This window comes from Nonomuraea sp. NPDC048881, assembly GCF_040649795.1.
Taxonomy (GTDB): Bacteria; Actinomycetota; Actinomycetes; order Streptosporangiales; family Streptosporangiaceae; genus Nonomuraea.
On sequence record NZ_JBEZGC010000005.1, the window covers coordinates 386,289 to 441,746 of the forward strand.

Consider the following 55,458-nt stretch of genomic DNA (forward strand, 5'->3'; position numbering starts at 1 on the left):
GAGTCGACCGCGCCGACGGTGAGCGCCGCCTCGGCCGCGCCGGGCGAGCCCACCGTGGTCGCCCCCGGGCCGCTGTTGCCCGCGGCGATGGTGAACAGCACGCCCGTCTCGGCGGTCAGCTCGTTGACCGCCACGGCCATCGGATCGGTGCCGTCGGCGCCCTCCTGGCCGCCCAGGCTCATCGAGACGACCTTCGCGCCCGAGTGGGCCGCCCAGTTCATCCCGTCGAGGATCCACGACTCCATGCCGGCGCCCTCGTCGGCCAGCACCTTGCCCACGAGCAGCCGGGCCCCGGGCGCCACGCCCTTGTACTTGCCGCCCGAGCCCGCGCCGCTGCCCGCGATCGTGGAGGCGACGTGCGTGCCGTGCCCGTGGCCGTCCTGCGCCGTCTCGCCGGGGACGAAGCTGCGGCTCTCGGCGATCCGGTCGGCCAGGTCGGGGTGCTCGGCGTCCACGCCGGTGTCCAGGACGGCGACCTTGACGCCGGTTCCGTCGTAACCGGCGGCCCATGCCTCGGGGGCGCCGATCTGCGGCACGCTCTTGTCGAGCAGCGTCTTGACCTTGCCGTCCAGCCAGAGCTTCTCGATGCCGCCGGAGAGCCGGGCCTTGGGCGTGCCCGCCTTGGCGGTGTCGTCGTCCACGGCCTCCCAGAACGCGCCGCCGCGCTTCTTGTCCGCGGCGACGGCCGCTCCCCGGATGCCGGGCAGGGATCGGGTGAGCCGGCCGCCGTCGGGCGGAGCGGCCTTGGCCAGGCCCTTGCCGGAGTAGCGGACGATGGTGGGGATCGACTCGCTGTGGGCGTCGTCGTACCCCTGGGCGATGAGCTGGGTGACGTTGAACAGCCGCTTGTCCACCTGGCCCGAGGCGACCAGCGGCGCGGCCTCGTTCGGCAGCACGTACACGTCGCCGCCGACCGTGTAGGTGCGCAGGGCGCCGGCCGACCGTTCGCCGGGGGTGACGGTGACCGAGACGGGACGGCCGGCCTGGCTGGCCACGGTGACCTCGTCCCCGGTGATGAGGGTGACCCGCGCGGTGGTGACCGACGACGCCGGGACGCCGGTGACTCCGGCGGCGGGGGCCGTCGCGTCACCGTGGGCGCTTCCGGTGCCTGCCGCGACGAGCGTGGCGGCGAGGGCGGCGCTGAGCAGCGCCGCTCTACGACTGAATGGCATGGCGGTGGCTCTCTTTCTACCGGTTGGGGGGTTGCGCAACCGGCAGAAGAAAGTTTTGCCAGAAAGGGACGTACACACCATGACTAGGGCATGGCGGACAACCGACATGTCAGGTCGTCGCCACCGTCCAGGTCAGCGACGGTTGTCAAGGCGTGAGGTCGCGGGCGGTCCCGGCCGCGACCGCCCCCAGCTTGTCGGGGTTGGCGACGTTGTGGACGGCGGTGATGTGCCCGTCGGCGTCGAAGTCGAAGGTCACGGTGGCGACGACCCGGCCCGGACCGCTGAACACCACGCCGGGACCGCCGTTGATCTCGGCGAGCTCGGCCCGCATGTCGCCCGGCTCGACGCCCTGGTAGGAGACCGTGCCGATCGCGGCGAACCACGCGGCCACCGTCTTCGCGCCCACGACCGGACGCAGCGCCTGGCGCACCTTCCCGCCCCCGTCGGTCCACAGGGTGACGTCAGGGGACAGCAGTTCCATGAGCGTGTTGATGTCGCCGCCGGTCGCGGCGGCCAGGAAGCGCCGCGTGACGTCCCGCTGCCGCGTCCGGTCCGCCGTGAAGCGCGGCCGCCGGGCCTGTACGTGCTCCCGCGCCCGATGCGCGACCTGGCGCACCGCCGCCTCGGAACGCTCCACCGCCTCGGCGATCTCGGCGTGGCTGAAGCCGAAGACCTCCTTGAGCACGAACACCGCGCGTTCGAGCGGGCTCAGGGTCTCCAGGACCACCAGCATCGCCGTCGAGACCGAATCGGCGCCCGCGACGTCGTCGGCGGTGTCGCCGCTGGTCAGGATCGGCTCGGGCAACCACGGCCCCACGTACGTCTCGCGCTGGTACTGCGTGGACCGCAGCCGCTGCAGGGCCACGTTCGACACGATCCGCGCCAGGTACGCCTTCGGATCCGCCACCTGCGAACGGTCGTCGGCCGACCACCTGATCCAGGCGTCCTGGACCGCGTCCTCGGCGTCGGCCGCCGAGCCGAGCACGCGGTAGGCCACCGAGAACAGCAGCTTGCGATGCTCGTCGAAGACCTGCTGGTCCTGCTCCGGGTACGCGCGGCTCATCGCCCGGCGCCGATCCGGGTGAACCGGCCGCCACGCGGCCAGAGCGCGCCGGAGACCGGCATCTTCTTCATGCGGACGTACGTCGGCCAGGGTGCTGCGGTCACCGTCTCCTTATACCGTGCGGCCGTGCGACCGGTGAGATACACCCGGCGCGGGCTGTCGTCGGGATGGGTGAACTGCACGACCCCGTCGTTGCGGCCGAGGCTCACCGGGGTGTGGTAGTAGCCGAAGCGGAACGGCTTGAGCCGCCGGCCGTCCAGGGCGCGCAGGATCGACACCGCGGCGTGCACGCCGGTCGGCATGCCGCTCTGGCAGGTGCCGTGCATGACGCCGTAACCCTGGCGGATCGCGGCGGCGTCGCCGAGGGCGTACACGTCCGGGTGCGAGACCGAGCGCAGGAAGGCGTCGGTGACGATCCGGCCGCGGTCGTCCACGGTGAGCCCGGCGGCCGCCGCCAGCGGCGAGACCCGCGTGCCGCTCGTCCACAGCACGACGTCGGCCGGGACGCTCTCCCCGCCCGCCATCTCGACCGAGTCCGGCAGCACCTTCGTGACCTCGACGCCGCTGCGCACCCGGACGCCCAGCCGGGCCAGCGCCTTCCTGACGTACTCCCTCGGCCCGGCCGCCATGGCCGCGCCCGGCTCCTGCCTGCCGAGCAGCACGACGTCCAGCTCGGGGTGGCGCTCGGCGATCTCGGCGGCCGACTCGACGCCGGTCAGCCCACTGCCGCAGACGGCCACCGTGCCCCTGCCCAGGCGGCCCAGCCGGGCGGCCAGCGCCTCGGCGTCCGGCACGCTGTCCAGCGTGTACGCGTGCTCCTCCACCCCCGGCACCGTCACCGTGTCGGCCACGCTGCCCAGCCCGTACACGAGGGTGTCGTAGTGCAGGACCTGGTCGTCGTCGATCCGCACGCTCCTGGCCCGCACGTCCACGGCGGTCACCCAGCCGCGCACGAATCGGGCCCCGGTGCCCTCCAGCAGCTCAGGGATGCGCATCTCGGCGACCTGCTGCCCGCTCGCCACGACGTGCATCCGCAACCGCTCGGTGAACCGCTCCCGCGGATTGACCAGGGTCACCCGGACGTCCGTCCGCCCCTTGGTCCGCGCCGCGAGCTGAATCGCCGCCGCCATCCCCGCGTACCCCGCCCCCAGCACCAGGACGTGGTGCGGAGCCTTGCCGTTCTCGCGCTGTGTGGTCATCGCCGTGCCCTTTCCTACGGTGCGTCTGACCACGTGATGCAAGACCCCGCCCCATCCGTGACACGACGTCCCTGTGATCCGCGCCACAGCCCGGCGACAGGCCTCTTACGACTTGGCGCCGCCAGAAAGGGTCAGGCCCGGCCGTTACGCCGGATGTAGGACCCGAAGGTCGAGCCGCTGCAGGGCAGACGCATTCCCGTCGCGATCAGGGCGTCCACGAGGTTCCCCGCGGCGACCTCGTTGAGCTTGCCGTCCTGGGTGGCGCGGGCGAGCAGCCACAAGGTGCCGTGCACGTCCAGGCCGTGCGCCCTCCCCACGGTCACGGCCTCGCGATCGTCCGTGACGGCGATGCCCCGGGCCAGCTCCGCCGCGGAGAAGACGCTGGCCTCGCCGAGGTTGCGCTCAGCAGACCCGATCCGCTGCGCCCACTTCATGAAGCACCTGAGCTCCTCCAGCGAGTCGAGCCGCGCCAGCCCCAGCCAGTCGGCGTCCAGCACCGTCCGAAGGAGGGGATGCTCCTCCATGCCCGCGCGGATCTCTTCCCGGACGACATGGGTGGTCAGGCACGCGGTGCCGGCCAGGAGATCGCGCAACACGTCGAGGCGCTCGGCGCGGGCGAAATGGTTCAGGCACATCGCGTCGAACACCAGGACGGGCTCCGGGCCAGGGGCGCTCACAGCTCGCAATCCGTGTCCTCGCGCACCGGCAGGTCGCCTGCCACGATCTGGCCGCGCATGAGCTCGACCGCACGGGACTCCGTGATGAGCGATCTCTTGAACGCCTCCAGCACAGCATGCGCGAAGCTTGGGGGCACTCGCACCGTTTCCAGGTCGGGCTGCGGCGCCCAACCGACCGCTTCCATCAGCTCCGCCCGGGTGGGGTTCCTCCGGCGCATCTCTTTGGCGACGCCTCTGGTGACGGCTCCGGCCTCCACCGCCTGCCGTACGGTCAGAGACCAGGACGCCCTGAACCGGGCCGCGAGAACCACCAGATCCTCACGCCTCGCTCCCCCGTCCGTACGGGCCGCCGCGCGGAACGCTTCGACCGGAAGCAGAAGTTCGGCGGCGAACGCGTCAATGATCGCTTCTCTGTCGTCACGGGAGGCGTGGACGCCGATGTCGGTCGAGTATTCGTCTCCTACGATCAGATGCCCCAGCTCATGGGCCGCGGTCGCGCGCCGGCGGCCGGGATCGCCGTGCTTGCTGACGACCGCCACGGCCACGTCGCCCTCGATCAGTGACGCGCCTTCACCCGGCACTTCGACGACCGCGACCAACTGCCCGAGCCGTTCGCACACGCTCATGAGTGAATCGATGGGTTCGGCCCTGTGCCCCAGACGCTCTCGCACCCACAGGGCCGCACGGCGGGCAGCCGCAATATCCTGAACCGGCTCCGGGCAGCGCCTTGTTTCGGGAGGACTGAACACTCCCAGGTTTACAAGCTGCCGAATGTCGGCCAGCCACGTGGAGAGCGCCACCTCCAATCGATGCGACTGCCGTGACGCGTCGGTCACCGTGTCGTCGGCCAACTCCGCGCGCCGGGACACCACCAGTGGTGTCGGATCGAGGAAATAGCTCAAGGGAACCCCGAGAACCGCCGACAATCTGGCCAGTTCGAGCGCGTCGACCCGGCGGACGCCTCTCTCGATCTTCGCGATCATCGTCCGGTCGAGCTTCAGCTCCGAGGCCAGCTCCTCCTGGGACATGTCGGCGGCCATGCGGCACTCGCGTACGCGCTCACCGATGTCCAGCCACTCTCCCGGCTCCTTCATAGTGCGATAATCGCACACGCACAGATGAGGGCGCGAGGCCGGAAAATAGAATCCCGGCAATCATCGCTCCAATAAACATTCATCCACCTATGCGCACCTACGCCCGATTACCTAACCCCCTTCGGCGAACGAAGTCGCCTGCGGCGGCATCCAACTGTTCATGATCGGCGTGACGCTCTCCCTGCTGCTGGCCCTGTCTCCGGCGGCCGTGACCGAGATTCCGAAGAACTTCCTGTTCACCGAGCGCGAGGCGCGCGTGCCGCTGAGCCCGGACGACGCCGCCGAGCAGGGATACAAGATCAGCGACAGGCTCACCGCGCCCTTCGAGCTGAACCCGTGCGGGCACCGGCGTGCCGTCGACCGTGGCCGGACGGCCGCCCGCACGATCAGCCACTGGACCACCGGGCCCAGTGAGTCGGCCGAGCAGCTCGTCCTCTACAGGAGCCCCCGGGCCGCCCACGCCGCGCTCACGGGCCTGCGCGCCGAGGCCGCGCGGTGCGCGCGCAAGGGCGACCCGTCGGCGCCCACGCTCAAGATCCAGTGGCGGACGACCAAGGTGAAGGCGGGGGACGAGGCCATGGGCATGGGCTACCGGACCCGGCAGGACGGCAACGTGGACCAGACGGTCACGGGGGTCGTCGCGCGCCGGGGCAGCGCACTGATCATCTACCGGACCGACGAGGGCGACTACGACCCCGGCCGGCTCACCAAGAACGCCAGGAAGATGGCCGTCAAGGTCTGCGGCCTGCCCGGCGTCTGCTAGCCCGCCCGGCGCGAGGCCAACCGGTCCAGCAGGACGGGGACGACCGTGAGCGCGGCCAGCCCCGCGCCGATCCACGGGACGGCGGCGACCCCCGCCCCCGCGTCCAGCACGACGGCGGCCGGCACCGGAACCAGGCTGATGCCCAGTTGGAAGGCCGAGACCGTGGTGGCCCCGGCGAGCGCCGGCGCCCCCGACGCGATGGCGAACACCCGCCCGTAGACGGCCGGGTTCAGCACGAACCCGGCGACGCCGAGCAGCAGCACCAGCGGCACGACGGCCGCGACGTGCCGCCCGAGCACGGCCAGCAGCACGGAGCAGGCCGCGATCCCGAGCGCCCCCGCCAGGAGCGCGTGGGTGGGCAGCCGGTCGGCGATGCGGCCCCCGACCGACAGCCCGGCGAAGGCCCCCACGCCGAACAGCGTCAGGATCACCGGTACCCAGACCCCGGGCACGCCCGTGACCTGCGTCAGGAACGCCGCCAGGTAGTTGTAGGAGATCATGTAGGCCGCGGTGCTCAACAGGGTGACGGCGTACACGATCCACAGCTGCGGCCGGCGCATCGTGCGGAGCTCGCCGCGGACGCTCGCCTGCCCGTGCCCGCCGGTGGCGGGCAGCGCCACGAGCGTCAGGACGGCGCCGGCGACGGTGAGCGCGGTCACGGCCCAGAACCCGCCGCGCCACCCGGTGAAGTAGCTGATCATCGCCCCGGCCGGCCCGCCGGCGATCATCGCCAGGCTCAGCCCGCTGACGACCACCCCGGACGCGCGGGCGGTGCGGTCCGCCGGGACCAGCCCGATCGCGGTGACCGCCGCCACCGCCCAGAACCCCGCGTACGCCAGACCGGAGAGAAAGCGCGTGACCAGCAGCACCGGATGGCTGTCGGTGAGGATGCCGATCGCCACGCAGGCGGCGAAGGCCGCCTGGGCGACCACCAGCGTCGTCCGGCGCGGCCAGCGGAGGGTCATGATGGCCAGCGGCGGCCCGCCGATCACGACCCCCGCCGCGAACGCCGAGATCAGCCCGCCGGCCGAGGCCAGCGTGATCCGCAGGTCCGCGGCGACCGCCGGCAGCACCCCGGCGAGCAGGAACTCCGCGCTGCCCATCGAGAACAGGCTGAAGGACAGCAGGTAGACCCCCAGCGGCAGCCTGCCGCGGGCGACCGCCGCCGCCCGTCCGGTGGCCGTGGCGCTCATCGGTCCGCCCCCGCCGCGCGCAGGGCCGAGGTGAGGTATTCGTCCAGGACGTGCCGGGGAGCGGCTCCCGTCCAGGAACCGGCGGGCCGGCCGCCGGCGTACACCACGAAGGCGGGGACGGCGGTGATGCCGTGCCGGGCGGCCAGGCCGGGTTGGTCGTCCAGGTCGGCCCGGACGACGTCCACCTCGCCCGCGCGGTCGGCCGCCAGGCTCTCCACGATCGGGGTGACCATCTGGCACGGACGGCACCAGGCCGCCCAGAACTGGATCAGGACCGGACGTTCCGCCTGGAGGACGCGTTCGGTGAAGCTCTGCTCGGTGACGCTGCGCACCGAGCCGGGAACATGCGCGGGCATGACGAAGTCTCCTTGCGTGCGGGGGGGCTAACGAGCCAGGACGGACGTCGCGCGGCGCCGCTCGACGGCGTCCCGCACCTCTTCGTCCACCAGGTCGGCGTTGACGGCGGACGCGGCGGCCGACCCCGTCCCCGCCGCCGTGACGACCTGCGCGCGCGGGTCGACGACGTTGCCCGCCGCCCAGACCCCGGGCACGCTGGTCCGTCCCGTCCGGTCGGTGACGACCCAACCGGCGTCGTCCTTGTCGCAGCCCAGACGGGTGAGCACCTGGTCCTGCGGCACCATGCGCGGGAACAGGAACACGGCGGCGCGCGGCAGCACCCGCCCATCGGTGAGCTCGACGCCGCGCAGCCGTCCGTCCTCGACGACGAGGTGGTCGATCGGGCCCTCGACGATGCGCACGCCGCGGGCCTCCAGCCGGTCGCGGTCCTCCGGCGTCAGGTCGAGGGTGTGGGTGAGGAGGACGACGTCGTCGCTCCACTGGCGCAGCAGCAGGGCCTGGTGGACCGCCCCCGGATGCGTGCCGAGCACCCCCAGCGGCTGGTCGCCGACCTCGTGGCCGTGGCAGTAGGGGCAGTGCAGGACGTCCTTGCCCCACCGCTCCCGCACGCCGGGGATGGCGGGCAGCTCGTCGTACAGGCCGGTGGCGACCAGCAGGCGGCGGGCGCCGAGCACCGGACCGCCCTCCAGCCGCACCGCGAAGCCCGGTTCGACCTCCTCCACACGACCCCGGACGAACCGCACGCCGTACCGCTCGATCTCGGCCCGGCCGAGCTCCAGCAGGGTCGCGGGCGGCAGGCCGTCGCGGGACAGGAAGCCGTGCATGTGCGCGGCCGGGGCGTTGCGCGGCGCGCCCGCGTCGACCACGACCACCTTGCGGCGCGCGCGCCCGAGGAGCAGGGCCGCGCTCAGTCCGGCCGCCCCCGCGCCGACCACCACCACGTCGTACTCGGTGTCCTTGCTGTTCATCGCCGTAGTCATGGCGATCACCTCCGGCCCCGATGGTGCGACCCGGCACGCGGGGATGACAACTTCTGTTGCCATTTCTGGGAAATCGGAGGTGGAATGGGCCTCATGGAGCGGCAATCGCGGATCGACGCCACGCTGGCCCAGGTCGGCGCCCGGCTCAGACACCTCCGCACCCAGCGCGGCGTGACCCTGTCGGCCCTGGCCGAGGCCACCGGCATCTCCAAGAGCACGCTTTCGCGCCTGGAGTCGGGGCAGCGCCGGCCCAGCCTGGAGCTGCTGCTGCCGATCGCGGAGGCGCACCAGGTGCCGCTGGACGAGCTGGTCGGCGCGCCGGAGGTCGGCGACCCGCGCGTCCGGCTCAAGCCGGTGGTCCGCAACGGCCGGACCGTGCTGCCCCTGACCGCCCAGCCCGGCCCGCTGCAGGCGTGGAAGTCGGTCATCCCCGCCGACCAGAACCAGCCGCAGCCCGTCACGCACGAGGGCTATGAGTGGATGTACGTGCTCTCGGGACGCGTCCGCCTGATCGTGGGCGACCACGACCTGGTCATGGGGCCCGGCGAGGCCGCCGAGTTCGACACCCACCTGCCCCACTGGTTCGGCCCCGCGGGCGATCATCCGGTGGAGGTGCTCAACCTGTTCGGACGGCAGGGCGAACGCATGCACATGCGCGCCCAGCCCCGCCCCCGGCAGCCGTCCTAGAGGTGTCCGGTCACTGGCTGGTGCAGCGGGTGGGCCGCACCACGATGACCACCCTGCGCTCGGCGTCGCCGACGGGCCGCGCGTAGTCGAGGCCGTACCGCCTGGCCAGCACGTCGAAGAAGTCGCCCTGGGGGTCGGGTTCGACCCGCTCCACCGTACCCCGCACCTCCAGGTAGCGGTACGGCTGCTCCGGATCGTTGACCGAGATCGCCACGTGCGGGCGGGCGCCGGCGTTGCGCCCCTTCTGCCGGTCGTTCGTGGTGGTGAAGCGCAGGAACTCGCCGTCCCAGATGGTCCACACGGGCGTCACCTGCGGGGTGCCGTCGGGCATCAACGTCGCCAGATGGACGTACAGGGGACGGGTCAACAGGTCGAGATGGCTCTCCGGAATAACGGACATGCCCGGAAGACTATCAAAGCTTTTATGTCCATAAGAGCTTTGAGTCCTTGCCGACTTGTAGGCTCCTGGCATGGACATGCCCCCGGAGGAGCGGCTCGGCCTCGACGTCAAGCGTGCCGAGCAGCGACTCATGGCGGCCAAGCACGCCGCGGTCAAGACCGCCGGACTGACCGTGCCCCAGTACGCCGCCCTGCTCGCCCTCCACGCCAACCCGGGCATCTCCGCCGCCGCCCTGGCCAGGGAATGCCTGGTCACGCCGCAGGCCATGAACGTCGTACTGAAGAACCTGCTCGAACACGGCCTGATCGAGCGTTCCCCCCATCAGTGGCACCGCACCATGCTGGAAACCCACCTCACGGACGCCGGCCGCGAGGCGCTGCGGGTGGCGGACGAGGCAGCCGTGATCATCGAACGCCGCATCTCCGCCGCCTTCACCCCCGAGGAACGCGCCACCCTCCGCACCCTCCTCACCCGCTTCACCGACGCGATCTGACCGGCCGCCAGGCAGGCTCCTCATCCGGCCGGGGAGCCACCGAGGATCAGGTCGGCCATCCGCAGCAGCCGGTCCACGTACGTCCTCGCCTCCCGGCCACGCGCTCGCCGCCGGATCCAGCGCAGGTCGCGGGCGCTGCTGACGAGCTGCTCGCGCAGCTGGTCGGTGAGCGGCTTGCCCTCATTGCGGACGTACCAGAACATGACACCCGCGACTCCGTCGTCCGCCAGGACCAGGTCCGCGAACAGGTCCCGATCAGCCAGCCCGGGAAACGGAATGTGCCGATGCTCTTCCCAAAGCACGGACACCTCTTCGAACACCGCTGGCGACACTTTGCCCACCCGCCAAAGATACGGTCACCGCTCTACGCGAAGGCTCACCTGTGACCCCAGCTCGCGGAACCCGAGAGCTCGGGCCACCCGCCGCGACGCCTCCGGACGCGCCCTCCACTGCGGCAGCAATCCCGCATCGAGCGCGTCGGCCACCGCCGCCGACGCCACCGCCCGAGCCAGCCCCCGCCCCCGAAACCCCTCGGCAGTCAGTACGGACAGATGCGCCGCCGTGTCCAACCACGTCCGATACCCGGCGGCGGCGACCACCTCACCGCCCTCCGCCCGAACCACCCACACCGCCGAACCGACCTCCGCCAGCCCGCTCTCGTCGGCATCCTGCTCGCTCACCGCCGCCAGCAGCCCGCCGACCTCCGGGTCCCCCAGCGTCAGCGGTTCGACATCCGCCCCGACATGGCAGGGAACGAACGCGTCGGCATCGACGTACGCAAGCGTCGCCGGCCCCAGAACCTCGCGAGCCCCCAGCCCCTCTTGAAGCCGCCCGGACAGCCTCTCGGTCACGCGCGGAAGATCGACGCCGTCCTCGACGAGAGCGCCGCGCAGGGCGTCACGCAGCGGCTCGACCAACCCGGCGTCAGGCACCGTGACCAGCGCCCCGCCGTCCAGCACGACGATCCCCGTCCATCCGGGCGGGCACAACCCCGACCCGGAGGAGACGACCACCGCGACCTCTCCCCGCCCGGGAAACCTGACAGGCACCCGAGCCAGGTCCGCCCACAACCGCCCCGCCGCATTCCGCACCACACTCAATGATCCCAGACAGCGTGGGACATGAGCCCTCCTGTCGCGTAGACGAAGACGGCGTCTGCCCCGACAGGAGGTCTTCCCAACCGGCACCGGCCCGTCAGTTGCTCTCCGGTCGCTGCCGAACGTCCGGACGGCGCAGGAGACCGCAGCCATGGCCGTTGATCTGGCGCCGGAGCCCGGCGATCTCGCCCACCAGGGCCTCGTAGTCTTGTCTCAGCTCAGCCTGGAAGGTGACGAGTTCGGTCATCATCAGAACGATGCTGATCATGGTGAGGTCGTCCGCGGTGCGGGTGCTCGTCTCGAGCGCCTTGACCCGTAGCATCACCTCAAGGATCTGCGCCTCTAGGTTCACGGCTCCTGCCTGTTCCACGCAGGGAAGAAGATGCCGCACCGGTGGCCCGGCACGTGCTCTGACGTGAGCACAGTGACAGGTGGACGGCAAAGAACCGAGCCGCGGTCCGACCCCGAGGTGTAGTTCTTTCTCCTACCACCAGCCGTCTTTCCTCCCGGGGATACGGTTTCTCACCAGCCCCCCGACCACAAACCCAGCCGAACAGCCGGAAAGCAGGACGAGCAGGCGGGACACACAGATCTACAGCACACCGCCGAGATCGAGTACCGCACGAGCGAAGATCTGGTCGGCCCCGCCCGCCAGACAGGACAACCCACCGAGGTCGGGAAGGCACGCCACAAGAACCTCACATATCGCCCGATCGACCAGTACAGCGGTCTCTCCCGGCAAGCCCCTGTGCCCCGACACAGCGACGCGCACCATGATCACCTCCGGGCGCCGGCAGCCGGTTCCCTTACAGGTGGAACCAGTGAATCCGCCGACAAGTGGTACAGACGAAGCAGGTCGCGTCCCGGTTGGCCCAGTCCAGGCCCATGAAACTCATTCCGGTCGTCTGCAGCTTCCACTGACGGGACTCGAAGATTTCGCTCTGGCATGTGTCGCACCTGAGGTTCTGCCCGTGCGGGAGCCTTACGGTGGTGGCCTCGTCCATGTTCACGATGCTATGCGAGATGATCCGCCGCGGCTCAGCAGAAACAGGTCCGGCACCGGCCGACCGAGATTGTCGGTGCCGGACTCTACGCTTCGCGCCCATGACCAGAGAAGAGTCTCCCGTCACGCACACGAAGCGGATTGATGTGGAGGTCGCAGACTGCGGTCAGGTCTATCTCCTGGACGAGGGAGACCACGAGCCCAATGGCAGGCCAGCTGACTCACCGACCCACTCGGTCGGCCTCGTCACAGCAGAGGGAAGAGGCTTCGCCAGCCTGAACATCGCCACACTTTGGGGGCTGATCCCCTTCACCGTGACGGTCGCCGACCGGGATCCAGGCGCTGACCTTGACGGCTATGAGGACATCGTGGAGATCAGTTTCGACTCCCCGTCGGGCCAGGTCTTCCTGGCCGGATGGCTCATGGATTGGGACGACGAAAAGGCGCACGACCTTTCCTCGTTGCTTTCCGGTCCCGGCACATACCGTCTGCGATATCACGTCCGAGGAATGGCCGAAGAGCGCTGCTCCGTTGACGACCACTACCTTCAGATATGGCCTGCGGCACAGCACGATCCGGCCGTACTGAAAACCACGAGCATCCCCTTCCAGCACATGCTGAAAGCCGACAGGGCCGCGGGGTGAGTGAGAGAACGGCGCCACTCTCTCAGGAGAGTGGCACAGTGGGCATCAGCTATCGAGAAGGAGTTGAAAGACGATGGGTGACTACTTCGAGCGGATCGTCGATGTCGAGGTGACCGGCCAAGAGGCTGAGTCGCTCGCAGAGCGGGTGGTCGACTGGATGGTTGCCGAAGGGCTGATCACGCGCGAAAGGTCCAGCGACGGCATGTACAGCCTGCAAGTGGACGACGGATACGAGCCCGGCCCCAACTGGCAACGAGCAGTGGCTGATTCCTCGGACCCGACGTGGATACCGGGCCCGGTGGCGGTCATCGTCGGGCGGGACTACCACGTCGGAGGGCAGGGGATGAGCGAGGCGGACTCCGCGACCTGCCCACGATGTGACGCGACGACTGTGATCATCGACTACCCGAACGCGTGGGAGGCCGACCAGGCGGCTTGGCAGCCGTTCAGCGACGGCATCGACACCTGGAAGGAGACCGGTGAAGGGAGTGTCACCTGCTCCTCATGCGGCGCCTCCGTTCCGGTCACCGAGTGGCAGTTCGGGTCCGGTTTCGACCTCGGGGCGCTCGCATTCGACTTCTGGGGATGGCCACCTCTCAGCGTCAGCTTCCACACGGAGTTGAGCAACCAACTGGGACACCGCATAGAGGTACAGTCAGGCAAGTTCTGACCCCAGCCACAAGCGCTGAACCGGGTGACGACGCCAGCAGCCGGGAGTGACCGCGCCCCCGCCCGTCCTGGCACAGATCTGACACGCCCCAGAAGGCCTCACAGCCTTCGATCAGCCGGGGCTGAGGAACGAAGCCTCGGACCGTCGCCCCACGGCGACCAGCCCAGCCGCAGCGTTCGGCCGGAGGACGGGGTGCGGCGGCGCGCCGTACCTTCGCCCTGACCTACTGGTAGGCGCCCAACTTCACGAAGCAATGACTACCTACTCGGTGTCCTTCGGGTGTCGAGGTGATGCGTAGATCACCCAGACGGTACGAGTGGTGTCATCGATGACGTACCGCACACGCCCACCGCTGGTGATCTCGAACTCCCACTGCTCCAAATCCTTGCCGTTGTGACGATGGGATGCGAGATCGCCACGTAGACGATGTTGTCGATCACGACTGGCACCCGTGCGCGGATCAAGGCGCAGGATCTCGAAGCATCGACGGGTATTGGCCAACGCATAGCGGCACAGTTCCTCCCAGCCGCGGACCGCCTCGCCGGTGCCGAACCGGACATCCCATTCATCGTCAGGGGGCGGGACCGTAACCCTGTCACCCCGCTTCGGGCTCATACGGAAACCTGCACCGGCCCGAAGTCGCCGCTCGTGGCCTTACGAGCCTCGGCGTAGTGGGCAGGATCCGCCTTGATCCTCGCAGTGGCTCGCCAGCCCGCTATGACCTCTTGGCTGGTGGCGTCGACATCCAGTTCAGCCGCGTCGGAGAGCGCCTCGACCAATTCCAGCGTGAAGGCACGCAGTTCGGTGGACGACAGGTGGCGAACCCACGGGAAGACCTCTGGCATGGCGATGACCAGGGCGCGCGCGGTGGGATCGTGCTTGATCAACGCAAGGAACAAGCGCGAGGCGGTGGCCAGCGTCCGTTCCCGCTCTTCTTCACGATCAGCTGCGGTGAGGTAGAAGTCCGGAGCGTCTCGATGCGTGACACGTACCCGTCCAAGACGTGCGGCCCGTTCCGCGACCGCTCGCGGATTCCTCGACAGATCAGAGAAGGTCACTGCGTCGGCATGACTAGTGCTCACTCCCGCAGTCTATGTCAGAACACAATCTGATGTCCGTCGTCAGTCCCGAATGTACGCCGCCCCCTGCCGAGCAGTCCTGGCGTACATCGTCGCGGAGGAGTCAGCCAGCCGTCCGCGGCGGCCCCGCGGATGAGTTTCGGCGCCCGACCGGTCAGAGGGTGAGCAGGTCGAGGGGGCCGAGGTCGCGGACGGTCTGAGCGAGGGCGCGAATCAGAGCGTTCTCCGCTTCGGTCGACCACACCAGTGCGAACTTCAGCGGATCGTCGTCCCGGAGCGGCAGGTACGTGATGTCGGGCCGGAGGTAGTACCGCCTCATGTGGTGGGCGACGAGACTGACGGTCTCCCCGGTGGTGACCAGGGAAAGGATCTCCTCGGTGTTGAGCGCCAGGGGGCCGCGCTCGATTCGATGGCTCACAGGAGTCCGGGTCGGGAGGAAGCCGTCCGCCCAGTAGTCGGGCCTGGACGGAGTGTCCACGTGCGGGAAATCGGCGAGCATCTCCATCAGGCCGGTGGCGTGCCGGGTGAGTTCGTGATCGGCGGACACGACCAGCAGGCGCGGGTCCGTGAACAGGACCGGCCCCGTGGTCAGGTCGGGTTCTTCAACGGGCAGCCACGCGACGAGGACGTCGATGTCGCCGCGCCGCAACCCGGCGAACGGATCGGCGAAGGGGGAGATGCGGATCTGCAGCTTCCACTGGGGGTGGTTGCTGCGGAACGTGTCCCAGTAGCGCCGCAGGTCGTGCGAATTGTGCGGGATCATGCCGACGCGCAGCACGCCGGTGATGCCCTCGGCGGCCAGCCTGGCTCGGCGCATGCTCTCCTGGAGGCCGCTGTACATCGGCCAGAGATCGTCGCGGAGCTGCCGACCGAGCGGCGTCAGCCGTACCGACCGGGGGTCCGTTCGACGAGCGGGGCGCCGATCTGGCGTTCCTGTTTCTGGATCGCCTTCGTGATCCGGGCCGGGGTGACGTGCAGTCGTTCGGCGGTGCGGCTGCTCTACCCCGGCGACATCCTCTTCGACAAGGTGCTGGCGTACGCCAAACAGCACCGACCCGCCCTGCTGCCCGAGCTCACCCGGCTGTACGACGGGCTGCGCCCCACCACGAAAAACGCCGGCGAGTACATGAGGCTGGCGCTGGCCGTACCCCTGGAGACTCGGCAGGACAACGCCGAGCGGGCCACCCAGGCCCTGAAGCTCCTCCAGAGGGAGGGCGCCGACCGATGGACGCTCCAGCACGCCCGCGCGCTGTCGCAGACCTTCACCGACTTCGCCTTCGACCAGGCCACCGCGGACGGCCGCCGCCAGGCGGCGATCTACCGGAACCAGGTGCTGGCCGACAACGTCGCCTGGTGGAACCGTGTGACGGACGCCAAGATCCAGGTGTCCGGGCTGAACGCGCACCTGAGCTACACCCCGATCGACACCACGTACGTGCCGGCCCCGATAGGCGGCGAGCTGCGCGAGCGGCTCGGCGACCGCTTCGTCACCGTCGGCACCAGCTTCAACCAGGGCGGCTACAACTTCCTCAGCTCCGACGGCGCCTGCCCCGACGGCGTCAAGCCCGCCGAACGGCCGGGTACGTGCAAGGGCTGGGCCGCCGCGGGCCCCGACTACAACGAGTACGTCCTGGACCAGGTGCGCCACCGCGACTTCATGCTGGACACGCGGACAGCTCCGCGGACGGCTCGGACGTGGCTGGCGCAGGCCCGGCCCACCCGGCTCATCGGCGGCGGCTTCTGGTCCCCCGACCAGGCCGTCCAGGCCTCCCTGAGCCGCTCCTTCGACGCGGTGATCCACCTCCACCAGGTCAAGGCGGCCACCCTCACCCGCTGACGGCATGCCGGACGACCCCGGCCCGTGATCGCCCCCGGACGCACCGGTCGACCACGGGCCGCTCTCCGCCTCGCCAGACGTCAGGCCGACCGGACAGCCACGAAGGGCAGCGCCCGCCTCAACGAGACCGGCCGCCCTCCTTTCCGCCGCTCGGTGTGTCGTCAGCTCAGCATGGGACGGATTCACTGTGACCAGCTGCGTTCCGACTACTTCTCTGCCGAGAGTCTCCCGTAACCTCGCGCTATGCCCACCGACAACCCCGAATGCCGTTGCATCCTCTGCCATGTCCATGAGGATCAGGATGAGCTGGACCTTACGGATCAGCACACCGTCGAACACGTCCAGGCACGCGGCTGGAGTGTGAAGATGATTCCGGAGGACGACCATGGTCCCGGCTTCGCCTACACAGTCGGCCTGTGGCACACTCACCGCTCCCCCGAGCTGGCCATGTTCGGCCTGGACGTTCGTCTCATGCACGTGCTGCTGAACGACCTGGCTGACGAGATCGCCGCCGGCCGACCGGCACAGGCCGACGAGGAACGGCACGATCTCCTCGAGCGCCATCCCGTGGTCCTCAAGACCGTTGATCTCAGCTGGTACCGCGAGTTCTTCGGCTGCGCGATCTCGTTCTATCGCCGGCTGTCCTTTCCGGTCCTGGAAGTCCTCTGGCCCGACCGCGACGGACGCTTTCCCTGGAACACCGGCTACGACGAGCAGTACCGCGAACTTCAACCTCACCTGTGGCTGAACCCGGAGGATCACCCCACCGGAGTCTGGACAAAGCTCATCCAGCCACCAAGTCCCCCTGCATCCTGATCATCTCAATGCTGGAGCCCAGCGGAAGGCATGACCCAGCGGTCGGGACGGTGGCGGAAGCGATGGCCGCATGCCCGGACGATGGCGAGCGGGGGCCGGTGCGCGGTGCCGACGTCCCATCATGACTACGGCACGCCCATGGTGTCGGTCTGGGTCGGCCTGATCGTTGGGTGCGCGGACGGCACGTACTGGTGGCGCACCGGCTCGAACCCACGCGGACACCGACCGATCTACGCAGGCCCCTTCACCCAGCAGGCCCGCGCCGCCCACCGAGTCGCCCTCCGGCAAGCTCATCAGGGGCGAGGATCTCTGTCTCCGGCGACGGATGCGTTGCGGCAATCCGAACTTCCGCTAGCAGGCGGACCGATCACACTGCTCGACTGGTCGGGGCCGTGCTCGGGAACGTGTGCATGGTGGCCGCAGTGAGCCCGCGTGCGGGGACGTTGCTGTCAGCACTGCTGTGACCAGCCAATCCGGACTCCCAAGATCGCGCAATTTGGCGAGACCATGTCCTCATGTCAGTGACTGAGTTCGTCAGCGTGACCAAAGACTGGGATCGTGGCATCACCTCCAACAGAGGACGGTATGAGTTCTGGACCGAGGACTCCGCCACCGTCTACCTGCAAGACACCGACTTCAGAAACCTGACCTACCAAACTGGCAGGCCACCAGTGCTGGAGGCCGATTGCAGCAAGATGCCAGGGCCTGGACCCGTGATCGCCCGGTGAACTGATCCGGCCCCTCTGGGTTGGCTTGGGAGAAGACACGCATGGTCCATTCGATTCGCTCGGACACCACGGCCCTTTCGTTGATCATGTCCATGTCCCGAGCATTGGGAGGGTAAGCGGCCTCCCGCACACACCTGACCGTGATCACCTTGCCATGTTCGGCGTGCCGACCCGCTACCTTGGCGACGTGCCGAAAGCGAACGTCATCCATCAGCCGAGGAGCAGGCCGTGATTCTGACGCCCCCCGTGCAGGACGGCGTTCCGATCTCCGCCTCAACACGAGCACGCGGTGACGGCGTCCTGCTCTTCGTCGAAGACGGGCACCTCTGATGCCTGGAGATCTACGCCGTCGACGGCGAACCCGCGCCGCTCCCTTACCCGACGATCTCATCGTGGATCCGCTGGGCTCCTGGCAGTGACGTCCTCCAAGGCCACGTGGATCCACCCAAAGCTGCGGTTGAAGATCCAGTTCGAGCCGTTCCAGACAGTTCAATGCAGGTCAGCGGGTATACCCTGTCCGCTCTGAACGGCTTGGGACCACCCTGCATTGCAACCCGGCTGATTCAGGTAGCTGACCGTGGACGCTCGAAGCGCCGTTACGCGGTCACATCACTGCGGCCATCGGGTGGTGAACACCAGAACAGATCAAGACCAACATCGAGAAGTTCCGTACGGCGTAGCTCCGGTAGCCCTGCCAACGATATCCACGCTGCCCGGTCAGAGCTGCCACCGGTTTCGTTCCGAAGGAACCCTCCCATCACGGCCACTTCGTACAACAGATTCGTCGCGTGGATTTCGGCATCCGGGCTACGCCAAACGTTGGAGTGAACTCCGAGCAGCCGGACGACTTTCACCAGGTATCCCGTCTCCTCATACACTTCGCGGACAACCGCGTCAGCGGGATGCTCCCCGTGCTCCACGCCGCCACCCGGCGGACCCCAACGACAGTCCGGTGCTGCGAACCGGGACAGAAGTATGGCGGCTTCTTCGTTGATGCATATCGCATAGGCTCCGACCCGTTGAATCGGATCACGAGGGTTCGCCATCTGGAGATGGTGACACGCATCGGGCTCGTTGGCGGCCGTCCATTTCGTCGCCGTGGCTCCATAGGCATGCGCTCGCCTGATCGGAGGGCAGCCACACTGCTCGGCGAGCCAGGACGAGCAACGAGCCCTGGATCGTCGAGCGCCCCCAGCACGTATGGCCGCCAGCCGTGCAGTGGCGATCGTAGACGGCATCTGTAAGGCGGCGCGACGACCTTGGTCAGAGCGTTCGATCGGTACGGCGGGGCTGGCACGCGGCGCCCCGCCCGGCGTCCCGCCGCCGTTCGGGACCGGCCCTCAGGCCGCACGCCCGAGACATTGGGTCCAGACGGTCGAGGGCTTGGCCGTGATACGCCTTTCGACGTTCTAGCTGTTCGCCGTACTGCTGATGGCGCGCGGCGCGGCCGCGACCGGCCGGAGAGCCGCAGCGCGGCCAGCGACCGCCCCGGCGTGCGCCGACCGCCGCAGGCGGGCGGCTCGATTCTGTGGTGAAGGTTGTCGCCGAAGACGACTCCCGCCCATGATCGACGTCGGACGTGCCGGGCGACCATGGGCCAAAATCTAGCTGTCTCCGCTGGTCTACGCGTCGCCGGAGGTCAGGCCGGTCGGGCAGGACACGCCCCTGCCGCCGATGCCGCAGTACCCGTTGGGGACTTGTACAGGGCATTGCTCCTGGTAGAACTTGACTCTCCGCAACAATTCATGTGAGGAGAGTTACATGACCATTGTCCCGGTCGTCTCCTACGCTCGTATTTCCGCCGACATCAGGCGGGATGAGCACGGGGTGCAGGACCAGCACCGCCTCAACTGGGAGACGGCGGAACGGCAGGGGTGGACGGTCGTCCACGAGTACACGGACAACGACAAGTCAGCCGCGAAGGCCGACGTCGTACGCGACGACTTCGAGGCTATGCTGCGGGTTCTCCGAGCCGGCGAACTCCCCGATGGTACGGCGGTCCAAGGCGTCGTGATCGTCGCCGAAGACCGTCTCGCTCGACGTCCCGGCGACTACGAGCGCTTCGTCGAAGCGATCACGTACCAGGATGGCCGCGTGTTCGCCGATGCTCGCGGCACGAAGGACCTGTACAGCGAGGACACCGAGAGCATGGGCCTCTTCGGTGCGGTGATCTCCAAGATGGAGGTCCGCAAGATGCAGCGCCGCATGCGCCGCTCGCATCGGACGCGAGCCGAGCAAGGACTGCCCGTCGGCGGTACGCGCCCGTTCGGCTGGATGCCTGACCGACTCACCCTCGACCCCAAGGAGGCACCTCTCGTACGGCAGGCAGTCCTTGACCTCGTCGCAGGCCGCTCGCTCTACTCCATTGCCAACCAATGGCGTCGGGAGGGCGCAAAGACATCGCTGGGGAACGAGTGGACCCCTCAGTCGCTCAAGCTCACCGTGCAGAACCCTCGCGTCTGCGGTTGGCGGGAAATCAACGGCGAACTCGTCCGGGACGCAGCGGGCAACCCTGTGGTCGGCCAGTGGGAACCGATCGTGACACCCGAACAATGGATGGCGGTCAAGAACATCTTCGACGCCCGCAGAGGCCACTACATCCACCGGGACGGGCGCATCGGCCACATCCTCACACCCGACTTCCGCGAGCCGAACTACCTGCTCACCGGATTCCTCCGCTGCGGTCGCGCCAAGCCGGACGGTTCCCTCTGCAACACCTCGCTGCGCGTCACCCACAGCAAGGACTGCGTCCAGCACATCTACATCTGCCCTACCAAGACCGCTGGTGGCTGCGGCGGCCTCGGACGGCGCGGTGACATGGTCGATCTCTTCATCTCGGAAGCGGTCCTCGCCAAGCTGGAGCAGGTCCAACTCGCCGCGTCCGCCGCCCCCGCCGAATGGCCGGGCCAGGCCGAGTACGAGGGCGCGAAAACCCGTCTGGAGGAACTGCGCGTGCAGTGGACAGCTGGCAACATCACGAACGAACTGTTCTTCTCAACGGCCCCTGATCTTGAGAAGCGCATCGCCCGCCTTCGCACCGAAGCTCAAGGCTTCACCGCCGCCGCTCAGCGCCGCCAAGCCCGCTCCGACACCGACATCAGCGACATCCGACGGCGCTGGTACCTGCCAGAGGAGAACGACGGACTCCCCCTCACCATCAAGCGTTCTTACATCCGCGAAGCCCTCCTAGCCGTGATCATCTATCCCTCAGGCAAGGGACGCAGGACGTTCAACCCCGACCTGCTTGAGCCGATCTGGCGAGAAGGCTGAGCCCAAGACGTCCAGGACGTCCGAGAAGGCTGTCACCCTTACCTATGGGCGACAGCCTTCTTACTTTGCCCTCGAACCACCGGTGACAACCGGACGTCTACGGACCCAGCCGGACGTCTACGGTACGTACCGGACGTCTGCGCTCAGGTCGCCGCCGGAACTCCGACCTGCGTAAACACGTTCTCCGAGTGGTACAACGTACTCACACCAAGAGCCACCGTCCCTCTACAGCACGACCGCAGCGAACATCTCGGCGAATCACCTCAAGGCGCATAGACGATTCCGGGCAAGCACATCCACGACCACCGATGACCCGTCGGATTTCCCGGCCCGACGGCAGGTGTCCACAAAGAGCGCGCCATTCACCTCCTCGCCGCACTCCATTCCTGTTCTCTCGCTGCTGGTACCACCGCCAACGGCTGTCTTCAGGCTGCCTCGGCGCTGGCGTCTGGTCGTGCTCGTCAGGTACGGCGGTGGCTCCCGCCCACGAGCTGAGGAGGCCACCTGAACCAACCGAACGAGCTGTCTGCCCAGGAGTGGGGCAAGCAGCAAGCCGCACGATCCCCTCGCTGGTCAGAAGAGAAGTGGCAGCGCATCGCCACCGTGCTCGGCGTATGCGTCGCCCGCCAAAGCCCGCCCGACGGCTCCTCCGGGAAGGACGCCGCATGAGCGAGGTTCCTCACCTGTCACCCGAGATGCTGGCCGTGATGCAGCGAGCGGCCATGCCCGACTTCGCCCGCTGGCAACAGATGGTCCACGCCACGGGCGGCTGCGCCCAACCGGTCCGGCTGCGCGGCGAGAGGTACACGCTGGACAGCCGGACGGGTGAAATCCTCGACATGTACCGGACCGCCGACGAGCCGACCGGCTTCCTGCTCACAGCCTGCGGCAACCGGCGCGCGTCCAGGTGCCCGGCATGCTCGGCGGTCTACAAGGACGACACGTACCACCTGATCATCACTGGCCTACGCGGTGGCAAGGGCGTTCCGGAGGAGGTCAGCCACCATTCCCGAGCGTTCGTCACCTTCACCGCCCCCTCCTTCGGTGCCGTCCACGCCCACCGCGAGCAGTCCGGCCGGACGCTCCCATGCCGTCCTCGTCGGGACCGTCCCGTCTGCGAGCATGGCCGGCCGAAGGGGTGCGGTGCGCGTCACGAGCGCGATGACGTCCAGGTCGGGCAGCCCTTGTGCCTGGACTGCTACGACTACATCGGGCCGTCCTGTGGAACGCCCACGCAGGCATGCTCTGGCGGGAGTTCACCAAGACCGTGCCGAGCGTCCTGGCCCGCCTGCTCGGCATCACCCGAACGGAGCTGCGCCGGACGGTCCGCCTCTCGTACGCCAAGGTCGCCGAGTACCAAGCTCGCGGCCTGGTCCACTTCCATGCCGTCGTCAGACTCGACGGACCGGACGGACCCGCCGACCGCCCTCCGAGCCACATCACGATCGACCTACTCGACCAGGCCATACACCGGACCGCCAGTCAGGTCACAGTCCGCATAGAGGGCGGACCGCCCTCGCCCGTCCGGTGGGGCGATCAGCTCGACGTACGACCGGTCTACGTCTCAGCCGAGCTGGGCGGACTGAGCGATCAGCAAGTCGCCGCGTACGTGGCCAAGTACGCCACCAAGGGAGCCGAGTCCGCAGGCACCGTAGACCGTCCGATTCGGCATGCCGGACAGATCGCCGGTCTGGAGGTCACCGAGCACGCCCGCCGCATGATCTATTCCTGTTTCAGTCTCGCCGAGCTTCAGCCCTACCGAACCCTGCTCCTGCGGCAGTGGGCGCACATGCTCGGCTACCGGGGACACTTCTCCACCAAGTCCCGCCACTACTCGATCAGACTCGGGGACCTTCGACAGGCCCGCGCCGACTTCCGCGCCGAGCAAGCCCGGCTGATCACGGGCACTCCGCCACCCAATCCGGAGATGACCGTGACGGTGGGCGAATGGCACTATGCCGGAAGCGGCCACCGCCACGGAGAGGCTTTCTGGGCCGAGGTAGCCCGACTAAGGATCGCCACCGCTCGCTAGATCGCACGACAACAAGCAGGCGACAACCCGATAGAGCCCTGCGCCTCTAGACCTAGAGAGATCACCTCTAGGTCTAGAGGCATACCTAGAGGCTCATTAGCCGCCTGACCAGGTACCTAGCGTCTAGAGGCTCCTAATCTCGCCGGGCTCCATCGGGCCAGATCACTCGAACAGGCACCTCCCGCCGCCGCGCCTCCGCCACCACGTCAGCGGTGCCGCCATAGCCTCGGGCCCGCTGCCCGTCCCAGACGGCGAACAACACCTCGGCGTCGTCCAGCATCCGCGCGCTGGCAGTCATGTGCGACTCCGCGGTGGACTCCACAAAGTCCAGCCTGTAGGTTCGGACCGCCCGGCTCAGCAACTCGTCGTAAGCAGCCTGGCACTCGCCCGGCAACCCATCCCGATACTCCTTGGCAGGGATCACGGCTTCCAGCACGCCGCCGAGGTCGAGTACCGCGCGAGCGAAGATCTGATCAGCCCCGTCCGCCAGACAGGACAACCCTGCGACTTCAGGACCGTACTCCGCGAGCGCCTGGCGTACCGCTCCGTCGATCAGTACGGCGGTCTCCTCCGGCAAGCCCCGATGACCGGACACAGCGATGCGAACCATGATCCCCCTAGATCAGAGTGGCGTGAAGACGTTCGTCGAACAAGCGCAGAGCACCGGACGACGGCCCGGCATACGATCGGCGGAAGTTCTTGACCCGGTGCAGGACCCGTTCAGAGCCATACGTCGTCGCCACGGTGAGCGCATTGGACGCCAGATACACCGCCTCCTCGTAGCGCCCCGACATGGCCTCAGCCGTCGCCACCTCCGTCATGAGCACACCCCGCTGCTTCGCACCAGGCTGGGCCGACGAAAGCGACTCGTTGAACGCGGCAACGGCTTCAACCGGCCGCTTGAGCCGTACCATCACCAGGGCCCGATATCCCGCCAGCTTGGCGTGATCGAACGGGAACACCCACGGCCAGGGCGGTGCAGCGGCCCGCTCACCAGCCCGTACCGCCGCCTCGGCCGCACCCAACGCCTGAAGCGCCGCCGCCTCGTCCCGCGCGGTCGCATGTCCGAGCGCTTCAAGACTCGACAGCCACGCACGAGCGATGGCCGGTGGCCGCTCACCGATCTCCCGCCGCGCCCGCGCCAAGAGGTTCAGTCCGATCAGCGAGTCGTCGGCGTCGATCTCGAACGCGGCCAGACTTCCGATCATGTACGCCGCCAGCAACGCATGGTGGGCCTGTCGTGCACTGTCGACGGCGCGACGGTAGTAGAGGCGCGCCGAACCGGTGTCCTGCATATCGGCGTGCACCCAGGCCGCGAAGCCTGCCGCCTCGCTCAGACCGGCCCGGATCTCGTCAGCATGCGGAGACCGCGACGCGCGGCCGAGAACCCGGCTCGCGAGATCGACCTGCGCCACAGCCGGCCGGGCGAGTTCCCGCGCAGGCGTGACGGACTCCAACCGACGCTGGGCGCCGGTGATGCTGGTCAGCGTGGCAACCGTCGTCTCGTCCACATCGGGACGTTTGGGCAGGGCCACGCCCGCCAGCGCGGTCAACGCCAGCACCTTGCCGAAATCTCTGCGCTTCGTCGGATCGTCATCCCCTCGGGCTCCGAATCGGAGCAAGTGAAGCGGCACCCCGATCTGGATGGATATCTCCCGGACCTGGTCCACAGTGAGCGGCTGACGACCACGCAACACCTTGGACACCCAACTCTGGGAGTAGCCGACCGCCTCAGCGAGCTGGCCCTGCGTCCAACCGTGCGCCCGCCGCACCTCTTCGAGGATGGTTGGTAGATCGCACTCGGCGAGAGCGGCGGCCACGACTGGCCCGGACCAGAACTGCGGCGGTATCTGGGTCACAACGCTAGGTTAAGCCGCCGACCTCTGCCGTACCGATATTCGTGACGGGAATACCCGTACCACCGGCAGCACTAGGCCGTTCACCTGCGGTTTCATGACGGCAACGCTCAGTACATGAACGAACTACCGCCTCACCCCTTGGCCGCTGCACAACAACTGGCCACCGCCCTAGCGGACGAGGGAATCACTGCCGACGTCCATCACGACTACGGCACGCCCATGGTGTCGGTCTGGGTCGGCCTGATCGTTTGGTGTGCGGACGGCACGTACTGGTGGCGCACCGGCTGGAACCCACGCAGACACCGACCGATCTACGCAGGCCACCCCTTCACCCAGCCGGCCCGCGCCGCCCACCGCGTCGCCCTTCGCTACACGCAACTGCGCATGTCGCATCCGCTCTCGTCACTGATCGCCGGAGCGCAGCCGTGCCCCTGACCGTGCAGCAAGTGCTTAACAGATTCCCCGGCTGGCAGATCACCGACATGTCCGGAGGCTGGGTCGCCATGCGAGTGAACTTCATGCCCAAGGTCAGTGGCCTCTCCAACATCCGTTGCGCAGAGACCTTGGAGGAACTGGCCGGGCATCTACAGGCCGAGCTCAGGCACCAGAAGTCACGGCCACCAGCGGTAGGCGAGTAATTCGATGGCAACCCGACCCGGAGCGCAGGGCCTCTAGGCCCGAGACATCCGATCGGCGGCGATGTCAAACGTGCTCGGTCCGTGGTGGCCGGCGACGCTACGGCGGGCTGTGATCAACAAGATTGGGCGTCGTCGGCTGCCGCGGTTCGCGGGGGTCTGGGGGCGGTGGAGCCCCCAGGGGCTGCGGTGGGGAAGGCGAGGCGTTCGCTGTAGGGCTGGCGTGTGGTCAGGCAATGAAACAGGCAGCCGAGGAAGCGGTTGTAGAGGTTGCGCAGTGCCGCTGAATGTCGATCGCCGTGTTCTTTGCGGCGGTCGTAGTGGACACGGGCGCCTGGCGAGGCGGTCAGGCTGGCGAAAGCCCAGATGTAGCCGACAGCTGCCAAGCGGCGATTCTTGACCCGGCGGTGGACGACGGCCCGGCTGCGTCCGCTGGCGCGGGTGATCGGGGCGGCTCCGGCGTAGGCCTTGAGGGCACGGGCGTCGGCGAAGCGAGTATGGTCATCGCCGATCTCGGCGAACAGCCGGGCGGCCGTCAGCTCGCCCAGGCCGGGGAAGCTGGTGACGATGTCGTGGTCGGGGTGGTCACGGAAGGCTGTGACGGTGGCCTGGTGCAGGTCGGCTGCGGCTTGGCAGGCGGCATCGAGAACGGCCAGTAACGCCAGCGCTTGCCGGCCCATTGCCTCTTCGATCGGGGTTGGTTGGCGTAGCTGGGCGCCTTGGAAGCCGGCGTGCAGGCGTTCGGCCCAGGTCTGTAGATGATAGATGCGACCGCAGTCCTTGAGCGCAGCTCGCAGTTCGGCGATGGTGCGTTGGCGCGCTGTGGCGAGGGTAGGGGCGATCTTGAGCACTGCGCGGGCTTCGCGGCAGGTGATGCCGCCTTCCTGGCCCGCGAACAGCGTCAAGAAGGCCGGGTGGTACTCGCGCAGCAACGAGCGCAGCTCGTTACCGATGCGGTGGACGCGCCAGACGGCGTCCTGGTGTCCGCGCGCGAGCACCGCGATGGCCTGGGCCTGGTGGCTGTCGGCGGGCAGCGGCCGGTGCAGTGCCATGTCGGTGCGCAAGATGTTGGCCAGGACGACGGCGTCTTGCCGGTCGGACTTCTTGCGGGACACCGAGTGCCGGTCGCGGTAGCGCGAGGCGCTGAGCGGATTGATGGCATAGACCCGCCGGCCGGTTGCGCGAAGCTGGGAGACCAGCAGGCCACGCGGGGTCTCGATGGCCACTGGGATCGGTATCTCGGCGGTGTCGCCGGCCTCGGCCAAGATGGTCAGCAGTTCCTCGTAGCCCTGAGGCGATTCGGCGATGCGTTGCTGGGCGATCACCGTGCCTGCCTCGTCGACCAGGGCGATGTCGTGGTGCTTCTCGGCCCAGTCGATGCCGCAGTAGACCTTCATGACGTTCCCTCCGTCTGCTGATGCAGCGTGCAGAGGTCCTCGCCGAGATCATGCGGCGTGCTAATGACAAGACTTGGTTGTCTACCATCCGATGAGCCGTCTGCTGACCTCGGCACCCGCGCAGTCCCGGCCTTGCTGAGAGCTGACAGCCCACGACATGAAGAGGGATACCCCTGCGCGAGCGGCCCTCGATTCCGCTCTATCAGAGGGCGGTCACGCCCTGCGAGCCGATTGGCCAAAGGCGCCGGTCTCGGGCGGAAAGATCTCAAAGATCCTGCACCGGAAGTAGGCATCCCACGCGGCCCGGCCGGTGGGGCGTGACCTGCCCCACCGTCATTAGCACCGGAAGCGGGGCGGCAGTCTGCCCAAAGGAGCTTGCCGCCTCACATGAGCAGGTCGGTAAACATCACACAATGAACGCGCTAGCTCCCATACTCCCACGAAGAGACATCTTTCCGACACAGCTAGGCACATACATCATTGTCAGTTAGTACGGGAACGCCAGGCAAGAATATTACCCCCGACGTTGATCCCACCTCGATAATCCTCGGCGAGGGGCAACGCCTCAACGTCTTCCCTTGGCGAGTTGACATCCGCATCCACGCGCCACTTGAGAAAGAAGGCGAAGTATGGGTCAGAAATGTGCAGGGTCGAGAGATGCTCGTCGAAATCTACAACCGGCTCGCCCTCGATTTGATCCCGCGCAATTTTGGACATCTCCTCAAGAACCCGCGTCACTTCGTGTCTCTGCGGAAGCTCTTCGGAAATAACGTCCCGAATTGATGCTCTCAGCTGCTCATAGGTTATAGCCGTTCGCGGTCCCGTATTCGCGATGCCAGCTAGCACCACACCGTAGATATCCGTCGTAACGCCATTCTTGAGCGTCCTGATTTTACGGTCGGTCCGCTGCCTTGGGCCTCTAGCAAGTACATCGAAGGCGGTACGGGAGGCATCTTGTGCCCGCGCAGCAAAGAACTCCTCCCAGGCTGGCGCAAAGAGTTGCTTCGACTGATTCACATAGGACCGTACGTCATTGTATTTACACACCTGAAGACAGAAGCTCTGCATTAGGTGTGGACTAGAAAAGCTCTCGTCTGCCAACCGCTCCGCGATCGACTCCGCATCAACAACGTTCAATGCCTCGAAACCCCGTTGGGCAATGGCCAACAGTTCGCTTTTCGACCAAAAGCCAACCTCTAGCTGCTCTACTCGCCCTGTCATTTCTTTCTCCACTCGAACCACATCGTATGCGCGATGAGGAACCGAGATAACAATGACAGGTAGACCATCGAAGACGAGGTCCTTGAGTCCTCGGACGATCTGCAACTGAACTTCGGAGGGCACATAATGGAAGTCGTCTATCACGACTATGTGCAGTCCGGTACGCAGCGCCTCCCTAGCTACAGATACAACGGGGCGAGTGCGAGAACTCTTGTCCGACGTGGCACTGGACGTCGAAGACTGGCCTTCCCTTCCGCCTTTACCGAAACCAACATTTAGTTCGCCACGGGTGGTTCGCGACTCAGCCTCGGTGGATGTGTTGGACGACTCCAGGCCCGTGATTAGACCAAGGTCGTCGGCAATCGACTGCCAGAAATCTTCGATTGAAGAGATTGTCCCACCAGACAGCCATACGACTTGTTCCGCGGCTAGCACACTCTTGACTAGCACGGTCTTGCCAGTTTTAGTTGGGCCCGCGATGGAAAGGATGCGATGGCCCTCGTCTAGATAGTCCCTCACCTTCTGCTCAAGCTTATATTCACCTCGCGGAATATAAGTATGAGTAGGCAGGCCGCCAGCCACGAAAACCTTGCCCACCTTGAGGTGGTTGCCCCCCAACGCCATACAACAAGCTTACGTGATCGTTTAACTACTCCGAACAATTACACAGAAAGGATGAATAGGACAATAACGCCCATCGGCCGCCATAGTCATCGGACAGCACATACCCCGCGCGTGGGCGGTGCTGGCCGCGACCGGCCCCCAGGCCGCAGCGCGGCCAGCGACCGCCCGACGCGCGGCGGGCCGCCGCAGGCGGCACGCCCTTGACCTAGTAAGGAAGGTTGTCGCCGAAGACGGCTCTGGCCCATGATCGACGCCGGACGTACCGGGCGACCACGGGCCAGGATGTAGCTATTTCCGCAGGTCTACGCCTCGCCGGAGGTCAGGCCGACCGGACAGGCCACGCCTGTTCCGCCGATCCCGCAGTAGCCGTTTTTGTTGCGGTGGAGGTACTGCTGGTGATAGTCCTCGGCGTAGTAGAAAGGCTTGGCCTGGGCTATTTCGGTGGTTATGGTGCCGTAGCCGGCCTGGGTGAGGACCTGCTGGTAGGCGGCGCGGGACGTCTCCGCCGCCTTCTCCTGCTCCGGCGAGTGGTAGTAGATCGCCGACCGGTACTGGGTGCCGGTGTCGTTGCCCTGGCGCATGCCCTGCGTCGGGTCGTGGTTCTCCCAGAAGACCTTCAACAGCTCCTCGTACGACACCTGGGCCGGGTCGAACACCACCCGGACGGCCTCGGTGTGCCCGGTGAGGCCGCTGCAGACCTCCTCGTACGTCGGGTTGGGGGTGTAGCCGCCCTGGTAGCCGACGGCGGTCGTCACCACCCCGGGCGTCTGCCAGAACTTGCGCTCGGCCCCCCAGAAGCAGCCCAGCCCGAAGTCGGCCACCTCCAGGCCCGAGGGGTACGGCGGGGCGAGCGGAGCGTCGAGGACCGCGTGCCGCGCGGGCACGGGCATCGCCTCCGAGCGGCCCGGCAGAGCGTCCTCGGGACGGACCATCGATGTCTTGTTGCCGCCGAACAGCCAGCCCATCGTGCCACCTCCATCAGGTGTCTCCACCCTACGCAGCGCCGCGGGCGGCGGCGTGACGTGGGTGGCGGGATTGCGCCTACACAACGCCCGAACAGTTAAGGATGCCTAAACATTCCCGTATAGTGACACACATTTGTATTTAAGCTGGTAAGGCCCGAAAATGGGTTACATGCCTGACCTTCGGCGCGGTGTACTGTTCGGGATCGCCGCCTACACCATGTGGGGGCTGTTCCCCCTGTACTGGCCGCTGCTCAAACCGTCCGGAGCCGTGGAGATCCTGGCTCATCGGATGGTCTGGTCCCTGGTCGCCGTCGCCGTCGTGCTGGCCGTGCGCCGGCACTGGAGCTGGTTCAGGGAGCTGGCCCGGCAGCCGCGCAAGCTCGTCCTGCTGACGATCGCCGCCATCGTCATCACCGTCAACTGGGGCACCTACATCTACGCGGTCAACACCGGCCACGTGGTCGAGAGCGCCCTCGGGTACTTCATCAACCCGCTGGTCAGCGTGCTGTTCGGGGTGCTGGTGCTGCGAGAGCGGCTGCGTCCGCTGCAGTGGACGGCGGTCGGCTTCGCGGCGCTGGCAGTGGTCGTGCTGACCCTGGACTACGGCAGGCTCCCCTGGATCGCGCTCACGCTCGCCGTCAGCTTCGGCGTGTACGGGCTGGTCAAGAAGCAGGCGAACGTGGCCGCCACCGAGAGCCTGGCCGTCGAGACGCTGGTGCTGCTGCTGCCGGCGCTCGGGTACCTGATCTATCTGGAGTTCGCGGGGCAGGCCACGTTCGGGCAGCAGGGCCTCGGGCACGCGCTGCTGCTGGTGGGGGCCGGGATCATCACGGCCGTGCCGCTGATCTTCTTCGGCGCGGCGGCGATCCGGGTGCCGCTGAGCACCGTCGGGGTGCTGCAGTACATCGCGCCGATCCTGCAGTTCATCGTGGGGGTGACGATCGCCGGCGAGGTCATGCCGCCCAGCCGGTGGATCGGGTTCTCGATCGTGTGGCTGGCCCTGGCCATCTTCACCTACGACAGCCTCCGGGCGGCACGGACGGCCGCCCGGGTCAGGCGGTCAGCCCGAACGCTCGACCACGTAGTCGCAGAGAGCTAGGAACGCCGCCCTGGCCGGGATGTCGGGCAGGGCGGAGAGGTCGACGCGGGCCCGGTCGACCCACGCGGTCAGCTCGGCGCGGGCCCGCTCCATGGCCGGGTGGGCCCGCAGCAGGGTGAGCGCCTCCTCCACGTGCTCCTCCGGCACCGGGCCGGACAGCAGCTCGGTCAGCCGCGACTGCTCGCCGCTGGTGAGCGCGTAGAGGACCGGCAGGGTATGGACGCCCTCGCGCAGGTCGGTGCCGGGGGTCTTGCCCGACTGGGCGCCCGAGGAGGCCACGTCGAGCAGATCGTCGCCGAGCTGCCAGGCCACCCCGACGGCCTCGCAGGCGCGGCTCAGCCGCTCCTCGACGTCGGCGGGGGCGCCGGACAGCAGCGCGCCGAACCGGCCGGAGGCGGCGATGAGGGAGCCCGTCTTGTCGGCCAGGACGCTCAGGTAGTGGCCGACGGGGTCCTCGCCGTCGCGCGGGCCGATCGTCTCGCGGATCTGCCCCTGGACGAGGCGGGAGAACGTCTGGGCCTGGATGCGGATGAGCTCGGGGCCGAGGTCGGCCAGGAGGTCCGAGGCCTGGGCGAACAGGTAGTCGCCGGTGAGGATCGCCACGGTGTTGTCCCACCGGGCGTTGGCCGAGGGCGAGCCCCGGCGCACCGGGGCCTCGTCCATGACGTCGTCGTGGTACAGCGAGCCCAGGTGGGTCAGTTCGATGACCACCGCGCCGGGCACGACACCCGGCGCGGACGGGTCGCCGAACTGGGCCGCGAGCAGCACCATCAGTGTGCGGAACCGCTTGCCGCCCGCCTCGATGAGGTGCTTGGACGCCTCCGTGACGAAGGCGTCCTCGCTCTCCACCGACGAGCGCAGGAGCTTCTCGACCGCGGCCAGTCCGGTGGCCACGTCCTGCGCCAACCGTTCGTCCTCGATGGGAAGGTCAACCACGGGCGGCGCAGACATACGAGATCCCCTTATCTAATGAACAGTGCCGAAGCGGCGTCGTTGGCGACACCGAGGAGGGTCTCCGGGTAGAGCCCCACTCCTACGGTAACCAGCAGGGAAACGGCGATGACGGCCACGGTCCCCATACTGGGCACCGAGATCGCCGGGCCGTCGGCCGCGGGCTCGCTGAAGAACATCAGCACGATGACCCGGACGTAGAAGAACGCGGCGATGGCCGAGGCCACCACGCCCACCACGACCAGGCCGGCCATCCAGCCGCCCATCGAGTCGCCGGGCTGCGTGCCGCTGTTCAGCGCGGCCGCGAACACGGCGTACTTGCCGAAGAAGCCGCTGGTCAGCGGGATTCCGGCGAAGGCGAGCAGGAAGAAGGCGAACACCCCGGCGAGCACCGGCGACCGCTTGCCGAGCCCGGCCCAGCGCGACAGGTGTCCCGCCTCGCCGCCGGGGTCGCGCACCAGCGTGACCACCGCGAACGCGCCGACCGTGGTGATGCCGTAGACCGCCAGATAGAACAGGATCGACTTGAGCGACTGGGCGTTCTGCCCGGCCGAGCCGAACGTCGCCATCACGCCGACGAGCAGGAAGCCCGCATGCGCGATGGAGGAGTAGGCCAGCATGCGCTTGATGTCGGTCTGCGTGATCGCCAGGATCGAGCCGACGATCATCGTGAGGGCCGCGACGGCCCAGATGACCGGCCGCCAGTTCCAGTCCAGGTTGCCCAGACCGACCCAGAACACCCGCAGCAGGGCGCCGACGGCCGCGACGAGCGTGCCGGAGGCCATGAGAGCGGTGATGGGGGTCGGGGCGCCCTGGTAGACGTCGGGCTTCCACGCCTGGAAGGGCGCGGCGCCGATCTTGAACAGCAGGCCGACGCCGAGCAGCGCGAGCCCGGCCATGAGCAGCGGGTCGAGCAGCGCGCCCTTGGCCAGGGCGGCGTTGATCCCGGGCAGCGAGACGGTGCCCGCGTAGCCGTAGATCATGGCGGTGCCGTACAGGAAGAACGCCGAGGAGAACGCGCCGAGCAGGAAGTACTTCATCGAAGCCTCCTGCGACAGCAGGCGGCGCCGGCGGGCCAGGCCGCACAGCAGGTACAGCGGCAGCGACATGACCTCAAGGGCCACGAACATCGTCAGCAGGTCGTGCGAGGCCGGGAAGAGCAGCATGCCGCCGACCGCGAACAGCACCAGCGGATAGACCTCGGTCTGCCCGGCGCCGTTGTCGGCCGCCTCGGCCTCCTCCTCGTCCGCGCTGCCCGGCACGGCCGCCGCCGAGGCCACGAAGTGGCCCTCGTCGTTGATCAGCAGCACCGACACGAACGACAGGACGATGATCACGCCCCAGATGAACAGCGCGGGACCGTCCACCGCGACCGCGCCCATGGCGGCGGCCTGGGTGGGCACGCCGCGCATGACCTGCAGGATGACCAGCGCGAACGCGCCGATCAGGCTGAGCAGCGTGAGCGGGACGTGGATGGACTTGCGCAGGTAGCGGGGCGCGAACGCCTCGACGAGCACGCCGATGCAGGCAGCGCCGAAGATGATCAGCAACGGCGCCAGCGTGCCGTACTCGATCGTCGGCGCTGGGATGACGTCGTTCACTGACCTGTCCCCTTCTCAGCGATGGTGGCAGTGGGTACGTGCACGTTGGTCAGCGTCTGCTGCACGGACGGGTTGATCACGTCGAGCAGCGGCTTGGGGAAGAAGCCGAACCCGATGATCAGCGCGACCAGCGGCGCCAGCACCCAGATCTCCCGGGCGTTGAGGTCCTTGAACGCCTTGACCGGCTCGGCGGTCGGGCCGTTCAGGGTGCGCTGGACCATCCACAGGATGTAGACGGCGGCCAGGATCACGGCCACCGCGGAGATGATCGCGGCCACCGTCAGCGCGCCGGAGCCGTGCGCCTCGCTGGAGTACGTGCCGATCATCACCATGAACTCGCTGACGAAGGACGACAGTCCGGGCAGCGAGAGACCGGCCAGACCGGCGACCAGGAAGAAGCCGGCGAGCACCGGGGCGACCTTCTGGACGCCGCCGTAGTCGGCGATGAACGGCGAGCCGCGCCGGGCGATGAGGAACCCGGCGGCGAGGAACAGCGCGCCCGTGGCGAAGCCGTGGTTGACCATGTAGAGGGCCGCGCCGGACTGGGCGACCGACGACATGGCGAAGACGCCGAGCACGATGAAGCCGAAGTGCGAGATCGACGTGTAGGCGATGAGCCGCTTCATGTCGGTCTGGCCGATGGCCACGATCGCGCCGTAGATGATGCTGATGACCGCCAGGACGACGATCGGCATCGTGAACGCCTTGGCCGCGTCGGGGAACAGCTCCAGGCAGAAGCGGAGCATGCCGAACGTGCCGACCTTGTCGAGCACGCCCACGAGCAGCACGGCGGCGCCGGCCGGGGCCTGGGCGGCCGCGTCGGGCAGCCAGGTGTGCACCGGCCAGAGCGGCGCCTTGATGGCGAAGGCGATGAAGAAGCCGCCGAACAGCCACTTCTGCGTCGTCGGGTCCTTGATGGCCCCGACGAGCGGCTCGAACATGAACGTGCCCTTGTTCGCCAGCACGTACAGGCCGATGACCGCGACCAGCATGAGCAGGCCGCCGAAGAGCGAGTACAGCAGGAACTTGACGGCCGCGTACGACCGCTGGGCGCCGCCGTACGACCCGATCATGAAGTACATCGGGATCAGCATGGCTTCGAAGAACACGTAGAAGAGGAAGACGTCGGTCGCCGCGAAGACGCCGATCATCATCGTCTCAAGGACGAGCAGCAGCGAGAAGTACGTCTTGACCGACCGCTTGGGCGTGATCAGCGTGCCGTCCGCGGTCCTGACGCCGTCGGCGTCGTGCCAGGAGGCCAGGACGACGATCGGCACCAGCACGACCGACAGGGCGATCAGCACCAGGGCGACGCCGTCGACGCCGACCCCGAACTTCACGCCGAAGCTCGGGATCCAGTCGTACTCCGCCTTGAACTGGAAGCGCTCGCCACCGGGCTTGAACCCGGCGGCCATGACGCCCGTCAGCACCATCGTCAGCAGCGAGACCGCCAGCGTGACCTGCTTGGCCAGCTTGTCGCCGCCCTTGGGAAGCAGGGCCACCACGATGGCGCCCACAACGGGCACCGCCATGAGTATCGGGAGCCAGGGTGACATCAGATGTTCCCAACGAGGAGCAGGGCGCCGGTCAGCAGGGCGGCACCGATCAGGATGGACAGCGCGTACGTTCGCGCGAAGCCCGTCTGGAGCCTGCGCAGGCGACCCGAGCTCCCGCCGATGCCTGCCGCCAGACCGTTGACCAGCCCGTCGACGCCGCGGTTGTCGAAGAACACCGCGATGCGGGTCAGCCACTGGCCGGGACGCATGAACAGGGACTCGTTGAGGGCGTCGCCGTACAGGTCACGGCGGGCGAACGTGGTGAGGAAGGAGCCGCGCGGCTGCACCACCGGCACCTGCGCGCGGCCGTAGCGCATCCACGCGTAGGCCGCGCCGACGGCCACGAGCACGAGCGTGGCCAGACCCACCGTCGTGGTGCTGAACACGTGGAACGACGGCAGCTCCTCGGGCAGGCCGACGGCCGGCGAGAGGAACTTCATCAGGCGGTTGTCGTTGATGAGGAAGTAGCCGAGGACGACCGAGCCGACCGACAGCAGGATCAGCGGCAGGGTCATCACCGCGGGCGACTCGTGCGGGTGTGCTTCCTTGTCCCAGCGCTTCTCGCCGAAGAACGTCATGAAGATCATGCGCGACATGTAGAAGCCGGTGATGCCCGCGCCCAGGACGGCCAGCCAGCCCATCCAGGCGCCGTGCTCCATGGCCGTCTCGATGATCCCGTCCTTGGTGTAGAAGCCGGACAGGAACGGGAAGCCGATGATGGCGAGGTAGCCCACCATGAACGTGACGAACGTGATCGGCATGAACTTGCGCAGGCCGCCGTACTTCCTCATGTTCACCTCGTCGTTCATGCCGTGCATGACCGATCCGGCGCCGAGGAACATGTCGGCCTTGAAGAAGCCGTGGGCGATGAGGTGCGCGATGGCGAAGGCGTAGCCCGCCGGGCCGAGGCCCGCGCCGAGCATCATGTAGCCGATCTGCGACATCGTCGAGCCGGCCAGGCCCTTCTTGATGTCGTCCTTCGCGCAACCGATGATCGCACCGGCGAGCAGCGTGGCCACACCGACGATCGTCACGACCAGCGAGGCGACGTCGGACGCCTCGAAGAACGCGCCGGATCGCACGACCAGGTAGACGCCGGCGGTGACCATGGTCGCCGCGTGGATCAGGGCCGAGACCGGGGTCGGGCCCTCCATGGCGTCGAGGAGCCAGGACTGCAGCGGGAGCTGCGCCGACTTGCCGCACGCGCCGAGGAGCAGCAGCAGTCCGATCGCCGTGAGCGTGCCGTCGCCCTGACCTGAGACGACCGCGTGCGTCAGCTTGCCGAAGCTCAGCGTGCCGAACGTGGTCCAGATGATGAACATGCCGACCAGCAGGCCGAAGTCACCGACGCGGTTGACGACGAACGCCTTCTTCGCCGCGACCGCCGCCGAGGGCTTGAACTGCCAGAACCCGATCAGCAGGTAGGACGCGAGACCCACGCCCTCCCAGCCGATGAACAACCCGACGTAGTTGTCGGACAGCACCAGCAGGAGCATCGCGGCGACGAACAGGTTCAGGTACGCGAAGAACCTGCGCCGGTGCTCGTCGTGCGACATGTAGCCGATCGAGTAGATGTGGATCAGCGATCCGACACCGGTGATCAGAAGGGCGAAGCTGATCGACAGCGGGTCGATGAGCAGCCCCATGTCGACCATGCCGGGGATGAACTCGTACAGATGCACGGCCTGGCGACGCTGATCGTCCCCGAGTCCGAGGATTTCGAAGAACGCCAGCACAGCCACGACGAACGAGGCGAGGGACATGGCCACGCCCAGCAGGTGGCCCCACCGGTTGGTGAACCGGTTGAACACCAGGAGGATGAACGCCCCCAACAAAGGGAGAGCGATCATCAACCAGGAGACCCCGATCGCGCCACCGGCGGTGTGCTGGACGATCTCAGCAGGAGATTCCACCAGTCACCTCTTAGTACTTCAGCAGGTTGGCGTCGTCGACGGACGCGGACCTGCGGGTTCGGAAGATCGTCACGATGATGGCCAGGCCGACGACGACCTCGGCCGCGGCCACCACCATCACGAAGAACGCGATGATCTGGCCCTCCAGGTTGCCGTTCTGCCTGGCGAAGGTGACGAACGCGAGGTTGCAGGCGTTGAGCATGAGCTCGACGCACATGAACACCACGATCGCGTTGCGCCTGATCAGCACGCCGAGCGCGCCGATCGCGAACAGCACACCCGACAGGATCAGGTAGTGGGTCGTCACTTGGTCACCTCGTTGGTCGTCTCCTCGGCGTCATCCTCGGCCGTGTGCTTGATGGCCTCGGCGAGCTTCGGGTCCTCGGGGAGGTGGCCGTGCTCGACGTCGTAGCGGGCGATGTAGCGGTTGACCGACGACTCGGCGACCGAGCCGTCGGGCAGCAGCGCCGGCATGTCGATGGCGTTGTTCCTGGCGTAGGTGCCGGGGCCGGGCAGCGGCGAGGGACGCTCGCCGAGGAACCGGGCGCGCGAGAGGTCCTTCTGCGTGGCCTTCTCGGTGAACTTCTCCCGGTGCGCCAGGACCATCGCGCCCAGGGCGGCGGTGATCAGCAGGGCCGAGGTGACCTCGAACGCGAAGACGTACTTGGTGAACAGCAGCAGCGCGATCGAGCGGACGTAGCCGCCCTGCGCCGTGGCCTGCGCCAGGCCCGCCTCACCGGAGAAGATCGCGTTGCCCACCGCCAGGATGATCAGGACGGCGAAGCCGAGGGCCGCGAGGGCGCCCCAGAAGCGCTGGCCCCTCAGCGTCTCCACGAAGGAGTCGGAGGAGTCCACGCCCACCAGCATGAGCACGAACAGGAACAGCATCATGATGGCGCCGGTGTAGACGATGATCTGCACCGCGGCGAGGAAGGGCGCGTCCTGGACGGCGTAGAGCACCGCGAGGCAGAGCATCACGGTGCCGAGCATCAGCGCTGAGTAGACGGCCTTCCTGTTGAAGACCATGCCGAGCGCCGCGCCGACGGATACGACGGCGAGAACCCAGAATGTGATGGTCTCACCCATTGGTTCGTCCCAGCCGGTAGTAGTCCTCTTCGGTCTCGCCGAGACGCATCGGGTGGGGCGGCTGCTCCATGCCCGGCGTCAGGTCCGCGAGGAGCATCTCCTTGGTGTAGATGAGGCTCTCGCGGCTGCTGTCGGCGAGCTCGTACTCGTTGGTCATGGTGAGCGCGCGGGTCGGGCAGGCCTCGATGCACAGGCCGCACAGGATGCACCGCAGATAGTTGATCTGGTACGTGCGCCCGTAACGCTCACCCGGCGAGAAGCGCTCCTCGTCGGTGTTGTCCGCGCCCTCGACGTAGATCGCGTCCGCCGGACACGCCCACGCGCACAGCTCGCACCCGACGCACTTCTCCAGCCCGTCCGGCCAGCGGTTGAGCTGGTGACGACCGTGGAAGCGAGGAGCCGTCGGCTTCTTGACCTCCGGGTAGTTGGTCGTGACGGGCTTCTTGAACATCGTGTGGAAGGTGACCCCGAAGCCCTTGACGGGGTTCAGCCAATCAGTTAGTCCCACTGGGAATCTCCTTGTGCTGCACCCCGTGGTAGTGCGGCAGATCGAGCGGCGGCACAGGGAAGCCGCCGGCCGTCGGCTCGTCGGACAGTTGCTCGAACTCGGCCTCCACCTCGGCCTTGCGCGCCTCCTTGCGCCGCTGGTTGACGGTGTCGAACCGCATCCAGATGGCCAGCGCGCCGACCACGATGACCGCGCCGATCACGATGCCGACCGTCTTGTTGCCCTCGTTGACGACCACGTTGCGAGCCGCGGCGACGAGCAGGATCCAGGCCAGGTTCACCGGGATCAGCACCTTCCAGCCCAGGGACATGAGCTGGTCGTAGCGCACGCGCGGCAGCGAGGCACGCACCCACACGATGAAGCTGAAGGTCAGCACGAACTTGATGAAGAACCACAGCACCGGCCACCAGCCCGTGTTGGCGCCGTCCCACAGGGAGATCGGCCAAGGGGCCCGCCAGCCGCCCAGGAACAGGGTGACCGCGATGCCCGAGGCGGTGAAGGTGTGCAGGTACTCGCCCATCATGATGAGGGCGAACTTCAGGGACGAGGAGTACTCGGTCTGGAAGCCGCCGACCAGCTCGCCCTCGCCCTCGGGGAGGTCGAACGGGATTCGGGCGGCCTCGCCGAACATGCAGATCACGTAGATCACGAACGACGGGATCAGCAGGAAGACAAACCAGCCCTGCTCGCCCTGCGCCTTGACGATCTCGGAGGTGGACAGCGTTCCGGCGAACAGGAAGATCGCCACGAACGACAGGCCCATCGCGATCTCGTACGAGACCACCTGCGCCGCCGACCGCAGACCGCCCAGCAGCGCGTACGGCGAGCGCGACGACCAGCCGGCCAGCACCACGCCGTAGACCGAGATGGCGCCCATGGCCAGCATGAACAGCACCGCCACCGGCAGGTCGACGAGCTGCAGCGGCGTCTGGACGCCGAACAGGTTGACCATCGGCGCGAACGGCACGATCGAGAAGGCCAGGAACGCCGGCACGACCATGATCACGGGGGCCAGCAGGTAGAGCACCTTGTCCACGGTCCGCGGGAAGATGTCCTCCTTCAGACCCATCTTGATGCCGTCGGCCACCGACTGGAGCAGACCGAACTTGCCGGCCCGGTTGGGGCCGTAGCGGTGCTGCATCCGCGAGATCAGCTTGCGCTCGTACCAGACGCCGAACAGGATGCCCAGCATCAGGAAGGCGAACAGCATCACGGCCTTGATGATGGTGATCCACAGCGGGTCCTTGCCGAAGTCGGCGAGGGTGGGATCGGCCGCGAGAACGTGGGTCATGATGCGCTCCCGATCGTGACGATGTCGCCGGCCAGCGCGCGCAGGTCGCGCGTGACCGAGCAGCCGCCGGAGTTCGCCGGCACCCAGACCACCCGGTCGGGCAGGTCGGCGACGCGGACCGGCAGCGTGACCGCGTTGGGGCCGGGGCCGCCGACGACGAGCTTGTCGCCGTCGATGACGCCGATCTCGGCCGCCGTGGCCGCCGACACCAGCGCCTCGGTGGCGCGGGCGGTGCCGGCCAGGTACGGCTCGCCGTCCTGGAGCCTGCCCTCGTCGAGCAGCAGGTGCCAGGTCGCCAGCAGCGCCTCGCCGGCCGCCGGGGCGGCCTGGGCGCGGGTGGCGGTGCTCGGCGCGGCGACGCGGACCCCGCGCCAGGCGCCGAGGCTGGCCAGCTCGCGCCGGACGGCCTTGGCGTCCGGCAGGCCGAGGTGCACGTCCATGCGGTCGGCGAGGTTGCCGATGACGGCCAGGTCGCTCTGGAGGCCGGGCACGCGCAGCGGCGCCTCGAACGAGCGGCCCCTGCCCTCCCAGTTGACGAACGTGCCGCTCTTCTCCTGCACCGCCGCGACCGGCAGCACCACGTCGGCGCGGTCGGTGACGGCGCTGGCGCGGATCTCCAGGCTGACGATGAACGGCGTGTTCTCCAGCGCCTCCAGCGCGGCGGCCGGGTCGGCCAGGTCGTGCGGGTCGACGCCGGCCACGACCAGCGCGTCGATCTCGCCGGCGCGGGCGGCGGCGATGATGCCGCCGGTGTCGCGGCCGGGCACGGCGGGCAGCGAGCCCACGTTCCAGACCCTGGCGACCTCGGTCCTGGCGGCCTCGTCGTCCACGGGACGGCCGATCGGCAGCAGGTTGGGCAGCGCGCCGGCTTCGAGCGCGCCGCGCTCACCGGCCCTGCGCGGCACCCAGGCCAGCCGGACGCCGGAGCCGGCGCCGAGGCGGACCAGGGCCGACAGCGCGCCCGGCACGGTGGCCAGCCGCTCGCCGGCCAGCACGATCGTGCCCTCGGCCAGCGTGCCGACCAGGTCGCCGATCGCGTCGGCCTCGGCGCCCGGGGCGGTGGCGATGAGCGTGCCGCCCATCTTGGCCAGCCCGGCGGAGGCGAACGGCGCGATCGCGGTGACCTTCAGACCCTTCTTCTGCCACGCCTTGCGCAGGCGCAGGAAGACGATCGGCGACTCCTCCTCGGGCTCGAACCCGACGAGCAGCACGGCCGGAGCCTTCTCAAGGTCGGTGTAGCTGATCTCGATGCCCTTGCCGGCGACCGCGTGCGCAAGGAACTGCGCCTCCTCGGCGGAGTGCGGACGGGCGCGGAAGTCGATGTCGTTGCTGCCCAGCGCGACCCGGGCGAACTTGCTGTAGGCGTAGGCGTCCTCGACCGTGACCCGGCCGCCGACCAGCACGCCGGCCCTGCCGCGGGCGGCGGCCAGACCTTCGGCGGCGACCGCCAGCGCCTCCGGCCACGAGGCGGGCACGAGCACGCCTTCCTCGTTGCGCACCAGAGGCGTCTTGAGCCGGTCGGGCTGGGTGGCGTAGGAGAAGGCCCAGCGGCCCTTGTCGCAGTTCCACTCCTCGTTCACCTGCGGGTCGTTGCCCGCCAGGCGGCGGGTCACCCGGCCGCGCCGGTGGTCGGTGCGCAGGGAGCAGCCCGACGCGCAGTGCTCGCACGCGCTCGGCGTGGAGACCAGGTCGAACGGGCGCGCCCGGAACCGGTAGGCCGCGCCGGTGAGCGCGCCGACCGGGCAGATCTGCACCGTGTTGCCGGAGAAGTAGGAGTTGAACGGCTTGCCGTCGGCGACCCGGACCTGCTCCTTGGCGCCGCGCTCGAAGAACTCGATGAGCGGGTCGCCGGCGATCTGGTCGGAGAAGCGGATGCAGCGGGCGCACTGGACGCAGCGCTCACGGTCGAGCAGCACCTGCGTGGACAGCGGCAGCGGCTTGGGGAACGTGCGCTTCTGCTCCTGGAACCGCGACTCGCCCTGGCCGTTCGACATGGCCTGGTTCTGCAGGGGGCACTCGCCGCCCTTGTCGCAGACCGGGCAGTCGAGCGGGTGGTTCATCAGCAGCAGCTCCATGGCCCCGCGCTGCGCCTTCTCGGCGACCGGTGAGGTGAGCTGGGTCTGCACGACCATGCCCTCGGCGACCTCGATCGCGCAGGACGGCTGCGGCTTGGGGAAGCCGCGGCCGTTGCCCGCGTCGGGGATGTCGACGAGGCACTGGCGGCAGTTGGCCGCCGGGTCGAGCAGCGGGTGGTCGCAGAACCGGGGGATCTGGATGCCCAGCAGCTCGGCGGCCCTGATGATCAGGGTGCCCTTGGGGACACTGACCTGGAACCCGTCGATGGTGAGGGTCACCAGGGTGGTTTCTGTTTCTACGACGGTCACTGCTCACCCCAGAGAGTGGACTTCTTCGGGTCGAACGGGCAGCCGCCGATCTCGAAGTGCTTGAGGTACTCCTCGCGGAAGTACTTCACCGAGGAGTGGATCGGGCTGGTCGCGCCGTCGCCGAGGGCGCAGAACGAACGGCCGAGGATGTTGTCCGCGATGTCGGTGATCGTGGACAGGTCCTCCTCGGTGCCCTGGCCCTTCTCCAGGCGCTTGAGCACCTGCTTGAGCCAGTACGTACCCTCGCGGCACGGCGTGCACTTGCCGCAGGACTCGTGGGCGTAGAACTCGGTCCAGCGCAGCACCGTGCGGACCACGCAGGTGGTCTCGTCGAAGATCTGCAGCGCGCGGGTGCCGAGCATCGAGCCCTTGGCGCCGACGGCCTCGAAGTCGAGCGGCACGTCGAGGTGCTCGTCGGTGAAGATCGGCGTGGACGAGCCACCCGGGGTCCAGAACTTGATCTGGTGCCCCTCGCGGATGCCGCCGGCCATGTCGAGCAGCTCGCGCAGCGTGATGCCGAGCGGGGCCTCGTACTGGCCGGGCCTGGTGACGTGGCCGCTGAGGGAGAAGATGCCGAAGCCCTTGGACTTCTCGGTGCCCATCGAGGCGAACCAGTCGGCGCCGTTGCTGATGATCGAGGGAACACTGGCGATCGACTCGACGTTGTTCACGACAGTCGGCGAGGCGTACAGGCCCGCCACGGCCGGGAACGGGGGCTTGAGTCGCGGTTGACCTCTGAAGCCCTCCAGCGAGTCGAGCAGCGCCGTCTCCTCGCCGCAGATGTACGCGCCGGCGCCGCTGTGCACGACGAGTTCCAGGTTGTACCCGGAGCCGAAGATGTCCTCGCCCAGGAAGCCCTTCTCGTACGCCTCGCGCACGGCCGCGTGCAGCCGGCGGATGACGTGCAGCACCTCGCCGCGCACGTAGATGAAGGCGTAGTTGGCCCTGATCGCGAACGCGGTGATGATGACGCCCTCGACCAGCGAGTGCGGGTTGGCCATCATCAGCGGGATGTCCTTGCAGGTGCCCGGCTCCGACTCGTCGGCGTTGACGACGAGGTAGTGGGGCTTGCCGTCGCCCTGCGGGATGAATCCCCACTTCATGCCGGTGGGGAAGCCCGCGCCGCCGCGGCCGCGCAGGCCGGAGTCCTTGACCGCCTGGATGACGGCGTCGGGGTCCATGCCCAGCGCCTTCTTGGCCGCCTTGTAGTCACCGCCGTAGCCGTCGAGGGTGAAGGAGTCGGCCTGGTCCCAGTTGGCGGTCAGGACCGGGGTCAGTGTGGTGCTCATGCCTCGGGGGCCTTCCATCCGTTGGCCTTGGCCACCTTCAGGCCTTCCAGCGAGGGGCCGGCGGCCGACGGGCCGTCGCCCGCCAGGTCGTCGGGCAGGCCCGCGAGCACGCGCGAGGCCTCCTTGAAGGTGCAGAGCTTCTTCGGTCCGCGGGTCGGCCGCACGTCCTTGCCGTCACGCAGGTCGTCGACGAGCTGCTTGGCCGAGTCGGGGGTCTGGTTGTCGAAGAACTCCCAGTTGACCATCATGACCGGGGCGAAGTCGCAGGCCGCGTTGCACTCCAGGCGCTCCAGCGAGATCTTGCCGTCGCCGGTGGTCTCCTCGTGGCCGACGCCGACGTGCTCGGACAGCTCGGCCCAGATCTCGTCGCCGCCCATCACGGCGCACAGCGCGTTGATGCAGACGCCGACGTGGTAGTCGCCGGCCGGCTTGCGCTTGTACATCGTGTAGAAGGTGGCCACGCCGGTGACCTCGGCCTTGCTCAGGCCCAGCATCTCGGCGCAGAACTCCTTGCCGTCGTCGGAGACGTAGCCGTCGGCCGACTGCACGAGGTGGAGCAGCGGCAGCAGGGCGGACCGCGTCTTGGGGTAGCGGCCGATGATCTCCTTGGCGTCCTGTTCGAGACGCTCGCGGACTTCCGGTGAGTAAGTCACCGGTCCACACCTCCCATGACGGGGTCGATAGAAGCCACCGCGGCGATCACGTCGGCGACCTGGCCGCCCTCCGCCATGGCGGGGAAGCCCTGCAGGTTGCAGAAGGAAGGCTCGCGGAAGTGCACGCGGTACGGGCGGGTGCCGCCGTCGCTGACGACGTGCGCCCCGAGCTCGCCCTTGGGCGACTCGATGCTCGCGTACGCCTGGCCGGCCGGGACCCGGAAGCCCTCGGTCACCAGCTTGAAGTGGTGGATCAGGGCCTCCATCGAGCTGCCCATGATGTGCGCGATGTGGTCGGGCGAGTTGCCGAAGCCGTCGGGGCCGAGCGCGAGCTGCGCGGGCCAGCCGATCTTCTTGTCCTCGATCATGACCGGGTCGCCCTTGAGCGGGCCCGCGATGCGGTCGAGAGCCTGCTCGATGATCTTGAGCGACTCCTCCATCTCCCGCATGCGCACGAGGTAGCGCGAGTAGACGTCGCAGCCGCGCTCGGTGGCGACCTCGAACTCGTACGTCTCGTAGCCGGAGTAGGGCTGCGACTTGCGCAGGTCCCAGGGCAGCCCGGCGGCGCGCAGGATCGGGCCGGTGATGCCGAGCGCCATGCAGCCGGTCAGGTCGAGATAGCCCACGTCCTTGGTGCGGCGCACGTAGACGGGGTTCTCGTCGAGGAGCTTGCGGATGTCCTTGATCCGCTTGGGCATCTCCTTGAGGAACTCGCCCACCTTGTCGACCGCGCCCGCGGGCAGGTCGACGCTGACGCCGCCCGGCCTGACGTAGGCGTGGTTCATGCGCAGACCCGTGATGTACTCGAACAGGTCCATGATCATTTCACGGTCGCGGTAGCCGAACAGGAACGGCGTGGTCGCGCCCAGCTCCATGCCGAACGTGCCCATCGCGACCAGGTGCGAGGCGATGCGGTTGAGCTCCATCATCATCACGCGGATGGCCTGCGCCCGCTCGGGCACGCGGTCGGTGATGCCGAGCAGCTTCTCCACGCCCATGCAGTACGCGGTCTCGTTGAAGATCGGCGAGAGGTAGTCCATGCGGGTCACGAACGTGGTCCCCTGGGTCCACGTCCGGTACTCCATGTTCTTCTCGATGCCGGTGTGCAGGTAGCCGATGACGCTGCGCGCCTCGGTGACCGTCTCACCGTCGAGCGTCAGGACCAGGCGGAGCACGCCGTGCGTGGACGGGTGCTGCGGGCCCATGTTGACGACCAGGCGCTCTTCCTCGGTGTCGCGCGCGCCGCCGACGACCTCGTCCCAGTCTCCGCCGGTGACCGAGTAGACCTTGCCCTCTGTCGCCTCGTCATAAGCGGTGCTCATGAGTAAGACCTCCTCTGGTCCGGCGAGGGGATGGTGGCGCCCCGGTACTCGACCGGGATGCCGCCGAGCGGGTAGTCCTTGCGCTGCGGGTGACCGTCCCAGTCATCCGGCATCATGATCCGGGTGAGCGACGGATGGCCGTCGAAGACGATTCCGAAGAAGTCGTACGTCTCCCGCTCATGCCAGTCATGACCAGGGTAAACGCCCACGGTGGATGGAATGTGCGGGTCGGTGTCCGGTGCGCTGACCTCCAGGCGCACGCGCCTGTTGTGGGTGATCGAGCACAGGTGGTAGACGGCGTGCAGCTCCTCGCCCTTCAGGTGCGGGTAGTGCACCCCGGAGACGCCGAGCGACAGCTCGAAACGCAGGGCCGGGTCGTCGCGCAGCTTCTGGGCGACCTCCACCAGACGCTCGCGGCGGACGTGCAGGGTCAGCTCGCCGCGGTCGACCACGACGCGCTCGATGGCGTCGTCGAGGGCGAGGGCGTCGACCAGCTCGTCGAAGTAGCCGCCGTACGGGCGGGGCGTGGAGATCTGCGGCGCCCGGCGGACGACGAGACCGCCGTAGCCGGAGGTGTCGCCGGAGTCGTGCGCGCCGAACATGCCGTGCCGGGCGACGGGCGCCTCGGGGACGGCCGGGACCGAGGCGGCCTCGGGGGCCTCCCCGCTCTCCGGGCTCCCGGGAAGGTGGTCGGGCGAGGTCACTTTCCGGCCCCCTGGTCGATCAGCGGCAGCGTGCGCAGCGCCCGCAGTTCGAGGTCCTCGATCTGCTTGGCGCGGTGAGCGCCGAACTTCATGTTCTGGATCTTGTCGTGCAGCTTCACGATCGCGTCGATCAGCATCTCGGGCCGCGGCGGGCAGCCGGGCAGGTAGATGTCGACCGGCACGACGTGGTCGACGCCCTGCACGATGGCGTAGTTGTTGAACATGCCGCCGCTGGAGGCGCACACGCCCATGGCGATGACCCACTTGGGCTCGGCCATCTGGTCGTAGATCTGCCGCAGGACGGGCGCCATCTTCTGCGACACGCGCCCGGCGACGATCATGAGGTCGGCCTGGCGGGGAGACGCCGAAGCGCGCTCCATGCCGAAGCGCGCCAGGTCGTAGTGGGGGCCACCGGTGGCCATCAGCTCGATGGCGCAACATGCGAGGCCGAACGTGGCCGGCCACACCGAGCTCTTCCGCGCCCATCCTGCGGCGGCTTCGACCGTGCTGAGGATGAACCCGCTGGGGAGTTTCTCTTCAAGTCCCATTTTCAGTCCCAGTCCAGACCCTTGCGGCGCCACACGTACGCGTATGCGACGAGCACGGTGACGATGAACAGCAGCATCTCGACCAGCGCGAACAGCCCGAGGCCGGACGCGATGACGGTGCCCGCGTCGTTCTTCAGCGGCGCGAAGGAGACCGCCCACGGGTAGAGGAAGATGATCTCGATGTCGAACACGATGAAGAGCATCGCGGTGATCATGTATTTGAGCGGGAACCGTCCGCCACCGACCGGCTGGGGCGTCGGCTCGATGCCGCATTCATAGGCGTCAAGCTTGGCGCGGTTCCAGCGCTTGGGTCCGGTGAAGGGAGCGATGGCGACCGAGAAGATCGCGAAGCCCCCCGCGAGAACGGCGAGCACCAGGATGGGCACGTAAAGGTCCATCGCTACGCCTCCTCTGGAGTCGCCGCGCGCGCGGGCGCGCAGCTTGATGTGTCTGTCGTGGGAATCATGCTGGTGGGGCGACCTTCGAGAGAGCGTTGATGATCATGTCGGACGCATCGCCTCGCCGGTCGGTGAGATTACCAAGGAGCTTGAGCGCGAAGCGCATCAGCCTCGGGTGTGGCAGGCCGTGCCTGGTCCCGAAGCTCATCACACCCGGCTTCCCAATCGCCTCGACGAACAACCTCCCTAGTGTGAAGTAGCCGCCGTAGGCGTCCTTCATCACCTGGGGGTAGGTCCTCAGGATCCGCTCGCGCTGTGCGGGAGTGGTGTCCTTGAGTGCCTTCGCGATGATCTCGGCGGCGATCTCGCCGGTCTCCATGGCGTAGGCGATGCCCTCGCCGTTGAACGGGTTGATGGACCCGCCGGAGTCACCCACGAGGATAAGACCCCGGGTGTAGTGCGGCTGCCTGTTGAAGGCCATCGGGAGAGCGGCGCCGCGGATGGGGGCCGTCATGTTCTCCTCGGTGAAGCCCCAGTCGGCCGGCATGGCCCTGCACCAGCGCTTCAACAGGTCGCGGTAGTCGATGTTGCCGAACTGGGCGCTGGTGTTGAGCAGCCCGAGCCCGACGTTGGCGGTGCCGTCGCCGACCCCGAACACCCAGCCGTAGCCGGGCAGCAGGGTGTCGCCGTCCCACAGCTCCAGCCAGGTCTCCAGGTAGTCGTCGTCGTGGCGGGGGCTCTCGAAGTAGGTGCGGACGGCCACGCCCATGGGCCGGTCCTCCCGCTTGTGCAGGCCCATGCCGATCGCCAGGCGGGTGCTGTTGCCGTCGGCCGCCACGACCACCCGGCTGCGGTACGTCGCGCCGTCCTTGGTGCGCACGCCGACGATGTGCCCGCTGCGGTCGTCGAGCACCGGCCCGGTCACGGTGACGCCCTCCATGAGGCGCACGCCGTTCTTGACCGCGTTGGCCGCGACGATCTGGTCGAAGTCCTTGCGGGTGCGGACCAGGCCGAAGTCGGGGAAGCGCTCCAACTGCGGCCAGTCGAGCTCGAAGCGGAGGCCGCCGCCGACGACGCGCAGGCCCTTGTTCCTGATCCAGCCGGGCGCGTCGATGTCGACGCCCATGTTGAGCAACTGCTTGACGGCACGTGGCGTCAGGCCGTCGCCGCAGACCTTCTCGCGGGGGAACCTGGTCTTCTCCAGGAGCAGCACGTCGAGACCGGCCTGAGCGAGGTAAAAGGCGGTTGCGGAACCGGCGGGACCGGCGCCGACGACGATGACGTCGGCGTCAGCCTGTATGGCTGGTGGCACGGTCACTGGACTGTCCTGTCCTACACGCTCGAAGGCCTCGGGGTCTTGCGCCTTCGTTCCTTTGTGAACCCCTTCACAAACTTGTCGGCCCGCAGTCTACTGCTTTTCCTGTACATAGTGGCAGTCGGGGTACGGATCCTGGACACAAGAAGGCCCTCCGTCGTCAACGAAGGGCCGGGCACGGGAACGTCAGACTTCGAACTCGGCGTTGCGCACTCCGCCCGAGGGATCTTTCGAGTCACGCGACAGCACGTCGCCGGTCGCGCTCCGGGCGAACTCGACGCACTCGCCGGCGGCCGCGCCGAGACTGCTCCTGCGCCGTCCGCCCGGCGAGACAGTGGGGCCGCTCATCGGACGGACTACCTCCTGAGTCTCATTGGTCTGGACCAATGACGGTAGCCAACAGAAGATCGGCCGGACCTGCAAGACACGCCGCGATAACCATGTCGTTACGATTGATCTGCCGACGACGCGATGAATTCGCGCGATTCCTCCTCGTCCATGGCGGTGTCCCGAAGCGGTCCATGGCGGTGTCCCGAAGCGCCGGCGCGGCACGGCCTCGTCGAGCGCGGTCGAGCAGCGCAGCGCGGCTCCTCCGTCAGCAGCCGGCGGGGCCCCTTCCGAGAAATCGAGAGATATGCCCACAAAGTGCGATGGCAATCCTCGCCCCTGGTTTCGTCCCGGAAAGAGGCCTTGTCGTCATCCCAGCGGGAATTCCCTCCGGCACATCCGCAGAGTGGCCCGCATAACCGAGAACGGGCGGAAAGCCGGAAAACGATTTCAGGAACTTCCGCCATGGCCGCCCGCCCGCGGCTCAGGCGGGCTTGAACGCCCGGTGGACGGCGACGATGCCCATCGTCAGGTTGCGCCAGGCGACCCGCTCCCAGCCGGCGTCGCTGATCGTCCGGGCCAGCGCCCGCTGGTCGGGCCAGTCCCTGATGGACTCGGCCAGGTAGTCGTAGGAGTCGTCGTTGGAGCCGAACACCTTGGCCACCTTGGGCAGGGCCCTCATCAGGTATTCGCGGTAGACCAGGTCGAACGGCCCGAACGTGACGTGCGAGAACTCCAGGATCACCAGCCGGCCGCCCGGCCTGGTCACGCGGAGCATCTCGCGCAGCGCCTGCGAGGTGTCGTGCACGTTGCGCAGCGCCACCGAGATCGTCACCGCGTCGAAGACGTCGTCGGCGAACGGCAGCCGCATCGCGTCGCCGGCCACGAACGGGATGCCGGGCCCGCTCAGCGCGTTGCCGCCGTGCCGCTGCACGCCCGTGCGCAACATGCCGAGGGAGAAGTCGGAGGCCACCGCGCGGGCGCCGAGGCCGGTGAAGCTGTCGGTGGAGGTGCCGGTGCCGGCCCCCAGGTCGAGCACGACCTCGCCGGGCCCCGCATCGACGGCGGCGGCCACGGCCTTGCGCCAGAGCCTGACCTGCCACAGCGAGGCCACGTCGTTGACCAGGTCGTAGCGCCGGGCGGTGCGATCGAACATCGCGGCGACCTCGTCCGGCTGCTTGTCCAACTGAGCGCGCGTCATGCGGACAAGAGTACTCAGGCGGCCCGTGCGGTATTCGCCGGGCGTTACGGCCTTTGACCAGCCACCACCGGGCCGCCGGCGAGCCCGGCCCTTGCGGCAATTGACGCAAAGTAGCGGCACCGCTACCGAACGTCTGCTAGTTGTTGGTGAATGCTTGCCCGTGTCGCCCTTGCGGCGATCATCGCCTCGGCCCCCGTCGCGCACTCCCGCGTGGTCTCGGCCGACCCGGTCGACAACACCCCCCACGTCCTCGACGGCATCGTCAACGCCATCGCGCTGGTCGGTGGCACCGTCGTCGTCGGCGGCTCGTTCAGCGAGGTCAGCGACGCCGGGCGCACGTACACGCTGCGCCGGGCCAACCTGTTCGCCTACGACCTGGCGACCGGCCGCATCCTGCGCGGCTTCGCGCCGTCCGTCGCCGGGCCGGTCTACGGGCTGGCCGCCGGCGACCACGGCACGGTCTACGTGGGCGGCGCCTTCCCCGGCGTCAACAACGTCGGCGCCCGCGCGCTCGCCCGGATCAACGTCGCCGACGGGCAGCTCGTCGACGGCTTCATGCCCCGGATCGACGGGGGCATGGTCACCACCGTGGTCAGGAACGGCTCCAGGCTCTATGTCGGCGGCGACTTCGTCCGGCCGCGCGTCGCCCTGGCCGGGCTCGACGCCGCGACGGGCGTGGCCGACCCCGGCTTCGCCGTCACGCCGGGCGAGCCGCTCACGCCCAGGGTGAAGGTCCAGGCCCTCGCCCTGTCGGGCGGCCGGCTGGCGGTCGACGGCTCGTTCACCACGCTGGGCGGGCGGTCCCGGCCGCAGCTCGGGCTGATCGACGTCAGCGGGCCCGTGGCCAGGGTCGCCGACTGGCGCACCGAGGTCTACGCCCAGCGCTGCGCGGAGGCGTTCCCCTCCTACGTGCGCGGCCTGGACTTCGCACCCGACGGCCGCTCCTTCGTGGTGGTCACGACCGGGGGCCCGAAGGGCCGCATGTGCGACACGGCCGCCCGGTTCGAGACGTACGCCGCAGGCTCGGACGTCAGGCCGACCTGGACCAACGCCACCGGCGGCGACTCGCTCTACGCGGTGGCGGTCACCGGCTCAGCCGTGTATGTCGGCGGCCACCAGCGCTGGCTGGACAACCCGCAGGGCCGCGACTCGGCCGGCCCGGGAGCGGTGCCCCGCGAGGGCATCGGCGCCATTCATCCGCGTACGGGAAAGGCGCTCGCCTGGAATCCCGGCCGGGAGCGGGGCATCGGCGTGAAGGCATTTCTGGCGCACAAGAGCGGCCTACTAGTCGGTAGTGACACAACGCGACTCGGACGGGAGTACCATGCCCGGATTGGCATGTTCCCCCTGCCCTAGTCGTCCTGCGGCTCCGGCCGGTCGATCCGGCCGCTGAGGCGTGCGCTGACGGCGTCACGCTGCCTCGACAGCAGCACGTAGCTGGCTATGCCGCTGATCACGAAAGCGGCTGCGAGCAGGAACAGCGGGTTTTGCAGGCCGACGAGGTACAGAACACCCAGGGTCACGACAAACAGGCCGATCCGCGACGCGGTGTAAACGAGAACGGGATGCACGGGTTCGAGGTTACTCGTCCCTGCGTAGCGGTCGCTCTTCGCATCGGACGCGAGCGCTGCTACTGTTCCCAGTAAGGGTGTTTCGTAAAGAAACACCCACGAGAGCCCCAAAGAGGCTCTATCATATAACAATCGGGCAGTCAGCTGATAACAACCCGTGATCTTTGTCGAAAACCACGGATAAATCAGGCTTCGCTCGACACACTGGTTACCTGTCCGCCCGCTGGCAGGAAGCGGGATGCGAGGGGGAGAGATTGGTGGAGAGTAGCAGCGAGCGTCTGCTGACCCCAGGAGAGGTTGCCGCCCTCTTCCGGGTAGACCCAAAGACGGTTACGCGCTGGGCTGCGGCAGGCCGCATCAGCAGTATCCGCACCCCCGGAGGGCACCGGCGCTTCCGCGAGTCGGAAGTGCACGCCCTTCTTCGAGGCGAGGACGTTCTCACGGCCGACAGGCCAGCAGGTGAGTCCCCGCGCGTCTGACGTTCCGTCTAGTCGGTGATCCTGAGATCCGCCAGGATCACCGCTGGCGGGACCTCAATCCGCCTCACGTCGTGAGGCCGTGGTCGAGCGTGCCTGCGGGCCACACTTCCCGACGGCAGGCACGGGGCGGCGCCAACCGCCGACCGTGGCTGGCGCCGATCCTTCTCAGGCGTCCTCCTGGCTGGCCTTGAAGGCCAGGAACTCGCGTTCGAGGTCGTCGTTCTCCTCTTCCCAGCGACTGCGGCGCTCGGCCGCCTCCTCCTCGGTCAGCGACTCGGGCAGCCACTTGTCGTAGTCGGGATCGCCGGGCTGCACGTCCACGTACGCGTTGCCGATCAGACGCCCGTCTTCGCTGGTCAGGCTCTGCGGCACGCGCAGGGTCCCGTCAGCGAGCCGGATGACGTACATGGCTGATCACCTAGATTCCGTAGCGCCGGTTGAAGAAGAGCATGACGTCGAGCGCCATCCGTGTGTCGCCGCCGAGCATGTCGACCAGGGCCGGGCGCTGGCGGGCGGCGATGGCGGCGAAGGCGTCGGCGAAGAACTCCTTGCGGCCCAGGCCGTTGCCCTGGCGGTGGAAGGTCGAGGCCAGCTTGGGGAAGGCGTTCTCGTAGAGCCGGACGAACTCCGGCGAGTCCGACACCCATTCGCCGTGGAACGAGTCCAGGTCGTCGATGGCGTGGCCGACCTCGTGCATCATCACGTCCGGCGTGGGTGAGGGGCGGTCGCCCACCACGATCTTGCGGTCGCCGTACGCGCCGGCGCAGATGTCCCAGGTGGCCCGGCCGGACGGTAGCGGCGCGCCGCGTAAGTAGCCCATGTCGTCGAGGTCGGGGACGCCGCCGGGGCCGACGTAGATGCCTTCGAGGCCGGCGGCCAGCAGCTCCTTCAGCCGGTCGGGCAGCCGGGCCAGGCTCTCCACCGCGCGTACGGCGTCCCTGGAGGGCGGGCCGTGCCGGGCGTCCCACTGGCGGTGGAGGATCTTCTCCAGCTTGCCGCAGTGGCGCAGTCCGTCGCCGATGGAGGGGGCCTCCGGCCTGTTGGGCTGGGCCCTCGGCGGCGTGTCGTCGAGCTCGAAGTCGTACCAGGTGTAGCGGGGGCGTTCGGCGACGGCGGCGGGCAGGCGTGGCGCGCGCTCGCGCAGCGAGAGGCCGTCCCAGGTGACCTCGCGCCGCTGGGGGCCGCCGGGACGGGCGAACCGCTCCGGCTGCTGCTCCCTGCGCCGCTCGGCGCCCTTGAGCTGCTCTCTCGGGGCCTCCGGGCGGCTCTCCTTCCGCCGGGACCAGAAGGAACGGTCCGCGTCCGGAGGAGCCTCGTCACGCCGCGAGAACAGGTACGACCCGCGGCGCCACCAACGGCCGCGCCGATGTCGGCCCTTGTCGTGAGAAAAGGCCATCGCACCCCTTCACGCCGCGTCCATGGCGAACCGGGTTCCACGGTACGACGCCGATCTTCCCGAGTCATCCGAAACGGGACATCGTCCGACACGATCACGTCGCGGATGGCTTACAGTTCGGGCATGGCAGGTGTTCTGATCGGCCTGGCGTTGCTGGCCTTCTGGCTCTTCTCGCTCTTCGACGTCATCACCGCACCCGAGGAAGAGGTCAGGAACGTACCAAAGGCGCTGTGGGTGCTCATCGTCGTGCTGGTCCCGCTGCTCGGCGGCGTGATCTGGATGCTGCGCGGGCGGCCCAGGGCCGAGCGCGACCCGTGGCCGGTGCCGCCGGGCCCGGGCGCGCCGAAGGGCCCGGACGACGACCCCGACTTCCTGAGAGATCTCGACCGGCGGATGCGCGGCGAGGACTAACCGCTGACGTCGGCGTAGCTGTGCAGGCCGGAGATGAAGATGTTGACGCCGACCAGGTTGAAGATCAGGCACCCGAACGCCAGCAGCTGCACGATCATGGCGGCCCTGCCCCGCCAGCCGGCCGTCACCCTGGCGTGCAGGTAGGCCGCGTACGCCACCCAGGTGATGAACGACCAGACCTCCTTGGGGTCCCAGCCCCAGTAGCGGCCCCAGGCGCGGTCGGCCCAGAGCGCGCCGGCGATGACGGCGAACGTCCACAGCGGGAAGGCCAGCACGATCGCGCGGTGGGCCACCCGCTCCAGGTCGTCGCGGCTGGGCAGGCGCGACAGCCCCTCGCCGCGCACCAGGAACAGCACGCCCGACACGCCGGCCAGCGTGAACAGCCCGCTGGCCAGGATCGCCGCGGTGACGTGGATCGCGATCCAGTACGAGTTCAGCGCCGGCACCACGGGCCCGGCCGCCGTGTAGAGCACCTTGACCGCGAACCCGAGCCCGAGCGTGGCGGCGATCATGACGAACGCGCCCAGGAACCGCACGTTCTGGCGGACCTGGGTGAACAGGAACGCGGTCACGGCGGCGAAGCAGATGGCCACCACGAACTCGTACATGTTGCCCCACGGCCACCGGCCGACCGCCAGGCCGCGGGTGATGATGGCGCCGAGGTTGGCGGCCCACCCGATCCAGGCCAGCACGAGCGCGACCCGCCCGGCCCTGGCCCCGCCCGCCATGACGGGCACGGGATCGGCGACGGGCGCCTCGGCCTCGGGCGCGGCGTCGCCTTCGGAGGGGGCGCCGACCGTGACGGGCTGCCGGGCGGCCCGCTTCACGGCCGCCTTGCCCAGGACGGCCCTTCCGAAGGCCAGCTCCATCGCGAAGCCCACCATGGCGATGATGTAGAGCAGGACGGCGCCGACGACGAAATTGTCGCTCAGCCCGGCCAATTGCTCAGCGGACATGCTGTTCTCCTGCTGATAGAGCCTTGACGATCTCGGCGAACTCCTCGGCGAAGCCCGCCGCTGAGCCCTCGGTACGGGTCAGGCCGCCCACGTCGACCCGCCCTTCCCTGACCCGCACCCAGACGCGCCGGCGGCGGATCATCAACGACAGCGCGATGGCGACCACCGCGACGGCCGCGGCGATCAGCGCGGGCACGCGCCCGGGGTCGTAGGCGGTCTGGAGCGTGATCCACTCCTTGACGCCGGTGAACTCCAGCTTCCCCGCCCCGCCGGGCAGCTCGGTGGACTCCCCCACCGACAGCGGCTTGGTCGCGAACGATCCCCGCACGACGGGCACGACCTTGCCGTCGAGCTCGTCCGGCAGGATCTTGTAGACCGACTGCGGCTTGCCCGACCGCATGCCGAGGTCGCCCACGTAACCGCCGAGGAGCTGCACCTGCGGCTGGAGCTCGCCGGGGAAGGCCGAGGCGTAGTTGCCGTCGGTCAGCGGCACGCTGGTGGGCAGGAAACGCAGCAGGAACCCGAGCTGGGACGGCTGCGCGTC

Annotated in this window: 59 protein-coding genes and 1 pseudogene (2 of these 60 running past the window's edge); 15 read left to right on the plus strand and 45 right to left on the minus strand. The window is 68.3% G+C overall.

Translation table 11 applies throughout. The annotated features are described in order from the left end of the window. The 5 genes from AB0C33_RS20520 to AB0C33_RS20540 all read right to left on the minus strand — a co-directional run. Positions 1-1,172, minus strand: the 5' end (the start) of a protein-coding gene (locus AB0C33_RS20520) for a S8 family serine peptidase (RefSeq protein ID WP_358290141.1). 2,572 nt of this gene lie to the left of the window's left edge; only the first 1,172 of its 3,744 coding nucleotides appear in the window; the start codon lies at positions 1,170-1,172; its stop codon lies off the left edge, out of view. A 145-nt stretch (positions 1,173-1,317) separates the two neighbouring features. Then, positions 1,318-2,235, minus strand: a complete 918-nt coding sequence (locus tag AB0C33_RS20525; protein ID WP_358290144.1) for an RNA polymerase sigma-70 factor — start codon at positions 2,233-2,235, stop codon at positions 1,318-1,320. Further along, a complete protein-coding gene (locus tag AB0C33_RS20530; protein ID WP_358290147.1) occupies positions 2,232-3,434 on the minus strand; it encodes an FAD-dependent oxidoreductase in 1,203 nt (400 codons plus the stop codon). Before AB0C33_RS20530 ends, AB0C33_RS20525 begins: the two co-directional genes overlap by 4 nt. Before the next feature lie 131 nt (positions 3,435-3,565). Continuing rightward, positions 3,566-4,111 carry a DUF3368 domain-containing protein gene (locus AB0C33_RS20535; RefSeq protein WP_358290150.1) on the minus strand — a complete coding sequence of 182 codons (546 nt, stop codon included), beginning with the start codon at positions 4,109-4,111 and terminating at the stop codon, positions 3,566-3,568. Continuing rightward, positions 4,108-5,205, minus strand: a complete 1,098-nt coding sequence (locus AB0C33_RS20540; protein WP_358290153.1) for an XRE family transcriptional regulator — start codon at positions 5,203-5,205, stop codon at positions 4,108-4,110. Before AB0C33_RS20540 ends, AB0C33_RS20535 begins: the two co-directional genes overlap by 4 nt. A 160-nt stretch (positions 5,206-5,365) precedes the next feature. Here AB0C33_RS20540 and AB0C33_RS20545 point away from each other — a divergent pair, with 160 nt between their 5' ends. Beyond that, complete coding sequence (locus AB0C33_RS20545) at positions 5,366-5,968, plus strand: hypothetical protein (protein ID WP_358290156.1); 603 nt, start codon at positions 5,366-5,368, stop codon at positions 5,966-5,968. On the opposite strand, the gene AB0C33_RS20550 is transcribed toward AB0C33_RS20545, so the two are convergent. From AB0C33_RS20550 to AB0C33_RS20560, 3 genes are read right to left on the minus strand one after another with little or no spacing between them, the layout of a single operon-like run. Continuing rightward, the gene (locus tag AB0C33_RS20550; protein ID WP_358290160.1) at positions 5,965-7,161 is read right to left on the minus strand and encodes an MFS transporter; all 1,197 of its coding nucleotides are present in this window, start codon (positions 7,159-7,161) and stop codon (positions 5,965-5,967) included. The two genes, AB0C33_RS20545 and AB0C33_RS20550, sit on opposite strands and share 4 nt — an antisense overlap. Then, positions 7,158-7,517 (minus strand): thioredoxin domain-containing protein, encoded by a 360-nt coding sequence (locus tag AB0C33_RS20555; RefSeq protein WP_358290162.1) that lies wholly within the window; start codon positions 7,515-7,517, stop codon positions 7,158-7,160. The genes AB0C33_RS20550 and AB0C33_RS20555 overlap by 4 nt, the downstream gene beginning before the upstream one ends. 27 nt (positions 7,518-7,544) lie before the next feature. Beyond that, the gene (locus AB0C33_RS20560) at positions 7,545-8,498 is read right to left on the minus strand and encodes an NAD(P)/FAD-dependent oxidoreductase (protein ID WP_358290165.1); all 954 of its coding nucleotides are present in this window, start codon (positions 8,496-8,498) and stop codon (positions 7,545-7,547) included. A gap of 84 nt (positions 8,499-8,582) precedes the next feature. Here AB0C33_RS20560 and AB0C33_RS20565 point away from each other — a divergent pair, with 84 nt between their 5' ends. Continuing rightward, positions 8,583-9,185 carry an XRE family transcriptional regulator gene (locus AB0C33_RS20565; protein WP_358290169.1) on the plus strand — a complete coding sequence of 201 codons (603 nt, stop codon included), beginning with the start codon at positions 8,583-8,585 and terminating at the stop codon, positions 9,183-9,185. Positions 9,186-9,195: 10 nt separating this feature from the next. Here the strand turns inward: AB0C33_RS20565 and AB0C33_RS20570 are convergent, their stop codons facing one another. Continuing rightward, the gene (locus AB0C33_RS20570; RefSeq protein ID WP_358290172.1) at positions 9,196-9,585 is read right to left on the minus strand and encodes a PPOX class F420-dependent oxidoreductase; all 390 of its coding nucleotides are present in this window, start codon (positions 9,583-9,585) and stop codon (positions 9,196-9,198) included. Positions 9,586-9,655: 70 nt separating this feature from the next. On the opposite strand from AB0C33_RS20570, the gene AB0C33_RS20575 reads away from it, so the two are divergent. Then, positions 9,656-10,078: a MarR family transcriptional regulator gene (locus AB0C33_RS20575; protein ID WP_358290175.1), complete on the plus strand. Its 423-nt coding sequence runs from the start codon at positions 9,656-9,658 to the stop codon at positions 10,076-10,078. 20 nt (positions 10,079-10,098) lie between these two features. On the opposite strand, the gene AB0C33_RS20580 is transcribed toward AB0C33_RS20575, so the two are convergent. The 3 genes from AB0C33_RS20580 to AB0C33_RS20590 form a co-directional block, all read right to left on the minus strand. Further along, positions 10,099-10,419, minus strand: a complete 321-nt coding sequence (locus tag AB0C33_RS20580) for a hypothetical protein (protein WP_358290178.1) — start codon at positions 10,417-10,419, stop codon at positions 10,099-10,101. A 15-nt stretch (positions 10,420-10,434) separates the two neighbouring features. Further along, positions 10,435-11,091, minus strand: a complete 657-nt coding sequence (locus AB0C33_RS20585; protein WP_358290181.1) for a GNAT family N-acetyltransferase — start codon at positions 11,089-11,091, stop codon at positions 10,435-10,437. Positions 11,092-11,272: 181 nt separating this feature from the next. Then, positions 11,273-11,545 carry a hypothetical protein gene (locus tag AB0C33_RS20590; RefSeq protein WP_358290184.1) on the minus strand — a complete coding sequence of 91 codons (273 nt, stop codon included), beginning with the start codon at positions 11,543-11,545 and terminating at the stop codon, positions 11,273-11,275. 734 nt (positions 11,546-12,279) lie between these two features. On the opposite strand from AB0C33_RS20590, the gene AB0C33_RS20595 reads away from it, so the two are divergent. Both AB0C33_RS20595 and AB0C33_RS20600 read left to right on the plus strand, forming a co-directional pair. Continuing rightward, positions 12,280-12,822, plus strand: a complete 543-nt coding sequence (locus tag AB0C33_RS20595; RefSeq protein ID WP_358290187.1) for a hypothetical protein — start codon at positions 12,280-12,282, stop codon at positions 12,820-12,822. Positions 12,823-12,895: 73 nt separating this feature from the next. Continuing rightward, entirely contained in the window at positions 12,896-13,492 is a 597-nt protein-coding gene (locus tag AB0C33_RS20600) for a hypothetical protein (protein WP_358290190.1), read from the plus strand. A 261-nt stretch (positions 13,493-13,753) separates the two neighbouring features. On the opposite strand, the gene AB0C33_RS20605 is transcribed toward AB0C33_RS20600, so the two are convergent. The 4 genes from AB0C33_RS20605 to AB0C33_RS20620 all read right to left on the minus strand — a co-directional run bounded on the left by AB0C33_RS20605 (position 13,754) and on the right by AB0C33_RS20620 (position 15,549). Next, positions 13,754-14,107, minus strand: a complete 354-nt coding sequence (locus AB0C33_RS20605) for a hypothetical protein (protein WP_358290193.1) — start codon at positions 14,105-14,107, stop codon at positions 13,754-13,756. Next, positions 14,104-14,574, minus strand: coding sequence for a hypothetical protein (locus AB0C33_RS20610; protein ID WP_358290195.1), 471 nt, complete (start codon positions 14,572-14,574; stop codon positions 14,104-14,106). Before AB0C33_RS20610 ends, AB0C33_RS20605 begins: the two co-directional genes overlap by 4 nt. A 151-nt stretch (positions 14,575-14,725) precedes the next feature. Further along, entirely contained in the window at positions 14,726-15,412 is a 687-nt protein-coding gene (locus AB0C33_RS20615) for a LysR substrate-binding domain-containing protein (RefSeq protein ID WP_358290198.1), read from the minus strand. Positions 15,413-15,450: 38 nt separating this feature from the next. Further along, the gene (locus AB0C33_RS20620; protein WP_358290762.1) at positions 15,451-15,549 is read right to left on the minus strand and encodes a LysR family transcriptional regulator; all 99 of its coding nucleotides are present in this window, start codon (positions 15,547-15,549) and stop codon (positions 15,451-15,453) included. Between AB0C33_RS20620 and AB0C33_RS20625 the strand changes: the two genes are divergently transcribed. The 3 genes from AB0C33_RS20625 (at position 15,539) to AB0C33_RS20635 (ending at position 17,952) form a co-directional block, all read left to right on the plus strand. Continuing rightward, on the plus strand, positions 15,539-16,408 hold the full coding sequence (locus AB0C33_RS20625) for an erythromycin esterase family protein (RefSeq protein WP_358290201.1): 870 nt from the start codon (positions 15,539-15,541) through the stop codon (positions 16,406-16,408). The two genes, AB0C33_RS20620 and AB0C33_RS20625, sit on opposite strands and share 11 nt — an antisense overlap. 243 nt (positions 16,409-16,651) lie before the next feature. Continuing rightward, complete coding sequence (locus AB0C33_RS20630) at positions 16,652-17,224, plus strand: DUF4262 domain-containing protein (RefSeq protein ID WP_358290204.1); 573 nt, start codon at positions 16,652-16,654, stop codon at positions 17,222-17,224. 521 nt (positions 17,225-17,745) lie between these two features. Further along, on the plus strand, positions 17,746-17,952 hold the full coding sequence (locus AB0C33_RS20635; protein WP_358290207.1) for a hypothetical protein: 207 nt from the start codon (positions 17,746-17,748) through the stop codon (positions 17,950-17,952). A 596-nt stretch (positions 17,953-18,548) separates the two neighbouring features. Here AB0C33_RS20635 and AB0C33_RS20640 read toward each other — a convergent pair. Then, positions 18,549-18,998: an NUDIX domain-containing protein gene (locus tag AB0C33_RS20640; protein WP_358290209.1), complete on the minus strand. Its 450-nt coding sequence runs from the start codon at positions 18,996-18,998 to the stop codon at positions 18,549-18,551. Positions 18,999-19,713: 715 nt separating this feature from the next. On the opposite strand from AB0C33_RS20640, the gene AB0C33_RS20645 reads away from it, so the two are divergent. After that, complete coding sequence (locus AB0C33_RS20645; RefSeq protein ID WP_358290212.1) at positions 19,714-21,222, plus strand: recombinase family protein; 1,509 nt, start codon at positions 19,714-19,716, stop codon at positions 21,220-21,222. 749 nt (positions 21,223-21,971) lie between these two features. Then, positions 21,972-23,254, plus strand: a pseudogene (locus AB0C33_RS20650) (replication initiator). 133 nt (positions 23,255-23,387) lie between these two features. Here the strand turns inward: AB0C33_RS20650 and AB0C33_RS20655 are convergent. After that, a complete protein-coding gene (locus AB0C33_RS20655) occupies positions 23,388-23,864 on the minus strand; it encodes a hypothetical protein (protein WP_358290215.1) in 477 nt (158 codons plus the stop codon). Between the two features lie 7 nt (positions 23,865-23,871). Further along, positions 23,872-25,113, minus strand: a complete 1,242-nt coding sequence (locus AB0C33_RS20660; protein WP_358290218.1) for a helix-turn-helix transcriptional regulator — start codon at positions 25,111-25,113, stop codon at positions 23,872-23,874. 114 nt (positions 25,114-25,227) lie between these two features. Here AB0C33_RS20660 and AB0C33_RS20665 point away from each other — a divergent pair, with 114 nt between their 5' ends. After that, positions 25,228-25,548, plus strand: a complete 321-nt coding sequence (locus tag AB0C33_RS20665; protein WP_358290221.1) for a hypothetical protein — start codon at positions 25,228-25,230, stop codon at positions 25,546-25,548. Between the two features lie 316 nt (positions 25,549-25,864). On the opposite strand, the gene AB0C33_RS20670 is transcribed toward AB0C33_RS20665, so the two are convergent. The 3 genes from AB0C33_RS20670 to msrA all read right to left on the minus strand — a co-directional run bounded on the left by AB0C33_RS20670 (position 25,865) and on the right by msrA (position 29,955). Continuing rightward, positions 25,865-27,145: an IS110 family transposase gene (locus AB0C33_RS20670; RefSeq protein ID WP_358290224.1), complete on the minus strand. Its 1,281-nt coding sequence runs from the start codon at positions 27,143-27,145 to the stop codon at positions 25,865-25,867. A gap of 483 nt (positions 27,146-27,628) precedes the next feature. Continuing rightward, a complete protein-coding gene (locus AB0C33_RS20675; protein WP_358290227.1) occupies positions 27,629-28,990 on the minus strand; it encodes a hypothetical protein in 1,362 nt (453 codons plus the stop codon). A 302-nt stretch (positions 28,991-29,292) separates the two neighbouring features. After that, positions 29,293-29,955 (minus strand): peptide-methionine (S)-S-oxide reductase MsrA, encoded by a 663-nt coding sequence (gene msrA, locus AB0C33_RS20680; RefSeq protein ID WP_358290230.1) that lies wholly within the window; start codon positions 29,953-29,955, stop codon positions 29,293-29,295. A gap of 169 nt (positions 29,956-30,124) precedes the next feature. Between msrA and rarD the strand changes: the two genes are divergently transcribed. After that, positions 30,125-31,054, plus strand: a complete 930-nt coding sequence (gene rarD / locus AB0C33_RS20685) for an EamA family transporter RarD (protein WP_358290233.1) — start codon at positions 30,125-30,127, stop codon at positions 31,052-31,054. On the opposite strand, the gene AB0C33_RS20690 is transcribed toward rarD, so the two are convergent. The 18 genes from AB0C33_RS20690 to AB0C33_RS20775 all read right to left on the minus strand — a co-directional run bounded on the left by AB0C33_RS20690 (position 31,016) and on the right by AB0C33_RS20775 (position 50,101). Beyond that, positions 31,016-32,005 (minus strand): polyprenyl synthetase family protein, encoded by a 990-nt coding sequence (locus tag AB0C33_RS20690; RefSeq protein WP_358290236.1) that lies wholly within the window; start codon positions 32,003-32,005, stop codon positions 31,016-31,018. The genes rarD and AB0C33_RS20690 overlap by 39 nt on opposite strands. Before the next feature lie 11 nt (positions 32,006-32,016). After that, complete coding sequence (gene nuoN, locus AB0C33_RS20695) at positions 32,017-33,606, minus strand: NADH-quinone oxidoreductase subunit NuoN (RefSeq protein WP_358290238.1); 1,590 nt, start codon at positions 33,604-33,606, stop codon at positions 32,017-32,019. Beyond that, complete coding sequence (locus AB0C33_RS20700) at positions 33,603-35,162, minus strand: NADH-quinone oxidoreductase subunit M (RefSeq protein ID WP_352322502.1); 1,560 nt, start codon at positions 35,160-35,162, stop codon at positions 33,603-33,605. Before AB0C33_RS20700 ends, nuoN begins: the two co-directional genes overlap by 4 nt. Beyond that, complete coding sequence (gene nuoL / locus AB0C33_RS20705; RefSeq protein WP_358290765.1) at positions 35,162-37,012, minus strand: NADH-quinone oxidoreductase subunit L; 1,851 nt, start codon at positions 37,010-37,012, stop codon at positions 35,162-35,164. Before nuoL ends, AB0C33_RS20700 begins: the two co-directional genes overlap by 1 nt. Before the next feature lie 73 nt (positions 37,013-37,085). Continuing rightward, complete coding sequence (gene nuoK / locus AB0C33_RS20710) at positions 37,086-37,382, minus strand: NADH-quinone oxidoreductase subunit NuoK (protein ID WP_352322504.1); 297 nt, start codon at positions 37,380-37,382, stop codon at positions 37,086-37,088. Further along, positions 37,379-38,161: an NADH-quinone oxidoreductase subunit J gene (locus tag AB0C33_RS20715; protein ID WP_352357243.1), complete on the minus strand. Its 783-nt coding sequence runs from the start codon at positions 38,159-38,161 to the stop codon at positions 37,379-37,381. The genes nuoK and AB0C33_RS20715 overlap by 4 nt, the downstream gene beginning before the upstream one ends. Further along, positions 38,154-38,669, minus strand: a complete 516-nt coding sequence (gene nuoI, locus AB0C33_RS20720) for an NADH-quinone oxidoreductase subunit NuoI (protein ID WP_352357245.1) — start codon at positions 38,667-38,669, stop codon at positions 38,154-38,156. The genes AB0C33_RS20715 and nuoI overlap by 8 nt, the downstream gene beginning before the upstream one ends. Continuing rightward, positions 38,656-39,960 (minus strand): NADH-quinone oxidoreductase subunit NuoH, encoded by a 1,305-nt coding sequence (nuoH, locus tag AB0C33_RS20725; RefSeq protein ID WP_352322507.1) that lies wholly within the window; start codon positions 39,958-39,960, stop codon positions 38,656-38,658. Before nuoH ends, nuoI begins: the two co-directional genes overlap by 14 nt. Next, positions 39,957-42,344 carry an NADH-quinone oxidoreductase subunit G gene (locus AB0C33_RS20730; RefSeq protein ID WP_358290242.1) on the minus strand — a complete coding sequence of 796 codons (2,388 nt, stop codon included), beginning with the start codon at positions 42,342-42,344 and terminating at the stop codon, positions 39,957-39,959. Before AB0C33_RS20730 ends, nuoH begins: the two co-directional genes overlap by 4 nt. Then, on the minus strand, positions 42,341-43,633 hold the full coding sequence (gene nuoF, locus AB0C33_RS20735) for an NADH-quinone oxidoreductase subunit NuoF (RefSeq protein WP_352322509.1): 1,293 nt from the start codon (positions 43,631-43,633) through the stop codon (positions 42,341-42,343). The genes AB0C33_RS20730 and nuoF overlap by 4 nt, the downstream gene beginning before the upstream one ends. Continuing rightward, positions 43,630-44,286: an NADH-quinone oxidoreductase subunit NuoE gene (nuoE, locus tag AB0C33_RS20740; protein WP_358290245.1), complete on the minus strand. Its 657-nt coding sequence runs from the start codon at positions 44,284-44,286 to the stop codon at positions 43,630-43,632. Before nuoE ends, nuoF begins: the two co-directional genes overlap by 4 nt. Further along, the gene (locus AB0C33_RS20745; RefSeq protein WP_358290248.1) at positions 44,283-45,608 is read right to left on the minus strand and encodes an NADH-quinone oxidoreductase subunit D; all 1,326 of its coding nucleotides are present in this window, start codon (positions 45,606-45,608) and stop codon (positions 44,283-44,285) included. Before AB0C33_RS20745 ends, nuoE begins: the two co-directional genes overlap by 4 nt. After that, a complete protein-coding gene (locus tag AB0C33_RS20750; RefSeq protein WP_358290768.1) occupies positions 45,605-46,210 on the minus strand; it encodes an NADH-quinone oxidoreductase subunit C in 606 nt (201 codons plus the stop codon). The genes AB0C33_RS20745 and AB0C33_RS20750 overlap by 4 nt, the downstream gene beginning before the upstream one ends. A 98-nt stretch (positions 46,211-46,308) precedes the next feature. Then, entirely contained in the window at positions 46,309-46,860 is a 552-nt protein-coding gene (locus AB0C33_RS20755) for an NADH-quinone oxidoreductase subunit B family protein (protein WP_352322512.1), read from the minus strand. A 2-nt stretch (positions 46,861-46,862) separates the two neighbouring features. Continuing rightward, positions 46,863-47,258: an NADH-quinone oxidoreductase subunit A gene (locus AB0C33_RS20760; protein ID WP_358290251.1), complete on the minus strand. Its 396-nt coding sequence runs from the start codon at positions 47,256-47,258 to the stop codon at positions 46,863-46,865. 64 nt (positions 47,259-47,322) lie between these two features. Continuing rightward, positions 47,323-48,576: a geranylgeranyl reductase family protein gene (locus AB0C33_RS20765; protein WP_352322514.1), complete on the minus strand. Its 1,254-nt coding sequence runs from the start codon at positions 48,574-48,576 to the stop codon at positions 47,323-47,325. 183 nt (positions 48,577-48,759) lie between these two features. Continuing rightward, on the minus strand, positions 48,760-48,921 hold the full coding sequence (locus tag AB0C33_RS20770; RefSeq protein ID WP_358290254.1) for a DUF397 domain-containing protein: 162 nt from the start codon (positions 48,919-48,921) through the stop codon (positions 48,760-48,762). 463 nt (positions 48,922-49,384) lie between these two features. Next, positions 49,385-50,101, minus strand: a complete 717-nt coding sequence (locus AB0C33_RS20775; protein WP_358290257.1) for a demethylmenaquinone methyltransferase — start codon at positions 50,099-50,101, stop codon at positions 49,385-49,387. 150 nt (positions 50,102-50,251) lie between these two features. On the opposite strand from AB0C33_RS20775, the gene AB0C33_RS20780 reads away from it, so the two are divergent. Beyond that, a complete protein-coding gene (locus AB0C33_RS20780; RefSeq protein ID WP_358290260.1) occupies positions 50,252-51,457 on the plus strand; it encodes a hypothetical protein in 1,206 nt (401 codons plus the stop codon). Here AB0C33_RS20780 and AB0C33_RS20785 read toward each other — a convergent pair. Further along, positions 51,454-51,672, minus strand: coding sequence for a DUF4229 domain-containing protein (locus AB0C33_RS20785; RefSeq protein WP_352357263.1), 219 nt, complete (start codon positions 51,670-51,672; stop codon positions 51,454-51,456). The two genes, AB0C33_RS20780 and AB0C33_RS20785, sit on opposite strands and share 4 nt — an antisense overlap. A 257-nt stretch (positions 51,673-51,929) precedes the next feature. Between AB0C33_RS20785 and AB0C33_RS20790 the strand changes: the two genes are divergently transcribed. Continuing rightward, positions 51,930-52,151: a BldC family transcriptional regulator gene (locus AB0C33_RS20790; RefSeq protein WP_026214226.1), complete on the plus strand. Its 222-nt coding sequence runs from the start codon at positions 51,930-51,932 to the stop codon at positions 52,149-52,151. A gap of 165 nt (positions 52,152-52,316) precedes the next feature. On the opposite strand, the gene AB0C33_RS20795 is transcribed toward AB0C33_RS20790, so the two are convergent. Together AB0C33_RS20795 and AB0C33_RS20800 are read right to left on the minus strand one after the other, a co-directional pair. Beyond that, positions 52,317-52,559, minus strand: coding sequence for a hypothetical protein (locus AB0C33_RS20795; RefSeq protein ID WP_357966334.1), 243 nt, complete (start codon positions 52,557-52,559; stop codon positions 52,317-52,319). A gap of 10 nt (positions 52,560-52,569) precedes the next feature. After that, entirely contained in the window at positions 52,570-53,547 is a 978-nt protein-coding gene (locus AB0C33_RS20800; protein WP_358290264.1) for a hypothetical protein, read from the minus strand. 123 nt (positions 53,548-53,670) lie between these two features. Between AB0C33_RS20800 and AB0C33_RS20805 the strand changes: the two genes are divergently transcribed. Further along, complete coding sequence (locus AB0C33_RS20805; protein ID WP_352322521.1) at positions 53,671-53,958, plus strand: PLDc N-terminal domain-containing protein; 288 nt, start codon at positions 53,671-53,673, stop codon at positions 53,956-53,958. Here AB0C33_RS20805 and ccsA read toward each other — a convergent pair. Together ccsA and AB0C33_RS20815 are read right to left on the minus strand one after the other, a co-directional pair. After that, positions 53,955-54,914 (minus strand): cytochrome c biogenesis protein CcsA, encoded by a 960-nt coding sequence (gene ccsA / locus AB0C33_RS20810; RefSeq protein WP_358290267.1) that lies wholly within the window; start codon positions 54,912-54,914, stop codon positions 53,955-53,957. The genes AB0C33_RS20805 and ccsA overlap by 4 nt on opposite strands. After that, positions 54,904-55,458, minus strand: the end of a protein-coding gene (locus AB0C33_RS20815) for a cytochrome c biogenesis protein ResB (protein ID WP_358290270.1). It continues 1,008 nt past the right edge of the window; 555 of the gene's 1,563 nt are visible here — the last part of the coding sequence; its start codon lies off the right edge, out of view; it ends in the stop codon at positions 54,904-54,906. Before AB0C33_RS20815 ends, ccsA begins: the two co-directional genes overlap by 11 nt.

Coding starts and splice junctions, on each gene's coding strand:
- AB0C33_RS20655 (WP_358290215.1), bottom strand. CDS start 23,864: ATGGTTCGCATCGCTGTGTCCGGTCATCGGGGCTTGCCGGAGGAGACC.
- AB0C33_RS20550 (WP_358290160.1), bottom strand. CDS start 7,161: ATGAGCGCCACGGCCACCGGACGGGCGGCGGCGGTCGCCCGCGGCAGG.
- nuoH (WP_352322507.1), bottom strand. CDS start 39,960: ATGACCCACGTTCTCGCGGCCGATCCCACCCTCGCCGACTTCGGCAAG.
- AB0C33_RS20800 (WP_358290264.1), bottom strand. CDS start 53,547: ATGGCCTTTTCTCACGACAAGGGCCGACATCGGCGCGGCCGTTGGTGG.
- AB0C33_RS20560 (WP_358290165.1), bottom strand. CDS start 8,498: ATGACTACGGCGATGAACAGCAAGGACACCGAGTACGACGTGGTGGTG.
- AB0C33_RS20640 (WP_358290209.1), bottom strand. CDS start 18,998: ATGGCGAACCCTCGTGATCCGATTCAACGGGTCGGAGCCTATGCGATA.
- nuoL (WP_358290765.1), bottom strand. CDS start 37,012: ATGATCGCTCTCCCTTTGTTGGGGGCGTTCATCCTCCTGGTGTTCAAC.
- AB0C33_RS20675 (WP_358290227.1), bottom strand. CDS start 28,990: ATGGCGTTGGGGGGCAACCACCTCAAGGTGGGCAAGGTTTTCGTGGCT.
- AB0C33_RS20540 (WP_358290153.1), bottom strand. CDS start 5,205: ATGAAGGAGCCGGGAGAGTGGCTGGACATCGGTGAGCGCGTACGCGAG.
- AB0C33_RS20575 (WP_358290175.1), top strand. CDS start 9,656: ATGGACATGCCCCCGGAGGAGCGGCTCGGCCTCGACGTCAAGCGTGCC.
- AB0C33_RS20565 (WP_358290169.1), top strand. CDS start 8,583: ATGGGCCTCATGGAGCGGCAATCGCGGATCGACGCCACGCTGGCCCAG.
- AB0C33_RS20715 (WP_352357243.1), bottom strand. CDS start 38,161: ATGGGTGAGACCATCACATTCTGGGTTCTCGCCGTCGTATCCGTCGGC.
- AB0C33_RS20645 (WP_358290212.1), top strand. CDS start 19,714: ATGACCATTGTCCCGGTCGTCTCCTACGCTCGTATTTCCGCCGACATC.
- AB0C33_RS20755 (WP_352322512.1), bottom strand. CDS start 46,860: ATGGGACTTGAAGAGAAACTCCCCAGCGGGTTCATCCTCAGCACGGTC.
- AB0C33_RS20595 (WP_358290187.1), top strand. CDS start 12,280: ATGACCAGAGAAGAGTCTCCCGTCACGCACACGAAGCGGATTGATGTG.
- nuoF (WP_352322509.1), bottom strand. CDS start 43,633: ATGAGCACCACACTGACCCCGGTCCTGACCGCCAACTGGGACCAGGCC.
- AB0C33_RS20525 (WP_358290144.1), bottom strand. CDS start 2,235: ATGAGCCGCGCGTACCCGGAGCAGGACCAGCAGGTCTTCGACGAGCAT.
- AB0C33_RS20670 (WP_358290224.1), bottom strand. CDS start 27,145: ATGAAGGTCTACTGCGGCATCGACTGGGCCGAGAAGCACCACGACATC.
- AB0C33_RS20805 (WP_352322521.1), top strand. CDS start 53,671: ATGGCAGGTGTTCTGATCGGCCTGGCGTTGCTGGCCTTCTGGCTCTTC.
- rarD (WP_358290233.1), top strand. CDS start 30,125: ATGCCTGACCTTCGGCGCGGTGTACTGTTCGGGATCGCCGCCTACACC.
- AB0C33_RS20555 (WP_358290162.1), bottom strand. CDS start 7,517: ATGCCCGCGCATGTTCCCGGCTCGGTGCGCAGCGTCACCGAGCAGAGC.
- msrA (WP_358290230.1), bottom strand. CDS start 29,955: ATGGGCTGGCTGTTCGGCGGCAACAAGACATCGATGGTCCGTCCCGAG.
- AB0C33_RS20605 (WP_358290193.1), bottom strand. CDS start 14,107: ATGAGCCCGAAGCGGGGTGACAGGGTTACGGTCCCGCCCCCTGACGAT.
- AB0C33_RS20745 (WP_358290248.1), bottom strand. CDS start 45,608: ATGAGCACCGCTTATGACGAGGCGACAGAGGGCAAGGTCTACTCGGTC.
- AB0C33_RS20690 (WP_358290236.1), bottom strand. CDS start 32,005: ATGTCTGCGCCGCCCGTGGTTGACCTTCCCATCGAGGACGAACGGTTG.
- AB0C33_RS20700 (WP_352322502.1), bottom strand. CDS start 35,162: ATGTCACCCTGGCTCCCGATACTCATGGCGGTGCCCGTTGTGGGCGCC.
- AB0C33_RS20665 (WP_358290221.1), top strand. CDS start 25,228: ATGAACGAACTACCGCCTCACCCCTTGGCCGCTGCACAACAACTGGCC.
- AB0C33_RS20795 (WP_357966334.1), bottom strand. CDS start 52,559: ATGTACGTCATCCGGCTCGCTGACGGGACCCTGCGCGTGCCGCAGAGC.
- AB0C33_RS20630 (WP_358290204.1), top strand. CDS start 16,652: ATGCCCACCGACAACCCCGAATGCCGTTGCATCCTCTGCCATGTCCAT.
- AB0C33_RS20770 (WP_358290254.1), bottom strand. CDS start 48,921: ATGAGCGGCCCCACTGTCTCGCCGGGCGGACGGCGCAGGAGCAGTCTC.
- AB0C33_RS20545 (WP_358290156.1), top strand. CDS start 5,366: ATGATCGGCGTGACGCTCTCCCTGCTGCTGGCCCTGTCTCCGGCGGCC.
- AB0C33_RS20780 (WP_358290260.1), top strand. CDS start 50,252: ATGCTTGCCCGTGTCGCCCTTGCGGCGATCATCGCCTCGGCCCCCGTC.
- AB0C33_RS20615 (WP_358290198.1), bottom strand. CDS start 15,412: ATGTACAGCGGCCTCCAGGAGAGCATGCGCCGAGCCAGGCTGGCCGCC.
- AB0C33_RS20570 (WP_358290172.1), bottom strand. CDS start 9,585: ATGTCCGTTATTCCGGAGAGCCATCTCGACCTGTTGACCCGTCCCCTG.
- AB0C33_RS20775 (WP_358290257.1), bottom strand. CDS start 50,101: ATGACGCGCGCTCAGTTGGACAAGCAGCCGGACGAGGTCGCCGCGATG.
- AB0C33_RS20750 (WP_358290768.1), bottom strand. CDS start 46,210: ATGTTCGGCGCGCACGACTCCGGCGACACCTCCGGCTACGGCGGTCTC.
- ccsA (WP_358290267.1), bottom strand. CDS start 54,914: ATGTCCGCTGAGCAATTGGCCGGGCTGAGCGACAATTTCGTCGTCGGC.
- AB0C33_RS20600 (WP_358290190.1), top strand. CDS start 12,896: ATGGGTGACTACTTCGAGCGGATCGTCGATGTCGAGGTGACCGGCCAA.
- AB0C33_RS20530 (WP_358290147.1), bottom strand. CDS start 3,434: ATGACCACACAGCGCGAGAACGGCAAGGCTCCGCACCACGTCCTGGTG.
- AB0C33_RS20760 (WP_358290251.1), bottom strand. CDS start 47,258: ATGGACCTTTACGTGCCCATCCTGGTGCTCGCCGTTCTCGCGGGGGGC.